This is a genomic window from Desulfopila sp. IMCC35006, assembly GCF_005116645.1.
In the GTDB taxonomy this organism is placed as follows: Bacteria; Desulfobacterota; Desulfobulbia; order Desulfobulbales; family Desulfocapsaceae; genus Desulforhopalus_A.
The window spans coordinates 115,344-173,014 of sequence record NZ_SWCM01000011.1 but is presented as its reverse complement, the minus strand read 5'-3'; the positions used below and the strand labels follow the sequence as shown (position 1 = coordinate 173,014).

The following is a 57,671-nucleotide window of genomic DNA, read 5'->3' as shown; positions in this document are numbered from 1 at the left end:
CGTGCCGCCGTGCAATACCGGGGCCGCGGCTATGGAGAAAAGAGCGCCAAGTTCAGCTGCTTTATCAATGACTGTGCCGGAAAAATCATTGCCCGGTGCAGCCGGCAGCATGCGCAGCCTTTCATCAGAGCTGCAGCGGCTGCCGGGAATGCCGATGGAGGTGGCAATGACGCTGCGCGGCACATGATATACCGGCGTGGGTTTATCCGCATCCTCGCTGACCGGCAGGTAATCTGCCTGATGCGCATCATGCTCCCTATGGGTTTCGCAGCTGTCGCCCGGATCACTGAAGGCATCGGGAAAGGGCAGATTGTAGAGCAGATCGCCGCTGTCCACGGTTGTGACGGTCAGCGTTGGAACCAGTGCGGTAATTTGTGCGGCAAGGCCTGCAGCGCTCGTGGCATCGGTTAACTCGATGGGACCATGACTTGCGCCGCCGTTATCCTTGAAGGTCAGCCGATGACCGTCACTGTGAAAAGTCCAGTTGCTGTCCGCCGGGGCTACCAGGGTAACAAGGGCACGGGGGCCGGATGGGTATCGCTGATGCTCTCGATCCGCGTCACCCGCAAACCACATGGAGGTTTCGTCAAAGACCCTGGCAAAAGTTTTTCCCGGCCGGTAGGCGGTGTCACGACCCAACCGTTCCATGCCGATGTATTGCTGCCTGCGGTTGCGCAGCAGGGAGACCAGGTTGTCGGAACGGGCAACCGCCAGGGCGGAAAAAACACAGCCCGTGATAGCTCCTGCGGTCCACAGAGCCCAGAGAATCCAGAAGGCTATGTCGTTTCTTTTAATCTGCATGAGGCCGCAGAAGAGCAGATTGGCAAGCATGCTCATGGCGGGTACGGTCTGCAGGAAATTAAGACGGGCATATCCCGGTTCGTCCTCGACTGCATGGACAATACCCCTTATAAGAAACCAGATATCAAAGCCGGAGGTAAGACCCAATACCGGCCAGCGCACCGAGGCGGGAAGCGGCGTTGAGACCCCGTAGGACACACCATAAAAAACCCCCGACAGCATACGGGTGATACCGGCAATGAGGGCCTGGGTGAAATGACCGTTCTGTCTCGGAAAAAGGCTCCAGAGATACATGGAGTAGGCAAAAGGCGCGACACTGGACATAAAACCGGTCAGGCTTAACAGTTCGTAATACGATTTTTCATCAGGGTCGCCATGCTCCTCAGTGAAGAGTTTCCTGCCTTCGTCGAGCCCGTATCGGCCAATAAGCAGAGCGATGGAGGGCATAATAAAGATGGGACTCAGGATAAGCAGCCACCAGGCCCAGTGGAGATTAGGACTCAAGGTCCGGCGAAACAGATCGTAGCCCTCACGCAGGTTCTCGGCGGTGGGCACATCGGTTGCTGCCCTGTCGGGGTGATCGCCGAATTTTTCAGTACGCGCCGCGGCTGGATCGTATTGTTCCACCAGGGCCTGCTGGAATCCCTGGAACAGGCTGTCCGGCACCGCATCGCTTTCCGGCCACCAGTTGATCCATGCATCCTTTTCAGGTATCGAATCAAGCAGTTGACGACTGACATAGGATGCGCAGGCGACCTCGTCGGCGGTGAGGGCGTCGTGGTCCCAGTCCTGCGGCCCGCAGTCGGCCTGCAGTCCTCTCAAGACGGGATTCATCACCACGTTTGCTGCCAGGGCGTGCAGCATGCCCAGGGTAAAGGCCCTGATTTTCTTCTTGTCAGCATCCGGGGCGGCGGCAAGGGCTATTTCCGCCATGCGGATAACAAATTCGGCGGATTTAACCGCACGGTGACTGAGATCGGTATCCACCGATCCACGTTTGAGCACCTTGCCTATCCAGCCCTGTTCCGGCGAAAGCCAGTCCACATAGTCCGCCAGATTCCAGCCCATGCAGCCCATCATGACAAAACGCGAAAACCTGCCGTTGCACGGCAGCGACCTGTGCGCCGCGATATCCTCGGTCTCACTGAGAATCGATTTGCTATACAGGACCATGGCCAACAGCCGCCGGTCCGTATCGCGAAAGACGACGCTGCCCCCGGCAGCCTGTTTTGCCTGCAGGTTGTCGGCTAAACGGTTGATTTTTTCACAGGCGAGCATGGAAACACCCACCGGCAACATAAAGGGAACATTTCTCTCCAGACCATATTCCACGCCGGGCAGCGTACCGGAGAAACTGCTGGTGGTCAGATAGCGAACCGCAACATGGCGATCACTATCGGCAAGCGCATTGACCGTGCGTTCGTCACCGGCCAATCGGTCTCTTTCATGGAAAACGAAGGCGACCAGAGCGTGTTTCCTGCCGTCTTCAAGGTTGTCGCCGGATGCCAGCATATCTGACGGCAGGTTGAATCTGGCTGTTCGAGGATTGGCGCATCGCACGTCATCCAATGCCACACTGCCCACAGTTGTCCAGTCCTCATTTTCTACCCTGCCATTGGCGAGCAGGGAAAGCCGGTAATTTTCCGGCAACTGCGGCGGGGTGTCGCCGGCAAAAGCGCTGGAAACAAGCAGCACCACGGTCACCCCGTCGGCTTGCTCGCGCCCCCGATTATGGACCAGCACGTACACATGACTGGTGATGGGTAAACGGTGAACCGGTACCTCGTCCGAATTATCTGTCAACTCGCCAATAAAGTTGGCAAAACCCAATTCCTCCCGGTCACCAAACTGATATCTGCCGTCACTGTCCGGCGCATCAATCCTGATGTCCGGCGATGTTCCGAAAGCGGTGTTTATCGCAGGCTGGGTCGGGTCGGGATCACCATAGGTAGAGGTACCGCCCTCCCGGCCAGGATCGAGCTGATGGTCGCGCAGGTAGAGCTCAATGGCAAGGGCTTGAGCATCGTCCAGAGTATATTCATACATCCCGCGCCCGTGCGTTGCCGCACGCAGCAGTTTTTTATGCCCGGCAGCCTTGAAGACGGCAAGGCTGATGATGGCTGTTTCCGGAAGACCATTGTTGAATACCTCCCAGTCGATGCCGCCGTTGGTTGAACGCCAGAGCCCTATATCAGCTGCAACATAGAGATGATCATGGGTATCCGGATCAATGATCAAGGAGTTGATCTGGCTGTTGAGCAGGCCTGTACCTCCGGTTCCTGTTCTGTCATGCCAGCTTGTACCGTCGTAATAATGCACCCGGGTGCCCGTTCCTGAACCACCCTGTCCGCCCAGCGAAATGTAGATCCTGTCATTATGGGCAGGATGAACCGCAATCGAGGTGATGTAGGAAAAATTCGTCGGTGATGCATGAAGGGCCGCGGGAGCCTGCCAGGTGCCGCCCGATTTTTCGATTTTAAAGATCAGGCCGTTGGTTGTCCCTGCATAAATGAGATCTACGGTGGCAAATGCAAGGGCGGATATTGTGGCCCCGAGGTTGCCGGTGATAGCCTGCCAGTCGCCGTCGCCAAAACGGGTGTTGATCCACACCTTGCTCTCGCCAAAGGCAACCAGGTCCGCTCCGGCGGCCCCGGTTGATGCCGGGGTATAGGCATAGGGTGGATAAAACAACATATTATTGATGCGCGCATCATCGGCATACCCGGTGTTGACACTTTTGCTGCTATAGCTGTATCGCCCTCCCCCGCTGGTGCTGATGCGGTATTCATTGAGAATATAAACGCTGAAAAACTTGGTCGGGTCCGCCCGGTTGATAAAAGCTGCGCCGCCATCCCCCCCGGCCGATAAAATCCAGGCCTCGTCGCCGGTATAGCGCAGGGCCCCATTATCCTGGGTGCCGCCGATGATGACGCCTTCCTGGCCCGGATGCTGCCCGATGCTGTTAAACTGCAGGGTCTGCAGGCCGTCGTTGCATGCCCGGAACAGATTATCCAGATTATCGGCGGCCAGTGCGTTGCTGGTATAAAAAACCCCGCCGTCGCAGCCTACCCACAACTGACGGGGATCATTCTGGGCGAAGACCAGGGTATGCAGGTCGGGATGGATGGAGTTGCCGAGAAAGGTCGTTGCCATGGACAGTGTTGTACCGCTGCCGCTGATATCACAGCGGTAGAGAAAACCGGAATACTCACTGTTGGACCAGACCCAGGCGCCGCCGATATACAGGCGGTTTTTATTGTCCGGGGCAATGGCAAAACCACGGTTATAGCTCCCCTGTTTTTCGATGTTGGCGGGGGTGCCGGATACCTGAGTCCAACCACTCCATGCTCCCTGGAAGCCCGAGATCCGTTCTGCCCGATGTACTTGGCCGTCATCGTTGATGGCATAGATAACATCCTGATTTGCTGCGTTTCCCTGGTCGAGAAAGACTGCCAGGGCAATACGGTTTTTGCCGACGGGATAGCCGGTCCCCACCCGCTGCCAGTGAGCGCCCTGATCCCAGGTCTCAAAAATCTGGCCGCCGGCCCCACCATTGGGCAGGGCTGCAAAAAAATGACTGGCCCCCCCGCGCCTGGCGACAAGAACACTGGTACATCGACTGTTCGCCGGTAATGGGGGCACCGCTATACGCTGCCATTCAAATCCTGCTACGCCTATTTTGGCCTGGCGTTTGTAAAGACCGATATTGGTGGCGCCAAAAACAAAATCCGCCTGCGCCGGATCCGGATCAACCGCCAGCGCGTAAAATCCAGCGCCGGTGAGCGAATTTGCGGCAGAGCCTCCATGTGCTTCCTGCGTCCAGCTTTTGCCGCCATCATCGGAAACCAACACGCCGTCGCCCAGATACGTAATACCAGGCGCTTCACCGGTCCCGACAAATATTTTATCCGGATCACGGGGGTCAAGGGCAATGGCCCCGCAACTGAGGGTGGTGACCCCTTTTGCGGATACCCCCGGAATACTTCGATACAGGGGATCGTAGTTGATGGAATCCATGAGCGAATACCAGCGGTGCCCCTGGTCATCACTGCGCCACACCCCACCGCTGGCCGTGGCGGCATAGACCCGTCTGCCGTCTGCCGCAACGGCAATTCCTGAGACTCTGCCGCTGACCGTTGGCTGACTGCCTGCCTGGCCGCGCAGTACCCCCGAGGGGCCGATAGGCTTCCAGGAATTAGCTATAGACACTGTAGCAGGAGGTACCGCAACCCCGGCAAGCAGGGTTGCCCGTACTCTTTTGGCGGCAACCAACCGTTCGCTTTCCACCAGATCGCTGAAAACACGAGTCGAACTGGCAAAGGGATCATCCTTATGGTGAAGAATGATCAGGAGTTGAAAAAGATCGGGAGTCCCCGTGCCGGCCAGTTCTTTCAGTAAATCAGAACTCAGCTCAAAGCGCGTCACCCGGGGGTGTCCGGCACGCAGATCAGACATATTGCGCAGCCCCACCGTGCGCCAGCCGTCTCTATTGACCGGCGTTCCCCGGCGCACATAATAATCAAAATCCTCCGGCAGATCCGGTACTGCACCACCGGTTTCCACGGCGATCAGCAGCATGACCTGGATACGGTGCGCCCATGCACTGCCGCGGTTATGCACCTGAACATAGACGCGGTTTATGACATTGGCAGAGTTGTCGGTATAGGTCAGGCCCTGGGATTCATCGGTAAAAATATCGACAAAGCGAAGGAATTCAAGACACTCGTCGCTGGCAAACTGGTAATTCAATCCGGCATCGGGAGCATCAGTCTTCATATCCGGACTGGAGTGCGCAGCCACATGGTTGGCGGGAGCCGCCGCCAATTGGGCCGTATACATATTCTGGGCAGCGGTTAACTCTGCCAGCCTTGCCTGGTTTTCCGTCTGTCCGGCGGCAATTGCCGCGTTATAGGCAGTCTGGGAGGCAGCAATGGTTGCCGTTTCAATGGCCGCCAGATTCGCCGGTCCAAGGGGATTGTCAATGTTGGCGGCGGCAAGGTTGCTGGCAATACGGCCCGTGTCCAGTTGATGGTCGCGAACATAGAGATGCACGGAGCGCGTTGCATCATCGAGATGCCGTTCAAAGAGTCCCCGGCCAAAGGTGGCGGCACGGATCAGGCGGGACGGGGCGAATACATCCAGATCAAGAATGGCGCAATCGGGAAGCCCGGTTGCCCACAGCTCCCAGGTTATCCCCGCGTCAAGTGAGCGCCAGCAGCCAATATCGGCTCCGATATAGATTCGCAGAGGCTGTGCTGCATCCGCCGGGGCATCGACAAGTATGCAGTTGAGTTGCACCGTCATTAAATTCTGATTGGCATCGGCATTGGTGCCGCTGCGATTATGCCAGCTGGCGCCATCGTAATACCAAACCCGGGGATGATCACCAAAGCCGCCAAAGGTGATGAAACAGGCGCCCACATTCCGTGGATCAGCAGCTATATCGGTGATGGGCTGGCGGATCGGATTACCATTATGCACCAGTCCCGGCTGGGTATCCAGTCGCTGCGGGGCAGGCCACGGCGTTGCCGCACCGGGGTTTTCCGTGAAAAAATAGATCTCACCATTCATCAGGCCGGCAAAAAGATGGGTCTGATCACCAAAAGTGAGGCATTTTATCCGGCTGTCATTGGCATTGCTGAAAGCTGCCGTACTCAGAATAGTTCGCCCGGCGGGAGTGGGCAGGGCATTAAAATTGGTGCCGAAATTGTCTGACAGCCAGATGCGTTCTGCGCCCCAGGCCACCCGATCGGCCTCGGCATCATTGGCGGGTGCAGGCGGAGTGACTAAAGGCGGGTAAAAAAGGATTTGTTCATTCAGGGTATAGCTGAGCAGACTGTAGGATCCGTTGCGGTTGCTGACCCCGGCGTCGGATTTATGAAACAGACTGTTGGTAATATAGCCAATGAGCAGCCTCTCCGGATGACGCCTGTTGATAACAATGGCGCCGGCGTCGCCATGGGCCGAGCAGTACCAGGATTCCTGACCGGTATAGCGCAGACAGCCATTGTCCTGGGCGCCGGCGAAAATAACAGCTTCATGCTGGGGATGGCTGGTGATTTTATGGGTGAGCAGGCTGCCGATACCGGCATTGCGCTGGGTGAAGATATTTCCCGCACCCTGCGGCGTCGTGGTAAAGAAAATACCGCCATCGCCGCCAACCCACATCTCATTGGCATCGCCCGGCTTAAAGGCAATGGCATGGATATCGGCATGCATCGAACTGCCGAGCGCAACGGTGGTTGCCGTATCGATAAAATCGGGATCGCCGGGTATCCCTGCCGGGGTTCGGGCCATGGTCAGACGATAGAAGATGGCCGACCATATGCGCTCGCCATCTGGACGGGTTATGAGGCTTGTGGCGCCTCCGACAAAAATTCGTTCCCCGTTGGCAGGATCCACCGCCAGAGCCAGGTTATAAAAGCCCTGATCAGCAATATCGCCGGGTAAATTGGCAATACTGTTCCACTGATTGGCTGCCGTGCCGTTCCAGCGGAAAATAAAACCGCTTGACGTCCTGGCATAGAGAAAATTCGGGTCATCATGTTTAACCGCCAGGGTAACCCGGCCGTCAAGGCTGTCAAAAGGATCGCCCGGCGGCGGAAAGACCCCCAACGGTGTCCAGGTAGCACCATGGTCGATGGACCGGTACACTTGACCGCTGGCAGCCCCACTTCCCCTGGTCGCCGCATAAAATACCGGGGGATTGGCACCGGCGCTGGCGACCACCACCGAGGTGACATCAACATCAGACCCGTCCCGTCCCGAGATATCAGGCCGGATACGTCGCTGCGACCAGCGATACTCCGCGCCTGAACGCTGGCGGACATAGAGGCCCCTTGTGGTGGCGGCAACCGCAATATCCTTGTTGGTCGGGTCAACGACCAGGGCATAAAAACCGATGCCAAGCATGTCTGTGCTTGGTTGCCCGTCCTGGGCGGTGGTTTCCTCCTCAATATTCCAGGTAAGACCGGCATCCGTTGACACCGCGACCCCGGCGCCGAAATAAAAGGGAGCAGCTCCTTCAAAGGCTGCCGCTTCACCGGTTCCAACGAAAATTGTATCCTGATGGTCCGGATGAATGGCAATGGCGCCACAGGCGAGTGTATCAACACCCACCGCAGAATTATTAATTGATGTGGGATTGACAGCGACCTGGGGATTGCGATCGAAGCGATCCATCAAAGGCCGCCAGGTAACTCCCCTGTCGTCGGACCGCCAGACACCGCCATTGGCCGTAGCGATATAGACGCGCTGGCCATGACGGGGCAGGGCAATTCCCGACACCCGGCCGCTTATGGCAGGAAATGTTGAGGCCTGACCGCGCCTGGCAGATGATGGACCAATGGATACCCAGCTCACACGCATGCCTCCCTGAAGAATCTGTTACTCTTTGTCCAGCATAGTCCGGACTTTCTTCGTTGCCGCTTTTTCAAGCTCCTGCTGCTGCGCAAGGAGACGACGCTTATACTCCTGCATCATGTTCGATCTGATTCTCGCCAGCGGAGCGGCTGCAGCCTGCTGTTCTTCGACCGTACGCTTTTTCGTGATGCTCCTTGTCTTTGTATTTTCGCTCTCTGCAACAGCAAGTGGCTCTAAAAATGGAAAGCGCTGCTGGAGAAAATAATCCGCCCGTTTTTGTGAATTGCCGCCTTTACCTTTTTTTTTGCGAATCCCGGCATCGTTGACATATTCGATCTCATCATCAGGTGTATAGGGTTTGGGACTCATGCGGACCTCCTGGGTTGATTCCCGGTATATCTGATCAGGGAGCAATCTTCATCCAACAGGCAAATATACCTCCCGGCATATAGGGATCGGGGAAGCCCATTACCAGGCCGGCACTGCCCGACACCGGTATCCCGTCCGTACCGCGAAGATAATCAGCCAGCAGATCTATCTGCAGCGATGTTTCCCGCTCCATATCCATATATTTACTCAGAATTGCTGATGAAAGAGTGCAGTTCCAGGAAAGGATCGTAGGTCTGGTCTGGGAGAATGATATTTTTCCCGGCAGCAGATGGAGAATGTTCTCCTGTCCCTGCAGACGGACACGAAGACAATTCGCGCCGGTTCTGTCAATCAATGCGCCATCCAGCGGGGCACTGAAGACAAAGCTCAAGCCCCTGCTCAGAAGAATTTCGACGACGTTCTGAGGGTTGACAGGTGTCAGGGGATTCCAGGATAATTTTGTAACCACCACCACTTTCTCAGGGATACCCGACGGCCCAGCCGGGCCTTGGGGTCCCTGAGGCCCTTGAATTCCCTGGGGTCCCTGGCTGCCTGTGTTTCCAGGGTCTCCTTTGGCTCCGGGCGGCCCCGGTGGCCCCTGCTGGCCGGCAGCACCGGTATCCCCTTTGGGCCCGGGCAATCCCGGTGCACCCTGCGGGCCGGCAGCGCCGGTGTCCCCTTTGGGCCCGGGCAATCCCGGTGCACCCTGCGGGCCGGCAGCACCGGTGTCCCCTTTGGGCCCGGGCAATCCCGGTACACCCTGCGGGCCGGCAGCACCGGTGTCCCCTTTGGGCCCGGGCAATCCCGGTACACCCTGCGGGCCGGCAGCGCCGGTATCCCCTTTGGGCCCGGGTACCCCCTGAGGCCCCTGTTCGCCGGGTATTCCCGGAACACCCATGCTTCCCTGCTCTCCCGGATCACCCTTTGGGCCGGGTATGCCTGGGTCGCCTTTTTCCCCGGCAACTCCGGGATCCCCCTTGGGCCCTTGTTGCCCGGGATCACCCTTTTCTCCCTGCTCACCCTTTTCGCCGGCCGGCCCGGCGGGACCTGGAATGGTGGTCGCCTCAATTGCAGTCCCGTCAAAACGCCATCTGCCTTTTTCATCCTGAAAATGATCCCCACTATGGCCATGATAGGAGGGGCATAAAAAAAGGCCGTCATTCTGGGTTACTGCATAAGTAGCCGAGTCACTGCTTGAAATCGTACCGACAACAAAGTCATCTCCCGACAATGGACTATTTCTGGGCAGAACAACAATGCTGGTGTCGGCAAAAATAATAGTCTGTACATCCCCGATACGGGCAAGGGGCTGATCATGGTTGGCGCTGCGCAAAACAACCTTGTATTCTGAAGCAGACGGCTCAAGAACCTCTCCAGGCGTGCTCTCGGCTTGTATTTTGAGGGCAACGTCCTCGCCGACGAAGAGGCGCTGGCCTGCCGCAGAAAGAGCAAGGCCAGAGCTCAAGGTTACGGTCTTTCCATCTTCACTGAGAAGCAGCCGTAACCCCCAGGCGATTCGGCCACAGCCCAGGGCATATCGAAGATCGCTGATACCCTGGGCCAGGGCTTCCTGCATATGATTCAGATGTTCAGGTGTTACCCGTAACCCATCCACAAAATTCGATTTCGCATCACTGGCCATAGCTCTTCCTCGTTAATCCTGGTAAATCACCCGGGCTTTGGTAAATGTATAGGTCCCTGGAGCGTGAAAATGCACGGGCACATCCAGCTTCCCACTACGGGGGCGGATCGCATTCTTAAACTCTACCTCCACATCAAGGGGGGCACTACCGGTGGTGATACCCTGAAGTTCTTCGTCTGACTGGGGGTCAAGCGGGATGATGGCATGTATTGCTCCATCGGTAACCGGCTGACCGTTGAGGCGGAGCCGCCCCTTAAGCTTCGGGTCCTGCCCGTTCAGTCGCAGGCTGAAAGGTGAAAATGGACCTCCCGGAATACCCCGCTGCAGGGTGACGACCCCATCAGATGCAACACTGTTGTCACCCAGCTGCCACCAGCACTTGCCCCGGATAACATTGATTTCCAGCCAGAGATCAGTACCTGTCCGGATATATACAGGCTTGCCCAGCTCCAGCAGCACCCATGTCTCCTCCTGCGTCTCATCAATGGTGAGCGACTTAAAAGCACCATCAGCATGAGAATCCCCCACTTTGCCGTCATCATCCTGGTGCAGAAAAGCTGTTATCTCTGCACCACCCTTCTCGACCTGCAGAGGAAGGCGCACGCCTTCGATGGTTTTGAATTTTGTTAAGATGTCCTCGGTGAGTGATACGGCCAGAGCATGGTCGCTGTCGAGAACAAGCTCGCCGAGGCTGAGCGCCTGGGGGCCAACGGCGGGAAAGAACCGCGATCGGCCGATGTTGCCCTCCAGCGTAAAAGAAATGGAGCTGGTCAGCCAGGAGCTGCTTGCCGCGGGAAGGGGCAGGGAAAGCGTCGACCGGCATTCCTCGGTTATCTCAAGAGCAAGCGCCTGGGCAGGAAACACGACATCATGGCTGAGCAGGTATTGCGGCGACGGAATGGTCAATTGCAGGCGACAGGCCATTGCTGCGCGCAGCACTATTTTAATGGCCGCTGCCCCGGCGTAAAGTTCATCCTGCAGGAGTTTCGTGATATCGACAGTTTCACGAAACGAAGGAGACTCCATAAGAACCTTGCTGTTTTGTTTATCAGCCGGAGAAAGTTTTACCGGTCCAATGTGGGTCCATGCAGTCTTGTCGTTTATAGACAGAACGAGATCGGCAGGAACATCCGGCAGAATGATAGTGCCCTGGTCGGCGAGTTCTTCAATATCTACGTCACTCGCAAACGTCACCGACAGCCGTTCCGTGGCTACTTCGGGGAAGAGGGCATTCTTTTTGGTCACCGTCAAGGCGCCGCCACTAAATTCCGCGCCGGTCCAGGTGTTTATTTTGTCAATAGTCTGGGGCGCTTTCAGGCCTGAGACAGAACGCATTCTTTTCAGATCTATAATGGCTTTTTTCCTGCTATCCTCACTGAGCCGTGTTTCCCCGGCTTCCCGCCAGGAACATGCACCGGCAGGCATGGCAACAATGCTTACTTCCACTTTGGAGAGCAGCGCATTGGCGGGGAGATCGAGGGTCTTCTCCACTTTTGCCGCGCAAGAGAGTCCACCACCTGCTCGTGGGCCAGCATATGCCTCAGCTGCGGCCTTTGCCTCTGCTGCAGCGACGCTGTCCTGTATCATGTCTACCCGGCTTGCTTCTGCCTTCATCGTCAGACCCTTGGTTATTTCATCACATCGTATGCTGCCACAATAACGTCATATGCTGCTTTTTTGCTTTTGGTCGGATCATTATCGTTGATTTCGAGTCCAAGATTTTCAGCAAAGAAAGCCCCCATAATCACCTGTTCTTCCGGGGTGAGGTCGACACTTTTTTCTGTTTTCTCAATGATTTTTTTCACCGCATCATTGCTCTTGACCTTATCCACGATTTCCTTGGCCGATTTACCGGCATACCCGACATGGGCCCCTTCATAAATGTCCATGGGCATGAGGTCTACATCTTCAAAATAGACGATGATTTTCGTACCGGGCGATACCAGTGTGCCTGCTTTCGGATTCTGTTCTACCGCCCTGAGGGTCACCGGCTGGAAAACAAAGTCATCCTTGATGATATCTTTAATGGGAACGGATCGTGAATACGTATATTGGACATCAGAAAAAAGGTTTTTGTTGAGTTCGAGAAATGATGGCATCGTTGCTCTCCCTGGAATTAAGATCGTTGGGTATCGCTCAGCTACGCTCCGGTTTTGCGGTTGCGCTGCTCCATGGTCAGGCCGTATTCAGCAAGTTTCGCTGCTGCCGCGTTTGGTGCCAGGCCGGTGACATCAGGCACCTGGACCATGCCGGTTATTTCCACTTCCGCGGCAATGACCAGACGGAGGCGTTCCACCGCCGGATTTATCACCGTCCCCTTGGCCGGCAGCTGATACAGAACAACCATATTGGCCGGGGCATCATCCACTGCGTGATTTTTTCCCGCCGAGTCAAGAATTTTGGCGATGGTCATACCCTGCGCGGCCAGACTGCTTTTTGCCTGGCTGAGCTTGATGCCGAAAACATCCGGCACCACCTTCCCGTCCAGAGTCAGCCCCACGGAAACAGCAGTATCATCAGGGTACGACACTTCAAGACTGGTCAGCTTATAATCCGGTGCGGTAATATAGAGATCCCATTTGCCCGCGCCAATACCGATGATGGTGTGGGCATCGCGTCCGGGAAAAGGCTGGGCGGCGCGGATGGCCCTGCCGGTATCTTTATTCACGGCAACAATTTCAGCCCCGGGGATCTTTTGATCGGCTTGACCGGCCACGTGTACAGTCACCTGCAGTTCTCCACTGCCGATGGCATTTATGGCATCGCGAAGCAAGCCAAGCGAATCTAAGATCTCGTTCCACGCATCGGCTGTTATGGGCCTTCCTGCTTCAACTTGTGCGAGTGCTGGGAGTTCAACTGTCATTGTAGTTTTCCTTGTCAGCTAGTCGGTTGAGGGGAACCGGTATTCCACAGGCGACTGCCTGCAGTGATTGATTTGTAGGACTGAGGTGAATCAGCATCGGTAATATATCCGTAGGGCAGCTGCCATAAATCGGAAGCATATTGTATATCCAGGCTGATGCCTGCGGCCCTGTGCCGATCAAGCAGCGTGCGAAGACGCTGGGCCAGGGTCGGTTCGGCCGACTCGATGTGCAAATCGTAGCTTGCAAATCGTGAAGGCAGCCAGACAATGACTTTAAACGCTTCTCTTTCCTGCCACGCAAAACCTATGAGCGCCGCAGCATCTAGTGCTCCTGCTCCTGTTGTATCCAGGGCAAAAAGAGAGGTATTATAGTGTCCGGCACTGTAACTTTCTATGGCTGCCTGGTCTGCCGGAGGCACCGTTGTTCTGGTACCGAAATGGGCAATTCGGACAAAAAACTGCAGGTTTGTTGCACCCACGGCAAGGGTGATGGCCGGAGACAATCCTCCCATGTGGGGCAAATCGGCAGAAAACCCCTCTTCGACCGGTTCTGTCGTCACAAACACCCCGCACTGGCCATGGGGGGTGGTGCCGTGTTCGTTGCAGAAGGCAAAATCGGTTGCTGAAGCCTTGGTCAAACCGGTGTTTTCAGCAAAAACAGCGCCCGAAAAGGCAAAGGCCTGCGTGTCGGTTGCAGCACCGTCGAGCAGAACACGTCCGTCGGCGGTAAACTCCAGAGTTTGTCCGTCGCCGACCATGCCCGCATAATACAGACCATGGCCTTTACTGGTGTCAACGAGCATGGGATAGCAGGTACGATCCTCAATGCCGGTGATGGCAATGGCGACCGGCACCGGGTCAAAGCCGTTGCGCAAAATTTTTCGTTTGCCCCTGTGGACAAATTCCTCAGGCGCAATTGTTGTTTTCTTGAAGGGGTTTTCCTCGAGAGCCAGCCAGTCGTCAGTGGTTGCGGGCGCGGCCCCTGCTGCATCTTTTGGCGGCAGGGTAAGGAGATCGCGGCAATGGGCAATATGCCAGTAGTCGTCGCCGACATGGGAAATAGCATCCACCCTGAGGTGAAGATAGGCACCACAGGCTTCCAGCAGACTGCGGACACTGCCGTTTCCGGCCCGGTGTATCCGGATCAGCTGTTGTATCTGATAACGAAGAATACCCAGGCATGAGGTATAGCCGGTCAGCTCGCGCAGTGGTTCCACGAGGGCTGAATAATCGAGGGCATAGTCGCCGAGATCGGCCAGGCCAAGTAGTTTACGCAGGGTGGTGACGGCATCTTCCCGGTCTTCTGCAGCAGCGCTTTCATCACCGAGAATGGTGGCCACACCATTCAGGGCGTCGCTGCGCAGACGAACGATATCAAATCGGATCGGCCGCAGATCGTGTAAGCCCGCCAGGAGCAGCAAGTCGCGCATTTCATCAGCCTGACCGAGACGATGGGACTTGCGGACCTGACCGACCTGCATGGTCTTGATGTCCAGTTCCCTGGCCAGACTGTTGACAACCTGGGCAAAAACCTTGTCTTCCCTGGTGAGGTCAAGATGGCGCGGGAACCTCGACAAAATAGTCGTTGCCCGTTTGCTTATCAGTTTTTCGCTGATTATCATGAATCCCCCTATTCTGCGGTATCGGCCACCGTTACCACGCGCACCCATGGCTGCTGATCCTTGTCAACACGTATACTGACATCGCTTTGCTTCAGACGCAGCCCTTCTTCCAGAAATTCCGCTTTGAACGACAATGAAGACACGGTAAAATTACCCGACCCTTCCAGGGCTGTTGTCAAAGAGGCGGCAGTAATCTCCATTGGCCTGGTTTCTGCCGCAAGAGAAGTATTGATCAGGGTGATGATCTCATCACGGACCCTGCCCAACTCCGTCTGGGCATCGTCTATGGTCCGCAGGTCAAGTCGGGTTACCGTCACATCAAGATCCAGAGCAACGAGACTGCCGCGCATGGTAACGGTCAGATTTTCTTCTTTGAGCTGTGGTCTCGTCGCAAGCTTTGGCTGCAGATTCTTTCGTCTGGGCTGTCCTGCCACGCCAAGATCAAAAATTTCCAGGGCCACATCAAAAACCCCTTCCACCTCCATTACCTTACTCAACACCCTGTTATGGATAACCGGGTCATCAATCCCCAGGCTGGCAATGTGATCGAGTACCGCTTTTTTCACCTTGTCTTTTATCTGTGCTTTCTGGGTGCTAGTCAAAGCGGCATCAACCGGCATCAGCGAAAGAGAGACGGCAACCGGGGTCCAGATGGAGTCCGCGGTGACCGCTGCAGCCCCGGAAGAGGAGCTGTCTTCAGTCGCATCAAGCGCATCATCATCAACCGGCAGTTCAGCCGGCGGCGATACCTTGAGATTGTGCTGAATACGTATCCCCGCGGGTTTGTATTCGTTGATAAGCTCCACTGCCCGGGCGGCCTTCTGTTCTGTCAAATCGGCGGCAATGGTTATGCGGACCACTCCGGGATGATTGAGGTGATCTTCCTTAATGCCGATGTCCTCTTCCCGGACCCCCTCGAGGGTCATAAGCGCTCCGACAAGGGCGCGCGTTGAAGCGCGCCCCGAGGTTTCCAGAGCTCTTACCGCCCGGCGGCGCAGAACAGCATCCTCTTCCCTGCCTCCTCTGAAATCAAGTGCCTGGGGATTGGTAACGGTCTCAATGCCCAGCACCGGTCGGTGAATGACAGTTAAAGATCCGGCTTTGGCTTTCCCTTCGCTTCCTTCTAAGGTGCTGCGGACACGTATGGAAACAGAAAGAGTGCCGGCGCGGAGAATCGCCTGCTCTAACGTTTCGACAGTTACCGGCGGAACGTCAGCCGTGGACACCAGACTGCCTAACGGAACAACAATATCCGCCGGGGCAGGTGTTGTGCGCGAGAAAACAACGTCGCCCGCCGCATATTTCTGATCCCTTCGGGTTATACCAACCAGGGCGGCCACCTGGTCAAGATCCCTGTTTTCAGCTGTTTCGAGAAAGGCTGCCCGGTATATTGTCTCCAGCTGCCGGGACAGCACGGCATATTCCCTGGCAAAGCTTTCGGAAAGAGTCCGCAGGATACTGCCCGGATTGCGGTCAGTCAGCAGAGTCTGTCTTTTGTATCCCGGTTTGGTCTCGTAGCTGACATAAAAACGACTGCCCGGGTCAGGGGATACCGGCACACCGCTTCCTGAAGCCGCCGTGTCAAGCCAGCTGATGACTCCGGCACTGTCTAAACTGTAGTCTTTATCAAGGACAAATCTTTTAAAAGATCCATCGGCAATACCGTGCAGCCGGACGGTATCAAGCAGGTACTGGTCACCTGCCGACAGGCGGGGCGTACTCGTTGTTGCAGGATAAACAAACTCTTCCCGAACAGTGCCACCGGTCAGCGCCGTTACCAGGTCATCGACAAAAACACCATATGGTTCTGCAGCAAAGCTCATTGCTATAACTCCAGGCTAAATGGCACAATAAGGTTTCGTGGTGCGTCTATTTCAATAATTTTCGCCATGATGGTGACCCGGACGGTAGACCGTTCCGACGGGTCCCGCGTTACCTGACAGTCAAGCACCTTCTCCAGGCGCGGTTCATGGGACAGGGCTTCAAGGATGTAGAGTTTAATAAGATTGCGCGTCCGCTCCACATTGGGCTCGCCAATCAATTCATGATGACGGCTGCCATACTGGGGGTGCCCCAGGGAGGTGAGTTCTCCTTTCTGCGTTTTCAGGCGGTTAATCAACATCTGGTCAATGGCATCAAGACCTTCGGCGACCGCCAGATCATTGCCCCGGCGCACCTGCCGGTTGATTTCCTGATCCGCATCCTCCCACCATCCGGAAGGCCCGCTAAAGCTGAGCTTTAAATCGCTGCCCATTCTTTTCATGCGTTTATCAAGTGCGGCTCCGTTCATCATGGCGCTCCTGTATCAGTAACGTAAGGGGCCGCCGGCGGCCCGAGTATCATCATAACCCCCGGTCCGGACGGGATTTTATCGCCCATGCGCACCAGTCTCTGGTTGCCCGCGGTAACCGATTGGGACATGCCCACGTTGCCAACGGGCAGCATATAGGGGACGCCGGTGATGGAATTGATCATCTGACACATGGAACCGGCGGTGGCGAGCGGCATGGATCCGGCGGTAAGATGACTCTGCAGGATAGTGACGATCACCCCGGAATCGGGTGGACCGGCAACCCCCGGAGTGAGGATGACAGCACAGCCTATGGTGACAGGACTTCCTGGCATAGTTCCTCTCCTGTAGCAACCTGAAAATATCAGACTGTTACGAGTCCATCTCGTTTAAGCCGGGCTGAAATCAGTCATGCCGGCCAGTTTTATGGTGGGACCTTTCACCTTGGTCCCCGCCTGTCCCTCAATATTGACGTTTTTACCTTTCACGTTCACATCCCCTCCGGCCTCAAGGTTGAGGGCACCTGAGGCATTGACGGAGATGTCACCCCCGGCCTTGATAGAGACAGCGCCATCCGCCTCAACGGTAATGGTTGTTGACCCCATGGACACTTCGAGCTGCCCGTCAAGCAATGTCAGGCTGTTGCCGCTGGGAAGCTCAATATATAAGCGACGCATGGCGTCGTCGGCGTCGTCCGGCACCTGGTAAACAATTTCTTCCGGAGCGGCATCGGGAGCCCGGTTCTGTTCGTCATAGAGAAAACCCAGCACAATCGCTTTGTTTATATCGCCGCTGACAAAGGCCATCACCGCAAGGTCGTCGACCCGCGGCGCATGGGACATGCCGAGACGGCTTATCATCACCGGTATTTTCTGCAGCTCGCAACCACTGCCCTGCAGACGGATGTTGACCGAAATATTATCATCGCCTGCCCCCCCTTCGTTGGTAAAAACCTGGGTGACAATGCCCAGCTGTACATCCTGCTTCTCTTTGATCTGATCGCGGATGATTGTCCGCAATGCCGGGATAATTGCGCTCATGATGCTCCTCCCAGATGCAAGATGGTGGTAAATCCATTTTGCCCGTCCAGTCGGTGCTGCACGCTCAGCACCCTGGCATTGATCGTGTCCTGATCCGGAACATCGGCCAGGTCAACGGTGTCGCCCGGCCTGATTGCACCGTTGCCGGTAATAAGCGCCCTGCCGGTAAACAAAGATCGTGTCATTCGGGCAGCCGAGGCGTCCGCCGCTTTCCCGGCTGCGTCGCGGTCCCTGAGGGCGCCGTCAATGATTGCCGGTCCGTCAGGCGTCTCGCCTGCCGGTTCCCGCAGACAGATATGCCATTTGTCGCTGCCCAGTTCACTGCCCGCCCCAGCGGGAGCATATTGCTGCCTGACGCCAGTGTCCCTTTGCCGGCCAGCCTGCAGCGAAAGTATCTCGGCACTAAAGCGCAGATTATGGCTCAGGCCTCCGCTGCCAGCCGGTCGGACAGTGAGCGCACCCGTTTCATCACAGAGGACTTCACAGCCGCCCATCCGCGCCAGGCGGTTGATATGCCACCATGCGGAACGCTGCTCGGTTACATGCCATATCTTCACCGTTATCGAGGCGTCAATGACCCCTGTCGCCACCTCTGCCTGCCCGGCAAGATCCTTGATAATATCGGCAATGGTCTGGTCCTGATAGGCCTGGGCGCCATAAAAACTCGACAGAGGGCAGGTGTCAGCCAGCACTTCAAGGATCACCCCGGTCAGCTGTTGCTCCACCCTGCTGACAATGCCGCTCAGCACAGCAACCTCAGCATCAGCTGCGCCAAGAGATATCAGACATGCCGCGTCAGGCTGGACATTTCGTAAAGGCGAGAGATGGCTGCAATGGATAATTGCCTGATCATGGACCGCACCCAGGCAAAGTTCCAGGTCCATGGAGCGCAGCGCGGCTTCAGCGCCGGTGTAATCAGCCCCGTCAACAGTAATAGTGCATGCCGGCCGGAAAAGACTCATGGCTCCTCCTCTATCCCGTGGCGCCGCATCTCTCTTTTCAAGACACGCTCCAGGGTCTCTGCGAAAACATGATCCGTGTCAAGCGGGCTTTGCTGTTCTCTAACAATACTGTTCCACGCACCTTTTGCTGCCGACAGATCTGTGTTCTGCCGAAAAGGAACCGCTGTTGTTTCTCTGGTGTTTTTTTCAGCAGACGGGGAGCCAGACTGCCACTTTCGGACCAACTGTTCCAGTTGACTGGAAGGGTTTTCTGGTCGCAAAGAAGAGGACGATCCATGTTCCGGCTGGAAAAAAGGAGCTGTATTTCCACTGCCGGGAGCAGCAGTATGGAAGGGGCGGATTTCTCTGCTTCCTGTAGCTGTGTTTTCCTGGCCCCGCTCTTCTGGTCTTGAAGGCGATCGGTGTGGGGAAGTTGCGCCTGCAACGCCTCTTTTTTTATCCTGCCGGACAAGATTGGTCTCGTTCAGCCCGTCATCCGCCGGGAGTGGCGCAGCCCATTTTCTCAAGGTTTTTTCCGATACGAACGGCTCTAAATCCTTGTCCAGCAAGGCAGCGGCAGCGGTTTTGTGCCGGGGATGGTTGTCAAGCCAGCCTGTTCTTTCACCCTCCCGGGTCATGGCAGAAAAGGGGGAAGATGCGTTGCTCTGTCCTGGATCTGCAGAAAATCCAAGTCGCTGGCTGCCACCGGTCATCGCTTTTAATGACCGCAGTCCATTTTTTTCTTCGGCGGCAGGAATACCCTTGAAAGCCACGCTGCGGCTGCTTGTCTCTCCCTGCTTTTGCTCAATCGCCAGTTCCTGTTTGATACTCTCAAACAGTTTCTGCACGATCTGCTGGCTGTGCGAAGAGGAATAGGAGCCACCGGGGAGCTCGGGCGCAGTCTGTCTCCGGGTAAGGGGCGAAAGAGTCGATCCAGCCGGCTGGGATAATGCTTCTTGCCGGGGAGGCTGATGCAAGGGCAATGTTGCGCCAGCCTCTCTGGCAATATTTTCCTGCCGGCCGGGAACCTCGTCGCGGCGCTCTGCCACACGGCGAAGCAGGCCTCTGTCATCAGACAAAGAGAGTGTCCGGAGAAGATCATCGAGCGATGAACAGCGGCACAGCGCGAATATCTGGTCAGAGCGCAGGAGCGCTGATACAATGTCGCCACTGTTTTCCATGCGCTGCAGGGTTGTGCGGCAAAGGCCGACCAGCTGTTCAATCTTCCTCATGCGTTTCTTGCTCCTGGTAGTCTGTCACGTACGTTCAGTACCCAACAAGCGAGTGTTCACTAGAATTGTGGTTTTCGTCCCGTTTACCGGGATACGTCGTTATCCTCCTGGTTATTGCCCAGCATTTCCAGATACAGAAGAATCTGGCCCATGGTCAATCCGGCACATTGCTCAGGCGTCCAGCCAAATTCCCTGGCCAGGATAAAACATGCCTTGGCCAGAGGCGCCTGTACCGTCTGGTGCAGTTCATCTCCTGCTATGCCCAGACCGCTGATGCGGTTAACCTCCTGCAGCAGAAACTGGACCAGGCCTGCATGGAGATGATTGACCTGGTCGATGGTCATTTGCGGAGCAACCAGCGCCTGCTGCACCATAAGCACCGAGGACAGGTAGCTCTGATTCTGCGCCGCTTTCTGAATGCGCTGCAGGTCGATCAGGCGCAGCGGTCGCAGCTCTACCGTGTCCGGCTCCGACGGGGATTCATTGCCCGTTGCAGCGGGATGAAGGATATGGGCCGGAATGGTGATACTATGGGTTATTTCCGCTGAAAAGAGCAGATCTTCCGTTGTTAAGGTCATAGTATTATGCCGACTGATCCTCCGCGCTTATCCATAGAGCCTTGAAAGATACCTGTTCAAGGACAAAATCATCTTCCGGCATGGAGTAATTCCAGGTGTTCAATTTTACTCCGTGTACGGTGATGTTGGCCGCATTGCCGGGAATGGCCTGGTTTTCGTGGCGCAGACTGAGATTAAAACTCGGGCTGACAAAGGCACTTGCCGGCCTGTTGGTATTTGCGCCATCACCGAGCATCAGCTTCAGCAGCGCACCGTTGATGTAGGCCCGGTTGATGGTCCCGGTAATGTTGACATTGCCCGGTCTGAGTTCGGAGGCGTAGCGCTGACCGAGCTCATGAAAAGGCCGCATATCGGAATGGACCTGGATGGTCACCCCGGTTGCTCTGCCGATGGGCGAGAGTTCATACGTGTCGGCCACTGTTTTGGCGGCATCGCCTTCTGGGCCTGATTCCACAGCCACGGTTATTGCTCCGTCAAGTCCGGTGTAAACGTTAGTATTCGGCATGATTGACTCCTAATATTTTGCAGTGGTAAAACATCAAGGCACATGAGGCCACATGGGAAATGGTTTATTCGAGATTCATTGTTACCCGGATAAAATCAATCGAGAATGTCGGTTTGAGCGTCATGGTCACCGCGGCAATGCCATTTATTTCCTGGCTGCGGGTGGCCGTTACGTCCAGTTCATAACCAACGAGCATTTCATCCATCAACATCTGGGACAGGAATCCGTCCAATGTGGCTTTAAGCGCCGCCCGCACTCTGGCATTATTCAGCCTGCCGATATAGGGATCGGCCCCTTTGCGTACCCCGGCCTTGGCATAATCGACGACGCGCCTGATGGAAATTTGCTTGAAAGGCCCATCCTGGCTGGTAATGGCCCGGACAATCTGCCTGCCGAATTTTGTCCGTACGAGCAGGACGCCTTTATTCAGCAGTTTCTTGGTGACGGTTTCATTATATTGCTCACTGAGATCTTTGATGGAAACGTCCTTATTGGTCATGCTGATATGGGGGGCAAGAGTGGAAAGCTTGCCGCCGATGATCGCGGCAAGATAGGCCGGCGGATACGTGACCTCCTTTTTATTGAACGGGTCGTCAGTCTTCATGCCCGGAGCCACCAGCACAATCCTGTCATCGTTGACTGCATCGGCATCCGTTTCGACGGTTGAGGCGGTGCTTGCACTGGCACCAAGAATGGCAATGCGCTCTTTCCCGACATTTTCCGTTCGTTCAAGATGGGCGCCGACCTTGTCACCGCCGCTCTTTACATCAAATCCGCCAACAAGCAGAATGTTGACCGGCTCGTTTTCCAGGACGGCCAGTCCCTCCTCCAGATCAACGCCGCTGACATTGGCGTGATCCAATCCGGCAGTGCCATCGCCGCCGTCAGCATTTTTGTTCAGCGGTCTGCTCGTTGCCGGACGAAGGGCGTCGCCGGCATTCACGGCATCCGACACATCCACCAGCATGCTTTCAGCTTTGATCTGGGCGTGTATTTCTCCGATATTCAGCCCTTCATAAACCTCTTTGATATTTCGGTATTTCAGGGCCAGAACGTAGGTTTTTCCGCCCCCTTTGAGGGTTACCTCGGTCACTGAATAACTGATCTGGTTACCGTAGGTGCCGGCTTCTTTGGCCGTCATGGTGAAATCGGCTGGGGTTGCAGCATTGACGCTGTGGATTATTCCCGCTGCTTTTACCGGATCACCGTTGGCAATCCGGACGGCAAAAACATTTTTACCGCCCCCCTGAAAAGCCATCTGGGCAGTACGAACCAGGGTTAGTTTATTTTCCGTGGCCCAGTCGTCGGGCTCGCCGAAAAAATCAAGGGCTTCAGCATAATTGCCGATAGCATACACGGTGTTTTTCTTGCCCTTTGCCGCTGTACCAACAATCCCGATGTTTCCCGTGGCGATGCCTCCGACACCGATCAGCCCTTCAGCTCTGACTTCAATGTAGGTTCCCGGCAGGATCATTTCGCTTATGGATTCACTCATGATTATTCCTCTTGGTGATAGAAAACTGTTCCGGCCCCATCGCCGACCAAACATCTATGATTTGGATTGGACCACCGCCTGTACTGATAACTGGTTGTTCATGATCAAAGGTAAAACTGTACCGTACTGTTCGGAACATGGTCTGCCCCTTGGGGACAGCCGGTTTTTCAATTGCCCCCCAGGCAACGGGAGAGAGTCTGGTTAATCCTTTCATGATATTGTACGTTTTACGGGAAAGGACTGTTAAAATTTCATTGCTCAGTTGTTCGGTATCTGTTGCTCCGGCTGCATACATCTCAACCTGCAGCAGACCTGAGCACCGCGAAGTTTCCGCCTCCCACTGCCCAATGCGGTAAAGGATGACGAGTGTACCGACCCCCGGCAGTGCAGCACCAAATTCCAGGAGACCGGTGCGTGTGCTCAGCCGGCATTGACCGTCCTGCGGAGGACTCTGGACAACGCTCATCTCTGTGCCGTCAAGGGTGACCGTGACATCACTTTGCTCAAGAAATTCGGGCCTTGCGCCGTCCCGGTCAACCAGAGGTTGATGAGGGATCTGCAGGGTCGTCCGGTCATCGCTGAGCAGCTTGACCGCCTCATTATCCGGAAAAACAACCACCGGGTCTGCCAAATCCACAGTCAAGGCAAGCTGCATGGAGCCTTGCACCAGATTACCGGGGTTTCCGCCAACCCCTACCTTGCTGCACTGCAACTCCAGCAGAGACAGGGTGACAGCCGGAAGTTCGTTTACCGTGTTCGGCCGCACCACCCCTACTGTGGTCAGGGGTGTCACCACCTGGCTTTGCAGAAAAAGCACCAGGCTGTTGACAAAAGACTGCAGGGCAATCACGGCAGTGCTCCCTGCAGCCTGGTAAAGGCGTCGCCAGTCTCAGTCAAACCTGCATCAAGCTGCTCTTTAATGGCATCAAGCTCCTCAAGTACCGGCTGCAGGGCCTCTTTAACATTGAGCTGTGCGGCGAGCTTGAGGATCCGCTGGTACTGTTCCAGCAGGCCGGCAAACATGACTGAAGGCCTGAGCAGGCTGTCCGAACCAAGCAGTTCTTCCGCTTCTCCTTTAAATTCATCGATTGCTGCCCGAACGGCACCAAAGGGGTCAAACCCTTCAATACCGCTCCGCAGACTGTCAAACGCATCAAGAGGCTCAGCCAGCAGCACACTTGGCCTGAACGCCATAAGTTCATGGCGTATCTGCGTATGGACCGCCTTTAATTCATCGCTTATGAGCTGAATATTAATCGTGTTGAGCAAAGTCTGTATCTGACTGACCGCGTCTTTAACCGGGCTGACAAGAGCACTGACAAGCTCGCCTATTTTAGCCTTCAGTGCCTCAACCACTGCCGTAAAAGGTTCAAGCGCCGTACCGGGCCGGAGTGCAGCCAGTATTTCCCCGACAATAACCATTAATGGTTTGCCTACGGGATCAACACCAAAGCGTCGAACCAGGACGATCAGTTTCCATTGCACATCGGTAAGCGGTTGCCAGCTAGTGTGCAGGGCCTCTCCGGCAGAGGTTATCTGGCTGAACCCGGAAGTCTCAAGTCGTTGCAGGGCTTTGATGGTGTTGTCGATTTTCATCCGGTAGGCGGGGAGATTGGCGCTAATGCCAGCCAGCAGGTCGTCAGGAGCACTGGCTGCCAGGGAAAGCTCCAGCCCCAGGCGCAGGGGGTGTTCGGCGGGAAGGGCGGCAACCGCCTGCCTGATGCCACGGTAAGTGGGCATGATTTCGGCCACCACCAGGTCCGGCTGCAGGCTGTCCACCACCGCCAGGGTCGATTGCAGTTTACCAAGACTATCGCCAATGAGGGCATGGACGGTTTCGACCCCGTCTTCCGCCCCTGAAATCCAGCGCAGTACTGTGTTGTACGAGGAAGATCGCAGTGCAACCGAACCGCTCAGCAGTCCGGCAATAAAGCCTCCCATGACGGTCGAACTCCCCGCATCGTTGCCCAGGGAACGAAGCATGGAGGTATACATGGCATCAATTTCACTAATAAGTTTAGTGAAATCAAGTTTGTCCAGCCACTGGGCGACCTGCTGCTCCAGGGTATCAATATGATTGGCCCAGCCGTCTATGCCGGTAAGTTCGATGATACGCCGGCGAAAAGCGTCCACTTCTTCTCCAACAGGGGCCAGCAGAGGTTCCGGGTCACACCCGTCATAGTAAGAGATAATATCGTCGAACACACCGTCAATGTTCGCCACGACCAGTTCTCTGATATCGATCTGCAGGATACGCTCTTTCATATCATCAATGACATCGGTGACCGGTTTGAGTATTTCTTCCGGATTTATCGCCTGGATTGTCGCCAGCATGGGATCGAAGTATTCTTTTTCCAGCTCCTCCAGCTTTTCCTCGGGATCATGCTGCTGGAGAAAGGCGACGATCTCCTGGGCCATGCGGTCTATTTCCCCGAGAATATCTTCATCCACCCTGTCGAGGATCTCTTCGAGTTTTACAATAAGTATCTGTCTTACATCCCTGTCAAAATCAATACTTTTTACCGGCTGCACCGCATTCTGCAGATCAGCCTCCATATCTTCAGGCAGCAGTTCAACGGGAACCGCATCAATGATGGAACTCACCGTATCCATGGCATCGACAGCTGTATCGAAATAAGGATCGAGGTCTATTTTTTTAAGCGCATCAACCACCGCCGCAATCCCCGTCTGCATCCCTTTTATGAGTGATTCCATATCAAGGGCAACCAGAACTGCTTCAACTTGTGCAAAAGCATCGGCAACTTCTCCCGCACCGCTCTCTATGCCTTCCTTGACATTTCTGACCGCAGTCACCGCCAGACCCATAGCCTCTTCAATGGTAGTGCTGATTCCGGCGATGAATGACTCCAGCTGGTCGATAGCCTGAACAACGGGACGCAGGGTTGCCGAGATGGTTTCGGCTATTCCGGCCAGATTAAGGCCGTCAATAAGCTGGCGAACCTGCTCGAAAGCAGATCGTATGGCACCGGTGGCTACGGCCAGGGCGTTATTGAGATCGCTGACAACCGTGGTTACCTGGCCAACAGCATTTGTTACGGGTGCGATCATGCTTTCAACGGGCAAGGCGTTGACCTGTGCTTCAAGATCCTCAGCCAGACCCTGCATCTCCAAGACAACACCATCAAGGGAGACGGCAGGAGTGCCGAAATCGGCGGGAAGTTTTTCCGTCAGCCAGTCCCGCAACGCAGTCGACAGGGCTCTGGCCGGGTCAAGGCTTGTATTGAGCAGGGTATTGGAGACGGAATCAATGGTCTGTTCAAGGGCATCAAGCCCCGCCGTACTTAACGCCGCATCACCAAATCCGAGCCCTTTTTGCAGGCTCCCGGCAAATACATTGATATCATTTAAAAACTCTTGAACCTGCCTGGTCAACCGGTCAATGGCCGCGCGGTCATCTGCGTTAGCCGCACTGATTTGAGCGGCTAGGGTTGAGTTAGATTTCCAGCCGATGAGGCGAAGCCGTTGGCTCTCTATTTCATGGGGTACGATGAGATCATTTATACTTGCGGAGACTTCGGCTGTTTTTTCAAAACTTGCATGCAGACTCATCAGCGAACCAAGCACCTTCAGGGCGACAGTGACACCGTCCAGCCTGCTGAGAATGTTGCCGGCTTCAGTGGCAAGGTTGATCGGCAGCAGTGATGACCCAAGGGCAAGAAGGTCGGACAGCCCGGAATCTCCGTTGAGATCAAAAACAGCTCTAATGGATTCATCAACACCGTCCAGGCCCAGGCGGTTGGCGGTATTGCTGTTGTCCGCGGCTTGCTGCAGCCGGGTGATCATGCCAGCCACATCAGCAGTCTCCAGCTGTCCTGCAAACTGCAGAACCGCGTTGACCGGATGCAGAATATTGTCAATGCCGGGCAAAGCAGCAAGCCCACCGAGTCCGGATTGCGCAACCGAAGAAACAGCCCCCGAAAGCGAGCTCAGATCGAGAGAGGCGAGCTGCCCGGTTATCCCCTCGGCCTGGCTTACATCAATACTCGGCGCAGAAACATCAAATCCGCCACTCATAACCGATTGCAGGGCCGTCGGTGTGAATCCGTCGCCCAGAGCCTCGGTGAGCGTATTGAGTAGGGTATTGCTCATCCGGTAAATTTCCTGTTAAAATCTTCAAGAAGGCTGCCTATGCCGGATACAGCCGAATCTGTACCGTCAAGTGCTGGCAGGAGAGGCTCTACAGGATTTCCAATCTCGGGGATCTGTATGAGAAGATCAGGCAGTTCCAGACCGTCCAGCCCCAGGCCGGCAAGCAGGTCCAGCTCGGGGTCAAGCTCAAGGCCCAGGTCATCAAACGCGGTTACAGGTTCAGGAGGTTCGACATACTGACGGAGGACAATACGATAGATAAGTGGGCGATCCCACTGGTTTTGTTCTTCAACTTCCAACTGTTCGATAATAACTTCTTCAAGCTCTGTCGCAGTGAGTATGTCTGCGACAAAGGGCACGGGTTCGGCGGTATTGAATTTTTCCCGAATTGCCTCAAAAAAATCGTCGCGGTTTTTATCCCCCTGTAAAGACCCAATAATCTCAACAACCAGACTTTCGGCTCCCAGATCCTGATGTAAATCTCCCACAAGACCAGGAACACCGTGGCAGGCAAGTCTTCTGCGCTCCAGACTCCGAATGGATTCAATAAATGGCAGCTCAAAACTGTCCAGCATGGGTTTTATTATCATCGTTATCTTCGTGAGTTATTGGGTTATACTTTACTCCTTATCAGCTGTATTTTTATTAACTATCTAACAATTTCATATAAGAACGCCAAAAGAAAAGTCAAGAAAATTAACGATGGTCATTTGGCCCCAAAATCAGGTTATTACCCGATAGATTATGGAGTTAGAAAACAGAGAAAAATGTACAAATATCCTTAGCCTGGGATAATCAGTAAAATATGTCCCCGGAGATCACCTGCAATTCACATCAACCTTTGCTCAATGCGCACGATGGTCCTCGGCGCCGATCCTTCAAAATGATTATTCACGAAAAGAAAGGTCTCGATCCGCCTGGATTGCAGATCCGACAACATCCCGACGAGTGACGCAATATCGTGGTCTCTGGGGGAAACAACCTGGCTCCAATCGTTCCCGGTTTGCTCCTCCATCCCCTTCCGATCAGGGCCGTGTAATCGAATCACGACCCGGCCTCTTACCTGTTCACGGTAGGTGTTATACAGATCAAAAACAGATGGCATGTAATAGCCCTGCAGAAAGACATGATACAGCCCCTGGGAGTTAAGAAAGCCAAAGTATTTTTCGTTCAGAAAATTCGGATTTCTTGTTTCGACAAAATAGTCCCGCCCGGCAGGTAATTGTTCGGCAAACTCAGCAAACCGGTCAAGGAACTGCGTGAGTCCGCCTGGCACCTTCTGCCGATTGAGGTATTCAAACTGAAAGATGAGAGGACCGATATTTTGGGAAATGGGCGCTAAGCTCTCCAGGAAGCGCTGCATCAGATCAACCGAAAGGTAGTGCGGGTTGGGGATCAGAGGATCGTTTTTCTGCTTCCGGTAATGGTGGGTCAGGGTGATGCTGTTCGGAACTTTAATGGCAAAGATGAAATTGTCCGGAACGGATTGGGCATACTCTTTCACAACTGACGGTTTAGGCAGCACCGCCTTATCGCCGCGAAACAACGACCAGAACCACTGGTCCACCTCGACCGTATGGTAGTGCCGGCTGTATTCCCGGAGATAATTGTAGGGTTTATGTGCCGGGTAGATCATGCCCTGCCAGGAATCATACTTCCAGGAACATGTACCAATGTGCAGGTTATGTTTGTCCATGGAATAAAAGTAAGACTCGAATGGGCTCCAGACAAATACTCGCAAAGCAAATTCTTTAGGGTGCACCGTTTTTGGGCAAAGATTGTAACTCTGCCGCAACACTGAAGAACGGAACCTGTTCGGTCGACAGGGTTATTCTCCCTCCCAGTAATCGAGCGATTCGCCTTCTCGCCCGACAAACATGAATCTTTGCGGTTGGCCGGCAGAACCTGCGGGGAACTCGGCAAGGACGCCAAACTTACCGGAATCGGGATACTCGGCTATCTCGGGTGACAGTCTGGTGCTGACCGCTAGATATCGCAATTCTTCCGCACCGGTATTGATAATTTGATGGGCGGTTTCCTTTCCCCCTGCCGGACAGGCAATTACATCACCTGGGCGGATGGGATAGATATTCAGACCGATGCGAATTTGACCGGTGCCTTGCAAAACATAGAACATCTCTTCGTTAACGCGATGATTGTGAAAGGGAAACGCCCGTTTTCCAGGCGGCACGGCGGTGATGTTGTATCCGAGCTGCCGAGCGCCGAGACGAGGGCCGATATACCCCATCTTTGCGTCGTAGCGTTCTGCTGACGACCCGGAGGGAGCAAATGCCGGTGGCCGCGGTTTCAGCTCGACATCATCAATGTTGATAATTGGCTTTGTCATGAAATGCCTCCAACTTTCTCGATACATTCCAGAGTAACAGCATGGGCGAAGCGAACCTGCCCCCTCTCCTGTTAATCTATGGGATAAAGTTCAAAATCGACAAGATCGTCCCATTTTCTGAACCATTCGGAAAACAACTCCGAGTCATTTGCTTCCATTAACTGGAAACAAATACTTTGATCTTTATTAACCCATGAATTCAGAAAATGTAAACCATCAGGCAATAACCTGCCTTGTACATGATACCTTTCATATATTTTCTCATAGCAGCCTTTTTTGTAATTTTCAACGACCATGTATTTTTTCATAGTATGATTAAATGCAGCTCATCAAAACAATAAGTCTTTATAATTATTAGCAGTATCTCAAATTCTCCGGGTAATCACTTTCCTTAAGAAGAACATCTAAATCTTTATCAGATATATCCGTTGCGGGTAAAAAATGTATCAAAAAATTTATCTTTCGAACGCCAAAATTTCTACGTGAGATCTGTTCAATCGGGCGTGACCGTCCATACCGATAGCGTGACCAGTAGAAATTTAATGGTCCCGCGTGTGTAACCAAATGATGGGGCAGCCGTTGATATTCAAGAGAGCAGAAATAGAAGCACCGACTTTCCTTAATTTGGATCTGCAGAGGAATCGGGCTTTGTATCTTTACAACAAACGTCATCACAACAAAGGAGGGTACTCATGAAAAAAATGATCCTATCGATTCTTTCCACACTGGGCGTTTTGGCCGTTACGACCATGGTTATTGCTGCCGGCGGCCCGCCAGCCGTAACCAGTAATCTGCAAAAACTTGGCATGCACCTTTATAACGACAAGAATCTGTCACTTGATAAAAATCAATCATGCCGAACCTGCCATCATCATCTTGCCGGATTTGCCGACCTGAAAAACCACCTTAATCCTTACACAAGCGTTGTATCAACCGGATCGGACGGTGTGAGCAAGGGGGGACGCAATGCCCCGACCTCAGCTTATGCCGGCTTCAGTCCGCCTCTTGCACAAGTGGGCGACGGCGAATATGAAGGGGGGCTTTTCTGGGACGGCAGGGCCGCTGGCAATTCTTTATCACTGGCCGACCCCCTGGCCGAACAGGCCCAGGGACCACCGTTAAATCCCGTGGAAATGGCAATGTCAGACAAGGCGGCCATTGTAGAGGTTATTAAGAATTCCAGCTACGTCAATTTATGGTACAAGGAATTTGGCAATAATTCGCTGTATGATGAAGATGCAGCCTACGATAATTTTGCAAGGGCTGTTGCCGCCTATGAACGTTCGGCCGATGTCACCAAATTCAACTCTAAATTCGATCTCTATCTGGCAAACAAGGCCCAGCTCACCCCTGCTGAGGCAAGAGGCTTCACTTTATTTGTTGCACACTGTGACCGATGTCATTCCACGGTTGCTGCATTCGATGCTCCCGCTCCGCTGTTCACCAACTATCGATACTCCAACATCGGCGTCCCGGCTAATCCGCTGGTCCCGCTCGACTCTGCAGACCTCGGTCTGGGCGCAATCGTAGGTGATGATTTACAAAACGGTAAGTTCAAAGTCCCGACCCTGCGTAATATTGCCATGTCAGCGCCATATGCACACAATGGATCATTCCCGACTTTAGAAGAAATGGTCAATTTCGTGAATAATTCCAGTGGATTTACTCCAGAGGTTATTGAAAACATCGACCCAAGTGTTGGAAATCTCAGCTTATTGCCAGCTGAAGTCAATGATATCATCGCCTTTTTACATACATTGACCGACGATTACTGATTTCTACAACAACCAAATGCATACTCTACCGGGGATGGGCGATTGCAAATCGCCCATTTTTTTTTTGCGCTGCCATCCATAAAACATTGTGAATTAAAAAGATAATCTTGTTACGTTTACCAACAGGATCTCGTTTATCGATGGTATAAAATTATTGAAATCTCTTTGATTGGACTCACGTATCAAGACGTACGGCTGGCTCTTCAGCAAGATAATTCATCAAATGGAGGTGCATTGTATGTTTCGAAAAATCGTCATGAGAGTAGTTGTAATAGCCTTTGGTTTAGGGGTAGTGTTCACGGCTGGCCTGGCTCTCTCGAGCCCTGCTGGCGGGAAAAGCGTTCCACCAGACGAGGCCCTGCAGAAATTGATGGATGGCAATAAGCATTTCGTGAACAATAAGCTGACAAATGCAGCAAGGAGCGACGCTGCAACAAGAGCCTCGCTGGCCACCTCCCAAAAGCCATATGCCATCATCCTCAGCTGTTCCGACTCTCGAGTTCCACCAGAAATAATTTTTGACAAAGGTCTTGGCGAGATTTTTGTAATTCGGGTTGCCGGCAATATCCCTGATCCAATCGTCCTCGGGAGTATCGAATATGCCGCCGAACATCTGGGGTCGACCTTGATTATGGTGTTGGGCCATGAGCGATGCGGTGCCGTCACCGCTACCGTGGATGCCAAAGGGCAAAGTACCGGCAGCAAAAACATTGATGCCATTGTCAAAGAAATTGAGCCGAACATTGGTCTGGCCGCCGACGATTGCGAAGCCTGCAAGGGTGAGAAGGATTGTGCTGCGACCAAAAAAAGTGAGCTTGTAAATTGTGTAATCGATACCAACGCAAAAACAGTGGCTGCCAACCTCATCAAGAATTCAAATATCCTCAATCACCTTGTAGAAGAGAAAAAGATCAAGATAGTTGCTGCCAGGTATGACCTTGATGACGGAAAAGTGGCCCTTGTCGAATAGAATCGGACTTCGACTCAGCCTCTGAGAAAAACATCATGATTTTTCGCGTCAATTCCAGCAGAATCACCTGAACTTGATGTGGACAAATCAAACAGAAAAGGGATTGCAGAAATAATCCGCAATCCCTTCTTGGCATTGGTACCCTCGGCGCGAATCGAACGCGCGACACCAGGATTAGGAATCCTGTGCATGAAATACACTAACTATCCGTTTATACTAATCTTTTGAAATGTAGAAAATCAATTCGTTCCAATTTTGTTCCAATTGACGGTCATTGTAATGATGAGGTGAAGTAATCTTCCTTTACGTCCTCACTCACTCTAATACTTAACGGTGTATTCATCTCTCATCTCCGACTTCAGATGTAAACAAAAGTTCGAATGACTTAACCATCTATGCCATATATGATTTTTAGTCCTGCAAGCACCTGTTCAACGGTGTCACCCCGATAACCGAGGACCTTTAAATCAGTATGCTCAGTTTCCATGGCAGAGAGGAAACGTGACATGTCTACTCCGACTTGTTTTGGCATCTCCACCCGGGTATCCGGCGATACCACCCGGTACAGCCTGAATACGTCGTTTTTATGCTTTCTTATATCCCTTGAATCGACAGCAGTCCCCTGCCCCTTTCTTTCTGTCAGGTCCAGCCAGGCACGTGCCTTGAGTAGGATTATTCTTTCAGGATCTATAACAGACAAACCAGCTAGATCACGTTTGCCGGTATGCAGGAATTTGTAGTAGGACTCATCCAGCAATATAGCTGAGAGGCTTGAAACCTCCTCCATCGGTATTGGAGTCAAATCTCCTTCGCCTTCGTAGGCGAGCGTATCCGGTATTCTTGAAAATAATTCCAACATCTCAGGAAAGTTTTTATTTTCCGGCTCATAGGATCGATAAAACCTTTTTTCTCCGGTGCTTTTTTGTTTGTTCTGATACCGGCCGGCCCGGATGAAATCCCAAAAGACTTTTACAAAATCCGCATCGAGGACTTCGATACAGAGGACAATATCGAGGTCCATAGTTACCCTGAATTCTAGACCCGCTTCCTCCATCGCCAGAAAACTGGCCGTACCACCAATCAAAACATAATTTTCTTCATACCCTCGGAAATGGTCTCTAAATTTATCAAGTCCTCTTACCATTGGAATTTCTCCAAGAGGGTATCAAGTGCCATGTCAACTCGTTCATCTTTTGTGTTTTTCAGGCTCAAGTAAAGTGATAGTGGGTCGACAGCTCCTTCCCGGGCAAACAGTTCGGGATCATATTTCCAGATTTCAATCTCCATAGAGCCGGGCTCGTGAATTTTCAGCTCCGCTACTTCTTTATTCAGTTGTAATACCTTCCATTCTCGAGCGCTCACAGCATAGGTTGGGCGAAACGGCTGTGCCAACATACTGTGGTGTGACAGTGCCGACTCTCCGCCAAGCAACAACGACAAAGTATCGTGAGGCACAGAGACCTTAACTCGCTTTCGCACCGGAGAGTGCAGCAAATCAAGTGATTTTTCCCATAAAGACTTTCTATCCACCTCAAAATGCAATACACGTTCACGCCATTCCATCTCGACATTCCCGAGACCTGTAGTCTCAATTTCATCAAAAACTCTGGTCAAGGTCATCGGTGTATAGTTTACCAATTCTGCAAGTCGGGAGGGGGTTAAGCCCTCGCGTGGCCAGTTGTAGAGAACAAACAAGATAACAGCTTGAGTAGAGGGGCTGATTTTCTTCTTTACTAAACGCTTTCCTTTGATATGCTCTCGCAAATCTATACCAAGCAATGGCAAATACATTTGGTTGCCTGGAACAACAAAGGAAATTTTATGTTCGATAAGTCGCTTGCGGTTGTAGCTGGAAATTGAAGGGTGGAGGTAAATAATCTCATGCCGCCACATATCTTCTATTTGTTGTATATGTTTGCGGACAGTAGCCGGGGTGATCTCTTCTTCATCCCGCGCCTCCATTACAAGACACGGTTCATGGAGCAGTTGACACTCATAAAAACTGTATAAATCGCGAAGAAAAAGTGGGAGATTCTTCTCTTTCTGCCACTTTTCAATGGCTATCGAGACACCCAGATTTTCAAAAAGATATTTTTCAAATTTTTGTGCAAGGTTCAGCATACGTCTCTCCTGAGTAACATATTTTTTGCACAATAACACACTGAATGTTATCGTGCAATTTCAATGTTACTGATCATCTTTTGCAGCTCTCTTCTCGGAAAGTATCAGGTGACGGTTGCTGACCATCGAACAAGTGGATACCAAAGTGATGAATCCGCGTCCTTGCCATTGGTCCTTCTTGCACTTTTTGAAGGATCGGAAAACTATAGCTTTTTCTTCTTCAATTTAAAATTCGCAATTCCTCCAGAGGTCAGGATCGGGGGATTGGCAACGACAAGGGACTGGTTGTTCTGGTATTGCAGCGGGGCCGAACGCATGGGATTTATTTTTGCATCTTCATATCACCTGAATCTTGCGACGGTGGTTTCTCGTTGGCTGCAAAAGTAGATATTCTCTCAGTGCGACTGCTTGATTGTATTCAATGTCACGCGCTGAGAATAAGAGTGTCAGTCGTCCTTGCGCAGTTTCATCAAGAAGCCTCCCCACAACTTTTGGTCTAGCATCAAGCTCTGAATAATAACGGTTTTTGAATACCTCCCATTTCGACCGATCATGATCAAACTACTTTCGCAAGGGGGTGCTCGGTGCGGCGTCCTTCAACCACAGGTCAGCATGCAATTGCTCCTTCGTCATTCCACGCGGCCACACTCGGTCCACAAGAACGCGAATTTCATCTTCTTTATCAACTGGGTTATACACTCGTTTCGTTCGAATATCCATCAGGCCTTGTCTAGTTTTCGCCTATCTTTTTCTCATTATATCTCAGGTGTGTTTGTTGGTTTTGTCTAATGTCAATGTTTTGGCCACAATTCTAAAAACTGTCCCTTTTTCCCTATTTGATTCAAAGGTAAGCTGCCAGCCATGAATCTTTTCTATGATGAGTTTGGCGATATAGAGTCCCAGCCCACTCCCCGATTGTTTGCCATGAGTAACATAGGGCTGAAAAAGAACTTTTTGTATTGCTTCCGGGATGGGATTGCCACCATTATGGAGTTCAAAATCAGCGAACCCTGTCTTGTTTTGTAACAGTACCAGTCGAATGTTACCGAATGGATTCTCTGCCTCAATTGCATTCTTGACTAAATTTTCGAAGGATCGTATTACCAACGCCTGATCGGCCATGACGTTTATGACATGCTTTTGTGTCCAGTTTTCGAATTTTATAGTGACATTTCTGGACGCGGCTAAGGACTGCATCCGCTCTTGTATTGTCAGCACTATCTTCACCATATCCACGGGCGCATCGTCTCGCGGGTATTGCCCGGATTCAAGCAGCATAAGCTCTCGAGAAGACTCTATCAAGGTCAGCACTTCTTCAGATTCGGACTTGATAATTTTCATATAGTCCAAGCTCTTCGGCACCGGGTGCTTTTTCAAGATATTATTAAGTCGATTTGCCGTCAGGCTGATAACTACAAGTTTGTTTTTGAGATCGTGGCGGGCTACATGCTCCATCCTTTCTTTAATAAGTTCATAGCGCTTGGTGATGGTAACATCCCGTATAGTAGCTGTAATGTAGAACTCTTGATCACTGATTTTAAATAATGAATGCGTCAATTGAACAGGAAAAACTTCACCGCTTTTTCGTAGCCCTTCAAACTCTTTTGTTTCGGATATATAGGTAGAATGTTCCGCTATATTTCTAAAAAAGGTTTCATAGCCCGCTTTATGCCTCTCCCGGTAGCTCGGTGGTATGATTAGATCAAGGCTTGCATCCTGAACTTCAACCTTGTCATAGCCAAACATAAACTTGGCAGCCCTGTTCCAGACGAGAATCTTTCTGTCCTGATTAATGGTAATCAGGGCTTCGGATATGGAGTCGATAACATGCTCATAAAATTGACTTTCCATGCCGTTTCCGTTGTTATCACCACGTTAAGCGATAACAGATCGGCCTCCAGATCAATATTTGCAAACAGTAAGCAGAAATAGGCCTGTCGTGCTTCGGTACCGTTCGGCAAACAATCGGTTTGTCGAACGGTTTCCAGTAACAATACAAGCTCTTTGTCAGAATCCTTTAAATGGGTTTTGGCCAATTTGGGGTATGTTTAAACAAACGGCCTTTAAGTGCCATGTAAATTTGTTTAAACTCTTTTCCTGCAAGGATGTTTGGTATTTTTTGACCTCCCAAATTTAGTTTGGTTTCAGGCATGAATTTTTGGGAGGTGTTAAACCTATTAAAATGACCATGCGTTTATCCGAGAAATGAAACTCTCAAAAAACATTGGGAAATGGCCCACTCTCAAACGAAATGAAGTCTCGCTGGCCAAACTGACTCAGAAGGTTTTTCGGTCACGCGTGGATGAGTCTCCTGCACCTATCCTATGGCCACCTCATAAAAACGAGGTATCGGCTTGCCGTCGAAAAGCGGCATGACCTGCTCTCCCTCCATGTCATGGACAGAACTACTGTGCATGGCCTGAAATGCATCCCGGGATTCAAACTCCACAATCGCAGCGTAGCTGCCTTCTCCCTCTGGCTTCAAAAGCCTTCTTCCGATAAAGCCCTTAAACGGCTTGAATTGTTCGTTTGACGAGGCAAACCACTTTTTAAACTCTTCATCTTTACCTGCTTTGATGGGCGGAAAGGAAATGATGACGACAAACATTTTGCACCTCCGACGGTTAAACCGTACATGTTTATTGATTGCCCTCTGTGTCAATGAAGGCTGAACATCTGACTCTACAGGCTACATTTCAGTTTCCGGGGGTAATCATAAGGGCTTCATTGGCGGTTGTGACTTTACCGTGACCAATATGAAATTTGGTACCTCAAACGACGAGCGTTTATTTGAATACTGCATGGTTACAAGCATGTTTACAATAAAATTGTCTTTATTTACTAGCCAGGTGCTTACAATCAAAAATGAAAGGAATTCTGTATTCTCCTAACAGGAGGTGAGGAGAATATTGCGTTTTTCTCGCTGCGATTAATCAAGGCACCGTAGGTCCGTCGTTAATACCCTAAAACGATAATGAGAATCCGTGTTTCCTTCACTTGAAAGCTATAAGTTTGATCTGGTCAAGGTTGGAGACAACACCGAGAAGTTTGTTTTTTCGCCCATAACGATCAGGTGATTTATTCATCCTGTGTACATGACTTTAAGCGCCGACATTACATCATCGTCTTCATCAAGTTGAGCGCATATTTTGTTTGTCGGATTTTTGTCGTCAATCCTGCATCCAGTCATAAAAGTGGAAATTTTCGTTTCCTCAAGATCATAGTCATTAGCCAGGCCTTGCATCACATCCGAGGCAGTGATAATACCTGCCAGTTCTCCTTCAATTTTCACAACAAGAACCGAAACGTCTTCCTGTGCCATAAGGTTTATAGCTGCACCCAGACTCGTATCACTTCGATTACAAGAAATTCCCGCTTAATTGTCTGCTTGATTTTCAAATACTCTCCCATTCGGAACTCCTCTGCGTTGAAGACGAGCGATGGATATATTCAAAGAATACTTCGTTTATTTCTAGAGTAATCATATTCTATAAGCTTTCAGGAAATTTGTTGTTTCTGTAAAAGGTTTTAACTCCCGCCTTTTAGGCGGGCAGTATTCCTATAACTTAGCCACCCAAAACCGGCAAACAAAGCAAGCCAAACCACGGTTCGTAGAGTCATTGCGCGAAGGCTATCAATAGCAATTGGGCTTCCTTTTGTATACAGGTAATAAATTGTTGATAGCACGACAAGATTAAGAGCAAATATAACTGCTGCTGCATACATGCCTTGTTTGACGTTCCGAAAAGCGATGATGCTTGCTGAGACATACACAATACCCATTACCGCGTTATAGATTAGCAGAGGCCGGTAAACGATATATCCTGGATCTGAACCCAGAAGGACGCGAGTACCCGCAAAAATTGTTACAAGGCCAAATAGCATTGCTACGAGTGCCAACGCATTTTGAGTAATTTTCATATATCTCAGTACCTATTAAGGAGTCAACGCCAGCGCAAGGCTGCCGTTGGATTAAACGACACGAGTGGCTGTCAGCGACCCGTCTCATCTGTTTTGGCTGGCTGCAGCAGTTGCTGACTGCGCGTGGCACTGGGCCGCGCCGCTACCCGTGCAAACCACGGTCCCACGTGCGGCAATGTACGATCAAACGGCTGGTTTACCGTCAGTGCGAAATCCAGCCACACATACAGCCAGATATCGGCCGCGCTGAACCGCTCACCACACAGATACGGACCGGCCCCAAACATGCCGTCAAGCCAGCGCAGGCGATCCTGCGCGATTGCCTTCAGGCCGACCGCCGCGTCCGGCAACACCGGAATGCGCGACTCAAATCGCGGCAGCCCTTCGGCGTAGTGATAGGCGTTGTGGATGAATTCTGTAATATTGAGTTCCACTCGGCGCCACCATTGCCGCGTTTGTGCGCGTGACTCTGGTGTGCTGCCGATTAGCGCCGGCGAGGGATACAATTCCTCCAGATACTCAGCAATTGCCACCGCCTCGCTGAGTGTGCTGCCATCGTCGCAACGCAACGCCGGTGTCTGTCCCGCAGGGTTGATGGCAAGAAACGCCGGCTGGCGGTTTTCACCGGCAAAAACATCGATCGTCACTGCCGGCAGCAGCAACTGCTTTTCCAGCAGAAACATCCGCAGACAGCGCGGTGCCGGACTCTTGGCGTCATAGATCAGCATGGGTCAGTTTCCCTCCATTGTGGTTCATGCAAGACCGCCCCTCCCGCGTTTGCGCGCTGGGGCATACCTTCGCAAGGACTTTTCCAAAAGTGTCGTTCTGCCCGGCTCAGGACGGTTGTTTTTTGTCCTTTGTGCCGTGTTGTTTTGAGGCTGAAAGCAGATAGTCTTTCAGCACAACAGCCTGATTATATTCGACATCATGAGCTGCAAACAAAAGCGTCAGTCGTTCTTTTGCAGCTTTTTCAAGGAGTATCTTCACAATTTCCGGTTTATCATCAAGCTCTGCTGAATAACGACTTTTGAAAATCTCCCATCTTGATTGATCATGGTTAAACCACTTCCGTAATGCTGTGCTTGGCGCTACTTCTTTCAACCACAGGTCGGTCCGAACTTGGTCTTTGGTCCTACCTCGGGGCCACAGCCTATCAACCAGAACTCGAAAACCATCGTGTGCATCAACCGTTTCGTATACTCTTTTGATTCGAATATCCATTGTCATGTTACGATGTTTTTGGAAAGAGTACCGACCACGACTCCTCGGAACCGGCCAACAAACTTAAACCGTCCGGACAGGGTTTATTGCAAGGGATAGCATTAACTGCTTTTGCCACAATAACGGCTGCAGGAGAAAAGTAGACCTTTACTTCACAATGCAGACGCCCCTCAGATTCGTGGCGAATGAATATGGCCTGCTCTTTTGAGCTGTTGCCCGTCGCATACTCTGCCAGGAAAAGCTCTTTGATATGCTCTAATGGTTCTCCTGCCAACATGGCATCGCCGAGATTACTTGCAAACCAGCAGTACATCTATTACGAACTCATTATATTAAACAGCAAGTGTGATTTTGGCCATCCGTTGGCCAGAGATTCACAATCTGTTCTGTAACCAGTTTTGGGTAGAGGATTCTCACCAATTTTTGTAGAATTTCAGCTGAAAATTGGTATGCTGCAAGCAAATTCACCTCAGCTCGGGAGACACGGAATTTTTGGTGATGTCTGCCGAAATAAAATCTGCGCCCTGATTCGTCATCCCAAGGAGTCCAATGATCAAGATCCTGGATGTAAGGCGCCTGGAAGGCGCGACAATTCTTGTCGTTTGCGCTGTCGCCGCCGGATGGGTTGCCGTAACCAACTCGATACCAACTTCGTCTGAGCTGCTCCGGACGATGTTGATCGCCGGTTTATTTTTGCTGATCAGGCTCCTCTTTATGAAAAACATTCCCTCACCGACCGGATCCGGTGCGATCGTCATGGGAATCGGCATTTTTATAAATGGCGCGATTAATCATTTTTCCTTGCTCAACAATGAACTTGCCCGGCCTCTTACCCAGGTCCTTTTCGTTCTCTTTCTCTTTATCGCCGGCTCCTACCTTATGGATGCGGTGAAGAGAAGGCTTTTCAAGACACACTTTGCCAATCCTCTTGGCAGTTTTGCCGTTGGTACCTGGATTGCCGGCACCTCCGTCTGCGGCATCGCCCTTTGCCAAAGGTTGCCGGACTGGAAACCGTTGGTACAGATACTGGTAATCGGCAATATAGGCCTGTGGTTGTTTTTTATCAGTCGAGCTGTCAGGAATTTTTTCCTGTTCCTTACGACTGAATCCTGGCGGAAGGTACACGGCGTACTGCTGCTCTCGACGGTCAGTACGCAATCCCTGGTCATTGTCTGGAAGGCCGCCTTTGGTACCAGTTTTTATTATCGGCTGCTTGCCCCCTGGATGATCATGTTTGGCGTGTTGTTCTACCTCGTCAGCTTTTTTCTTATTGTACGGCGTTATGCCCAGGGGGACAGCGATATAGATCTGGACAAGGGCTGGTTCAACACCAACTGCATCATTCACGGGGCAATGTCCATCACCGGCCTGGCCAGTGCCGTTTGCGGGGTGGTCTCTGCCAATATCATCCTCCTGATCTGGCTGTGGGTCATCTTCTGGTTTGTCATTGTGGAAATCGTTGAGATTGCCCGTGCCGTCACACGAACCAGGCTCTACGGATTCACGGATGCTCTTTTCAGCTATGATCCGACCCAGTGGTCGAGAAACTTTACCTTCGGTATGCTGTATGCCTTTACCCTGAATTTCGATCTTACCAGGAGCGTTGCTGCAGACACAATCCTGCAGTCACTCCACGACGCATTGCTCCTCTATTTTGCCTGGGTTGTTTTGTTGTTCTTATTCATTGAAATATTCGTCTTTTTTCGGGATCGATTGACGCCTGTCGTCACCGTCACGAGATCGAAGATGTGATACAGTTTTATTCCACCACCTTGCGCCTGAACAGTATCCAGCCCCGGGAAAAATATCCTACCGGTGCACTCCAGATATGCACAAGACGGCTAAATGGAGAAAATGCCAACAGGGTCAAAGCACTCAGGATATGTATCTTGTAGCTCCAGGGGACACTCTGCATCAGCGTAGGATCAGGGGTAAAGGTTATGATCCCCCGAATCCAGGGAGCAACCGTGTCCAAAACGTAAAAATCACCAAAAAATACATTGTAGAGACCGGCACCGACAACAAAGATCAGGCCGCCCAGAGTGACGAAGTCGTTCCAGCTGGTGGTGAGCTTGATCCGTAACAATGAGATACGTCGATAGAGCAGTAGGCCGAGTCCAATAAGTGCACCACTTCCGACCACCAGTCCACTGGAATGGGCGATTGCTGTATGCATTTGGCCGTTGATGCCCACCATGTCTAAAAAACTTTGGGGGACCAGAAGCCCTCCGAAGTGGCCGAGAAAAGTCAGAATTATACCCCAGTGAAAGATCGTTGAGCCGAAGAATAATTGTTTCTTTTCGAGAAATTCACTGGATCTCGAATTCCAGTTATAACGATCGGTCAAATACCGCAAGAGATGACCTATGGTGAAAATTGTCAGCGCAATATAAGGGAAAACAAGAAATGCCAGAGTGTTGCCCAGATCCATATTAGACCTCCTTACTCGTGTCAGGGTGAGTGGACATACGAGGTTGTACAATGTCGGCCGCCAATTCCACCAAACCCGCATAGGGATGGCGGTTTTTGGCCAGACGTTCAGCCAGATCAGTTACCGTGCCGAGACAGGACCAAAGCAGGTCGGCGTCTTCCGGCTTTGGACATAAAGCGAGAAATTCCAGAATCATGGGCAGATAATCCGGCAGTTCGCCAATGGCCGCATCATACCCTTCGCGATGGTACAGCCACAGGAGCGCGGCGAGAGCTTTACCGCGGTCCTCACTGTCGCCCATGAGATGATAGGTCAGATACAGACTGGTGGTCGGCTCAAGGTCAAAAGCTGCGGTGTAGTTTTCTTGCAGCTTTAAGAGCGGGGTCGCTTCTGCATAACGCAAAAAACTCTGCAGCAGGTCTCGCCGCTGCAGATCATCTACCGTATCAACGGTTTCGCGTACGTCGACGAGATCTGTTTCCCATGAGGAGGCCGGGTAGTCGAGCAGCAACGCCAGCAGCTTGCATTGCACACGATCGTTGTCAGTCATGATATCCACCATTTCTTTCATCTCCTTCATTTCCCGCTGCCTGTCTCACCGGTAGTCGGGAAATCCTGCGCAGCCCTTGATGGTATGCAGTGGGTTATTTTCCAAGTGTGTAGCCGTAGGGACCACAAATCGATCCTCGAGTTTAGCGATAGCGAGAAGATCATACATTTTCAAGAGAGTTGCAGAATCAAGACCGACGGAGGCCGCGATGGTGTCGTCTGGTTTTTTTTCCACCCGCACCGAGCGCATATACGCCCGGACTGCGGCCAGCCGTTTCAGGGCCAGACGAACAGGCTCTTCGTCTCCGGCAGTGAGCAGATTGGCCAGATATTTTACCGGGATCCTGAGGTTGTCGACAGCCGTCCTGATATCCTCGTTCCCCGCCAGTGCTTCGACCGGACTCAGCGGTGGAATATACCAGACCATGGGCAGGGTCCTGAATTCCGGGTGCAGCGGCAGGGCCAGTTGCCAGGTCTTGGCCAGCGTATAAATCGGCGAACGACGGGCAGCTGCCATCACATGCTCGGGGATGCCCTGGTTTGCCGCCGCAGCGATTGTCTCCGGATCCGATGGGTCGAGAAAGAGATCCAGATGAGCCGGATACACTTCCTTGTCGGTTTTGGCCGATGCCGCTTCATGGATGCGGTCGGCATCATAAAGAACCACCCCGACATAGCGGATGCGGCCTACGCAGCTATGGGCACAGAGGGTTGTGAGTCCTGCCTCGAGCCGGGGATAACAGAAGATGCATTTCTCTGACCGATGCGTTTTCCAGTTGAAGTAGACCTTCTTGTAGGGGCAGCCCGATACGCAGTAGCGCCATCCCCGACACCGTTCCTGGTCGACGAGAACAATGCCGTCCTCGTCCCTTTTATACATCGCTCCGGAGGGGCACGAGGCGACACAGGCGGGGTTGAGGCAATGCTCACACAAGCGGGGCAGGTAGAACATGAAGACCTGCTTAAAAGAAAGATAGATGGCGTGATCAAGACCGCTGAAGTTGACATCCCGGGCACCCGTCTCGCAGACGCCGGCAAGGTCGTCGTCCCAGTTGGGCCCCCATTTAATCTGCATGGGTTCTCCGGTCACCTGGGATTTCGGGCGGATTGAAGGTTGGTGGTTTTTATGAGGTGCGGTAATGAGGCTCGCGTAGTCATAATCCCATGGCTCGTAATAGTCGTCAATGACAGGCAGATCAGGATTGTGAAAAACACGGGCGACCTTCTGCAGACGTCCACCACCCTTCAGACGCAGTTCGCCTCCGTCCATAACCCAGCCGCCCTTGTGCTTTGACTGGTTCTCCCACTCACGGGGATAGCCGATACCGGGCTTGGTTTCCACGTTGTTGAACCACATGTATTCGGCGCCCTTGCGGGTGGTCCAGACATTTTTACACGGGATACTGCAGGTATGGCAGCCGATACATTTGTCCAGGTTGAGCACCATGGACATCTGGACTTTAATCTTCATACCAATCCACCTCCCCGGCTTTACGTACCACGATCACCTCATCCCGCTGGGACCCGACCGGACCGTAATAGTTGAAGCCGTAGCTGAGTTGGGCGTAGCCGCCGATCATATGCGTCGGTTTTACCATAATTCGGGTTACGCTGTTGTGGGTGCCGCCCCGCTGTTTGGAGAGCGGGGAACCCGGGGTATTGATGAGACGCTCCTGGGCATGATACATGAAAGCCGCGCCGGGAGGAATCCGGTGGCTGACCACGGCCTTGGCCATGACCACTCCGTTTTCATTGAAGCACTCGAGCCATTCATTGTCTTTTACTTCGAGAGTCCGGGCGTCGACATCGCTGATCCAGATGGCCTCGCCACCCCGAAACAGGGTGAGTAGAATCAGGGTATCGGAATAGGTGCTGTGGATGGACCACTTGGAGTGGGGGGTCAGGTAGCTGAGGGCCAGACTCTTTCGCCCATCCTCTGTTACGCCCGGCTTTATTTTGGCAAGTGCTTCTACAACGCTATAGGGACTATTGTTCAGCGGCAGATGAAGAGGCGGCCGGTACAAGGGGAGTCCCTCGCCGAAATTGAGCATCCAGGGGTGGTCAAGATAGAACTGAGCTCGACCTGTCAGCGTCCTGAAAGGCACTTTTTCCTCGATATTGATCACAAAGGGCGAATAGCGCCGGGTCTCCGATTCGATACCGCTCCACACCGGTGAGGTGATGATTTTTCGCGGCTGGGCGGTGATATCGTTAAACGATATCTTTTCGTCACGGCGGCCGGCGCTCAGATGGGTAAGGGACAGACCGGACTTTTTCTCAACCCCGGCCCAGGATTTAAATGCGGTCTCGCCATTGGTCTCGGGTGCCAGCTTCAAGATGGTCTGGGCGGCCTGTTTACCGTTGATAAGTGACGGCATCCCATAGCTCTTACCGGGGGCCGTCACTGTACCGAGTTCGGTGGCAAGCTCTGCATACTCCTCTTTACCGGACCAGGCGACGCCCTTTGAGCCCACCCCTACCTGATGGACCAAAGGCCCCAATGCCGTCATCATTTTATAGGCATTGGGGAAATCCCTGGTGATCACCGATAGCTGGGGCATGGTCCGCCCGGGTATCGGCTCAGTTTCACCCTTGCGCCAGTCAAGGATTGCCGACTGCCCAATCTCACCCGGACTGTCGTGGAGGAGTGGAGTCGCGACGAGATCCTTCATCTCCCCCAAGTGGACTGCAGCCAATTCGGAAAATTTTTCGGCGATCGCGCTGAACTGGTCCCAACTGGTTTTCGCCTCCCATGGCGGGTCCACCGCCGGGTTGAACGGATGGATGAAGGGGTGCATGTCGGTGGTACTCAGATCGTGCATCTCGTACCAGCCCGCTGCCGGCAACACGATGTCGGAGTACATGGCGCTGGTGGACATACGCAGTTCCAGGGTGACGAGAAGGTCGAGTTTTCCTTCGGGGGCCGGGTCCCGCAAGGTGATCTCCTCGGGACGGAGCGCACTCTCGGCGTTTTGGACAGCGTTGTCAACGCCCAGCAGATGTTTGAGAAAATATTCATGGCCCTTGCTGCTGGCCCCAAGCAGATTAGCCCGCCAGAGAAAGAGTACCCTGGGAAAATTATCCGGGTGGTCAGGGTCCTCCACGGCAAAGCGAAGCGAGCCGTTTTTCAGCTGTTCGACGGCATGGGCGATAATATCCTTGTCCGTGGCCGCACCTTTTTCCACCGCCTCCCGGCAGATATCCAAGGGGTTGCGATTGAATTGGGGGTAGGATGGCAGCCAGCCGAGTCGGACGGCCACAGCATTGTAATCCGCCATGTGCCGTGGGGAATCGCCACCGGCCATGGGCCAGAGAAGGGTTTCGGCGTTGAGGTCATCATAACGCCACTGGTCGGTGGCGAAGTAGTAGAACGATGTACCGTTCTGCTGGCGTGGAGGGCGTGTCCAGTCAAGAGCGAAGGCAAGCTGGGACCAGCCGGCCTGGGGCCGCACCTTCTCCTGGCCCACATAATGGGCCCAGCCTCCGCCGTTGACGCCTTGACAGCCGCAGAGGGTGGTCAGGTTGACGATAGCCCGGTAGATCATATCGCTGTGATACCAGTGATTGGTCCCGGCACCTAAGAAGATCATGGACTTACCGTGGGTCTTGTCAGCATTTTCGGCGAATTCCCGCGCTACCTGGATGACGTCCTTCGGTGGGACACCGGTTATTGCCTGCTGCCATGCCGGCGTGAAGGGTTGGGGGTCGTCATAGCTGGTTGGGTAATGCACCGAGTTGTCTTGCCTGCGGCCATCGTCCTCCTGGCGGGCTATCCCCAACTGGGCGGTCATCAGGTCAAATACCGTGGTGACGAGAATATCACCTGCGGCTGTTTTGATCGTTTTGACCGGTACTCGGCCGTTTTTCGTTGCGGGTCCTTTATCGTCGAAAAAAGGCAGGGTGACCGTCCGCCAGCTGTCACTATCGCCGGCATAGCTGAGCAGTGGATCTACCACGGCATCGTTCTGGGAATCCTGCAGATGAAGATTCCAGTGGCCGGCGGCCTCGTCCCAGCGAAAGCCGATGCTGCCGTTGGGGACTACCCAGCTTGCGGTTGTGCTATCGAAGAAAACGGTTTTCCAGCGCGGATTGGTTGCCTCCGTTCCCAGATCGGCAGCGGTCAGAAACCGACCCGAGACCAAACTGTCGCCTGCTGGTTGAAGAACAACAGCAAAGGGCAGATCCGTAAAGCGTTTGGCATAATCGATAAAGTAGGCGGTGGGGGTATCAATATAGAATTCCTTGACGATCACGTGGGTCATGGCCATGGCCAAAGCCGCGTCGGTGCCCGCCCGGGCCGGCAGCCAGCTGTCGGCGAACTTGACATATTCGGCGTAATCCGGGGCCACCGCCGTCACTTTCGCCCCGCGATACCTTGCCTCGGTGAAGAAATGGGCGTCCGGGGTTCTGGTCATGGGCAGATTGGTCCCCCAGACAATCATATAGGTTGACTCATACCAGTCGGCGCTCTCCGGCACGTCCGTCTGCTCCCCCCAGATCTGGGGGGAGGCCGGCGGGAGGTCTGCGTACCAGTCGTAAAAACTGATGGCGGAGCCGCCAATCAAGGAGAGAAACCTGGTCCCTGCGGCATAGGCAACCATGGACATCGCCGGGATAGGGGTGAAACCGAAGATCCGGTCGGGACCGTAGCGCTGGATGGTATGGACCAGAGAAGCGGCGGTGATCGTTGTCGCTTCATCCCATGACAGGCGGACCAATCCGCCTTTGCCCCGGTCGCGCTGGTACCGGCCGCGTTTTTCCGGATTGCCGGCAATATCGCGCCAGGCCTTGACGGCATCGCCATGGGTGGCTAAGGATTCCCGCCAGAGTTCCAAAAGAGACGAGCGGATAAGGGGATATTTGATGCGGACCGGACTGTAGGTGTACCAGGAAAAAGTGGAGCCGCGAGGACAGCCTCTGGGTTCGTGGTTAGGAAAACCCTCGCCGCAGGCTGGATAATCGGTGGCCTGGGTTTCCCAGACGATGATCCCGTTTTTAACGTAAACGTCCCACGAGCAGGAGCCGGTACAGTTGACGCCGTGGGTGGACCGCACCTTTTTATCATACTGCCACCGGTCACGATAAAAATGTTCCCATTCCCGCTGACCACATCGTTTTTCCGCCCAACCGTCGGAAATTTTCTCTTCCAGACAGTCAGCCTCGGTGCCCCGGGGGCGAAAAAAGCGAAACCGCTTCATGAAATCTCTTCCAGACATCACAACCTCCCTTAAGAGAAGGCAAAACGTTCAGACACGGAAAACTATAGAACCATGTTCTTTTTTTAAGCTATAGGCTGTGTCTGTGTTTCACGGTTAATGATCTTGATTAAGTCGGTTGTATTTAGATATAGGATATTTGCATCAATAGATCAACACTTATGAAGTGTGGCTAATCTTCTGGACTCACAATAATTTATTGCCAGACGAGAGGCTTGGTTATCGGGTTGCTTGGTCTCGGACGAATTGATTATCCACCTCGCTGTTTATCTGGAGGGTTATTCATTCTTTCTGGATCTTATCTGTAGTTGTAACGCTTTTGGAAAGAGGATATTCTTCTCAAAATGCACATGCTTATGGAGGCCGCATACCCAATATCTACCATTGGACAAAAAACTGGGGCTGACGAAGTGCTAAATGTCCTAACAAAAAAAGAACAAATCGGGCACCCGGAGGGGAATACCATGGAAAATCAACCGCTAAAAAATGAACTGATGAAACGCTTTGAGTTGATCATTGAGGGTAAGGTAGCCCTGCTTGATTATGTGGAACAAGGAGAAAAACTGCTGGTTTTCACTCATACCTTTGTACCCAATGAATTGCGGGGTCAAAACGTGGCCGCCCGATTGGCCAAATGTGCGCTCGACGATGCACGCCGCCAGGGCAAAAAGGTGGTGGCCCAGTGTTCCTATGTCGCCACTTACATGGAAAAGAACAGGGAGTATGCCGACCTGCGCGCCGAGGCAGGCCCGCGGTTGTAACAGGGTCCAATTCAGGAACCAATGAATTGCTCTACGTTGGACCTGTGTCCTGAAAATTCTCACGGTGGGTTGATGTTTCACACCGCGAGAGGGGAATCAGTACACCAACGGAGGATTGCCCGGTCTCAATTTTTAACCTAATTTTCCAGCCCGTCCTAGCCTGGCAGAAAGGGATTCATGAATGATTATAATCAGATAAGTATCTTGGAGGATCTCACTGCAGAAGGTTACATTATCACCTCTGAAATCCAGCCTTGCCTCGGCCCATTTCGTATTGGTCATGTAAATAGGATCGGAAAATATGATCTTAATGAAAATAAGCCTTATATTGAAGTAAATTATGGCAATAAACGTGTTCCTCTCAGCGATGATTGATATCATCGGCATGATTCTATAAATTTTCAACTGCAATATTTGAACGAATCGTTACCAGTCCCCGAGTGAGTCTAAATTAGTCGTAATGATGTCTCATTTTCATTGATATGTTCCGTTGCTGTAAGGGATCAGTTAATTCTTATTTAGTGAGGGGTTTTTGGACGAAAAACCAAGGAGGATGTGTATGCGCAGCTTTTCCATCTACGATATGTACCGCCGAAACGCCCACCTCTACAAGGATCGGACCGCCGTGGTCGCAGGTGACCTCAGGCTCAGTTTTGAAGCACTTCTCCGGGATTCGAATGCATTCGCCGCTACCTTAGCCGGCAAGGGTATTGGCAAAGGGGACCGGGTGGCGGTCCTGGCCAAGAACGATCACCGTTACTTTACGGTGTTCGGCGCGGTGTCGGCTATCGGGGCCATCGTCGTCCCCCTCAACTGGCGCCTCTCGGACGAGGAGTTGACCTTCATCCTGATCGATTCCGGGTCCCGAGTCCTCATATCCGACGGCAACTATGCCGAAAAGGCCGAAACCCTGACCGGCACGGCTGGCGGAATCCAGACGATTTTCTGGAATCCGCCCGACGGCCGGAGCCCCGACATGAACGCCATGGCGGTGGATGTTCCTCTGGCCGAAACCTCGCTTTCAGAGAACGATCCGTTCTGCCTGTTATACACGGCTGCAGTGGACGGCCATCCCCGGGGGGCCGTACTGAGCCACGGCAACATCATTTGCGGCAACATGGAGACCGCCGCGACCATGGGGCTAACGTCCAAGGACGCCTATCTCAACATGCTGCCTATCTTCCACATGACCGGGATGAACCTCTCCCTTTCGGTCATGCATGTGGGCGGCAAAAACGTGGTTATCGAGAAATTCGACGAGAACCAGGCCCTGGCGGAAACCGAGCGGGAGCATGTGTCGGTATGGGGCAGCTTCCCGCCCATGCTCACCCGACTCACCGAGGCCGTGGGCAAGGACGGTCGGGACATTTCTTCCCTCCGGCACGTCATGGGACTTGACGGACCGGACAACATCCGCGCTTTCGAAGAGAGGACCGGCGCCGTGTTCTGGATCCTCTACGGGCAGACCGAGACCTCCGGCCTGGTTAGCTTTTCGCCGGCCATGGAGCGCCCAGGATCAGCCGGCCGAGTCGGGCTGCTCACGAAGGTCCGATTGGTGGACGATGCCGGCAAAGATGTCGCCCCGGATGAGGTGGGGGAGATCCTCGTCCGGGGCCCCTTGGTGTTCCAGGGCTTCTGGAATCAGCCTGAACTTACCGAAAAGATCTTCAGGGACGGGTGGCACCACACTGGCGACACTGGCCGCCTGGATGAGGACGGCTTCCTCTGGTTCAAGGGGCGGAAACCGGAAAAGGAGCTCATCCAGCCTGGCGGTTATAATGTCTACCCGGCGGAGGTAGAGGCCGTGGTTATTGAGCACCCGGACGTCCGCGAGGTCTCGGTGATCGGCGTACCGGACCCCAAATTCGGTGAGGGGATCAAGGCCGTCTGCGTGCTGTCGGAAGACAGCACCTTGACCCCCGAAGATCTGATGGCCTTCGTCGCCTCCCGCATCGCCCGGTACAAAAAGCCCCGGTACGTCGATTTCGTCGACTCGCTGCCCAAAAAGGCCGACGGCTCCATCGACCGGGAGAAGGTCAAGGCAGCCCACGACGGATAGTGGTGTCCCGCCGTTGACGATCTTGCCAGGAGGGTTTTAGAAGGAGCGTTGTGAATTCAATATGTGTTTTTCTTGGATCAAGCGTCGGTAACCATCCAACTTATATGGAAACAGCTGGTGCGTTGGTGCGCGAATTGGCTATATGTGACCTACCCTGTGTCTAAGGCGATGGCGGTTCTTGTACCGGACTTATGAAGCAGCTTACTGAAAGCGCTTTAGCTACTGGTGGAAAAATTGTAGGAGTGAGCGTCCATATATAAAAAGCGTTTTTTTCCAATTAATGTTTCCCACACCAAAAGGCAAGCATCTCGGATTGCCTGAATTGGATATGCATATGGCAGATGAGGATTGGTATGCCCTGCCAGGAGATGAAACCAATCATCAAAGTAAGCGATTTACTCAGATTTCCCCACTCAAAATTAGAAAACTTGGAATTCTATCACCGCCATTAAAGCCCTTCTCCCATCCCCATCTGGATGTAACCACAGGGACATGTCAGGGCGCAGATGTGGCAGCCAATACACTTTGTATAGTCTGTATACATAACCTGTCCAACCGGATTGCCAGGAAATCCTGAAATCGCTTCCTGGGGACAGAATATCCTGCACTGGTCACATTCAAAGCACAGGCCACAGCTCATACAGCGCAAAGCTTCTGCACGGAACTGCTCCTCAGTTATGCCAAAATCAATCTCCAGATCAATGGTACCGGTGAAGCGATTGTTTACAGGCATCCATCGACGTTCATTGCGTTCTCTCTTTTCGTAATAGGTGAGGCGCAATTTTTCTTCGGTGATGATCTCCGAGTACCTCGGTGCCTGGAAAGGTATGCCTTCCAGTCGAGCTGCTATTCGTTCTGCTGCCAGGCGGCCATGGCCGATGGCAGTAGTTACCCGATCAGGGCTTATAACGTCGCCACCTGCATAAATGGATTCATCGATGGACCAATTTTCGTCAGGTTTGAGCCAGCCGTTTGTGCTGACGTACCGTTTGACATCTTGCCAGTCAGGGCGCTGACTTATCGCCAGAATCAGAGCGGTGCACTCTACTTCGATATGAGAATTTTCAACAGGGATTGGCTGGCGCCGGCCGGTGTTGTCGAGCTCTCCAAGTCTCATTTGGGTGCACAGCACCGCAACAGCTCGGTCATCTTCGGTTCGGATGCCAACTGGAGCGATCAGGTATCGAATATCAATACCTTCGTCCAACGCTTCGCTTACTTCTTCCTCTGTGGCAGGCATCTCAACAATGGTTCTCCGATATAACACCGTGACCTCTGCTCCGAGGCGCCGGGCGACGCGGGCGATGACGAGAGCGCTATGGCCACCACCAACGACAATCACCCTGGAGCCCAGATGCAGCGGCTCACCGGAGTTAATCATCTTCAGAAACCGCACCGCGCTGAATACGTTGGGAGCATCTTCTCCCTCGACCCCAAGCCGGACTCCCTTATGAGCGCCGATACCAATGAAAATTTTATCAAACTCGGCTGTCAGTTCATCAAGGGATTTATCGATGCCAATAACCGTATTGCAGATGATATTTACTCCAGTCTCGACAATGGCCTCAATCTCACCATCCAGAATATTGCGTGGTAATCGATAGGCAGGGATGCCATATCGCAGCATTCCTCCCGGTTCGGCAAAGGCCTCGAATACGGTTGCCGGAAAACCGCGTCGTGCCAGCTGAAAGGCGCAGCTTAGACCGGCGGGACCGGCACCTATTATCGCGACTTTTTTGTCCTTGATCTCTGCCGTAAGTTTTTTATGCCGTAATCCGGCATTGATGCCGTAGTCCCCGATAAAACGCTCAAAGGAACTGATATTAACGGCACCATCATCTTTTTTGCTCCGGTTACATTTAATTTCACAGGGGTGAGGACAGACCCGACCGCAGACGGCAGGAAACGGTGTGGTCTTGCTTGCTTCATGCCAGGCTGATTCGTATGATTCCTGCCAATTGCGATGTCTTTTTTCGGTATGCTGGACCAGGGTGAGCCAGGCGCGGATATCATTGCCGGCCGGGCACCCCGCAGTGCATGAAGGAGTCTGCTTGACATAGATGGGGCATTTGTGGCTATGATCTCCAAAGGCAACAACTTTCTTTATCCCCTGTTCTTCACTGTATTCAGGAAAATGATAGTTTAATGCTGAATCAAGAAGAGAGTTCGATTCTTTCGGATTTATTTGCATAGTTCCGCTCCTAAAAACGAATATGTGCCGATTGGTTAAATGTGGTTCTGGCATGACGATAGCTGTCTATCATATCCTTGTCGAAAACCAGCCCGGTTGTTTCAAAAAAATGTTTCCAGCCGACCCGCGCTATCCACTCTCCCATTCGCTCCCAAGGCCGGCCCTCTTTTTTAAAAGCTGCTAAGATTTGAGCGACAACCTCTGTGACTTCCGGCCAGCGCGGTGGATTATTAGGCAGATTATGAGCGACCAGGCTCATAACGGAGGGTTTAGAACGGGCATTGGAATTTTTGCCGCCCACCCAGATCGCAAATTTTGAATGTTCCGGATGATTAATTTCCATTGCCGGGCAGGCACCAAAACAGGCTCCGCAGTACATGCATTTATCATTGTCGACAATAAGAGATGGTTTGTCATTGACAACTTCCGGTCGTATTGCTGCAACCGGACAGCGAGCGACAACCTTGGGCATTTCACATATATTTCCCAGGATCTCGTGATTGATGCGGGGCGGGCGGGTGTGTTTGACAACAATGGCAATGTCTACCTGGCCACCACAGTTAATGGCGCAACAGGAAGTAGAAAGCCGCACCTTGCTTGGCATCCGCCAATTCTTAAAATCTTCAATCAAGTTGTCCATGAGGGCCTTGACCACTCCCGAGGCATCGGTTGCCGGAATATCACAATGCAACCACCCCTGTGTGTGAGCTATTGCAGAAACGCAGGGACCAGCTCCTCCGACAGGAAGGCCGATTGCCGCAAGCTCTGTGATCAACAACTCAACGTTTGCCTCATGTGGTGTCAAGAATTCCACATTATTACGAACGGTAAAACGAAGATAGCCATCTGCATACTTATCTGCTATATCGCACATCCGTCTGATCAGATCGACCGAATCCTGACGCGGAGTGCCGGCCCTGACCGTGAAAAGAACATCACCACTTTCGGCAATATGTTTTAAAACTCCGGGTTTGGGCATCTCGTGGTAGTGCCATTTGCCATAATTTTTTTTTGCGACAGGATGGAGAGCTTCCTGATAATCACGAGGGCCTGATTCAATGGTTTTCCAGGTTCTTATGCTGTTCATGGTCTTCTCCTCTATATCCTCATCAATATTCAGATTTGTAGTAGGGATTACTACGTGGTTGTGTAACCATATCGATCGAGGCTTCCAAACCTACGCCATCAAGAAACTGCTTCAACCCGACTCGTTCAATTGTTTCTCCGATGCGCTCGTGATCAAAACCATTATCATTCCACCATTCAATGATGGTTTCACTGAGGTGTATGAAGTCCTCCACATCTTCATCCGTTTCCATCTTGAGGAACGGCACGATCATTGTCCCACCCATTGTGCCTACTTTCAGGACGTTTTTGCCGCCAAGGAGCAGGGTCACTCCTCGTTCTTTTCCAGGAGAAAGGGCTTGGGGCATTACGTTTATGCAGTGCATACAATGGATACAGTTTTTGTTATCGATGACCATTGTCCCTTTCTTCAATAAGATGGCGCGGGTCGGACAATTATTGATGACAATATTCACCAGGGAATCAATGCTGTTTTTGTCAATCCAGGTTTGTACCGCAGCAGCATCCACCTGGATCGCATCTCTCCACATGCCGATGACCGCCATATCAGAGCGAAAGATTGAGTTGGTGCAGTCGTTGGGGCATCCGGAAAATTTGAATTTGAATTTATAATTATATTGTGGCCGGTGAATTTCACTGACAAAATGGGTTATTGTTTTGTAATGCAGCTTTAAAGTGTCATAACAGGCATGTTCACATCGGGCGGGACCAACACACGAGGCAGCAGACCGCATGGCTGCCCCTGCCCCGCCAAGATCCCAACCTGCCTGGTTAATCTCATCAAAACATTCCTGTACTTTAGCCTCTTCAATTCCCTGCAGCATGATATCTCCGGTCTGCCCATGCAGAGCAATTAATCCGGAACCATGCTTTTCCCAGGTATCGCAGAGATTACGTAACATCTTCGTGTTGTAGTGCAACCCGGGAGCGGGTTGTACACGGAAGGTATGAAACTCGGCAGCCTCTGGAATCTTATCCTTGATCATACTGCGGCGACCGACAACCCCACTGCCATAACCGTGAACCGTCACGAGACTTCCCTGCCAGTAGCCCGTCTTGGTCTGATAGGAGTACTCAAGCTGGTCCAGCAGGCCTCTCAATATTGGTTTTCTGGTGCGTTCGGCTAATTCTTTAAGACCGGAAATAAAACTGGGCCAAGGCCCGTTTTCCAACTCATCGAGCATGGGTGTTGGATTGAGGAATGTATTATCTTGGGAGGAGGTTACTTCTTCTATCTTATTACCATTATTGGCTTTAATCATATCCTTTCTCCTGATTGAGTAATCGGGCACAATTCTATAGTTACCTCAGGGACAAGACCCCCAAGTAAGCCTGGTGAAATTGGTGTTAAATCATTCCTAAGTCACAAAAACGACCGTGAGCGATTGATGCTGGTGGAGCATTTAATCGTCTTTAATGATGATCTGTCTCAGCCTGTTGGCTGCTTTTTAAGTTAGAAAAACGTTTGGATGCATATTTTGAGTGGCAATTCATGCATTGACTGTGAAGCTTATAGAAATAAAAGTTCACAAGTTCTCCATCGCCTCGATGAGCGGCATGGGCCAATTTCCCGGCGGTTGCGTGAAAGATTTGATCCATTGCAATAAATCCGGTCGGCAAAGAATGATGAAGTTCTTTCATCTGGTCTTCGGTAAGCTTTTGTTTGAGAATAAAACTATCTTTAATTTTTTGCGCCAATTCGGCAATTGACTGCCAATTGCCGGCTGCAATTGCAGGGATGATTGCCATCATCCCTTTCTCAATCTCATTCATTTCCTGATTTAAGACCTCTTGCAAATCATGAGAAAGGTGCAGCTCATTAGGTTGTTTCGGCGAATGTTTAGGCGAGAGGTATACTTCAGATGCATGACTCAGGGTGATAATAGAACAGACAGTTGAAGTGAGCACTGCCAGACGAATTGCCTTTAGCGGCATCCTGATGCTATTTTTTTCTTTATCCATAATTGACCTTTTGATTCATGTTGAGATTTTTTCCATGTTGAGCATTTTTTACTCAATCACCTCTCAGCTCATCGATAATCCAGAGGATTGATGCTGCCTGTTAGTCACAAATACCAGGAGGCCCACTCACCGTCACCATTGTCGAGCACTTACGACCAAATTTCAATTCTATTGCCTTCAGGATCATAAATATAAAATACTGTTGATCCCCAAAGCACCTTTGTCGGGGTTGGACTGACCCCCGATTCCATTAAGTAATTATGCATACTTTGATTATCATCTACTTGAAAACTAACAGTAATACCTTTGCCGTTACAGCTCTTTATTGTTGCGTTTTCTTCGTTTGCAATACTTAACCTTGCACAATTATTTATAGAAAACTCAACAAACCACTCATTTGCGAAATGAACATCGAGTTTGAGCACATCTCTATAGAAAGCAACTGTTTCCGTCCATTTTTGGCAGTATAGTATGGTATTTGATGTTCTTATTTGCACAATTGCGCCCCGCCAAAAACTACTTTCTCGGACTTTGTCATACCCGTTACCTGTTCAAAGGTGCCTGGGCATAAAGAAACCACAAAAGCCTGAGCCATTTCACTCTTCTTAATTGATTGAGAAGTCACCTTACTTTAGGTTAATCACATATTATCATATGGGTGATAAATAAAATTGATATATGTCAATTTTATTTATAAAGTCTGATAACTATAGAAAAGAAGGTGTTACTCAGCCCCGAATGGGCTAGATTCGATCAATCAACGAGCTACATTTATCTAACCAATCATTTTTTTGAAATTGAAGGAGAAAAACATGTCTATGTTCTGTCATCAGTGTCAGGAAACCGCAAAAAATACCGGGTGCACCATCCAAGGTGTTTGCGGCAAAAAGGAAGAAATCGCCAACCTTCAGGATCTCTTTATTTGGACGCTCAAGGGGATCTCGGTTTGGGGTGTTAAAGGGAAAGAGTTTAATATTTACGATGAGGAGATCGCTTTCTTTATCGACAAAGGTATGTTTGCCACAATAACAAATGCAAACTTTAGCAGGAGTGATTTTATAGGTTTTATCAAACAGAGTGTTACCCTTCGGGAGCAATTGAAGGATAGGGTTTTAAAGGCCCACAGTGAAACTCATGGCAAAGACTTTGCACAGACAGTTCCCGAATGTGCAACATGGACCTTTACCGATGAAACCGATCTTCTTGCCAGAGCTGCAAGTGGGAGCGGAGGGTGGCTGGAAATAATTGATGAAGATGAACGTTCTCTTAAGGCTACCATCCAGTACGGTTTGAAAGGGCTTTGCGCCTATGCTGAACATGCCTACCAGCTGAAAAAACACAGCCGTAAGATATTCGAGTTTTTGATGGAAGGTCTTGCCGCCCTGGTTGATCCTGCATTAACCAAAGATGACCTCATGGCCTTGGTCTTGAAAACAGGACAAATGGGTGTAGAGACCATGGCCCTACTTGATCAGGCAAATAATGACGGTTACGGCACCTGCGGAATGACCACTGTTAATCTAGGCGTTGGTAATAATCCAGGCATTCTTGTGACGGGCCATGACTTAGTTGATCTCCATGAATTATTGGAGCAGACCAAAGATAAAGGGATCGATATATACACCCACAGTGAAATGTTACCAGCCCATTATTACCCTAAACTTAAACAATACAGTCATTTAGTTGGTAATTATGGCAATGCATGGTGGCTGCAAAAAAAAGACCTCGACTCGTTTAATGGTCCAATTCTTTTCACATCTAACTGCATTGTTCCTCCTAAACCGGAGCATATGGACCGAATCTTTACTACCGGTGCTGTCGGGTTCGATGGTTGTGTCCATATCCCCGACCGCGAGGATGGTAAAGCAAAAGATTTCTCGAAAATTATCGAAACAGCCCAAAACTGCAAACCTCCCGAACAGATCGAGTCTGGGGCTATTGTTGGTGGATTCGGCCATAGCCAAGTGATGGACTTGAAAGACAAGATTATAGATGCGGTAAAATCTGGGGCGATCAAGCGGTTCGTGGTCATGGCCGGTTGCGATGGCCGTCATAAGACCCGTGACTATTACACACAAGTTGCCAAACTATTACCCAAAGACGCCGTTATCCTAACGGCTGGATGTGCAAAATATAAATACCTGAAACTGGATCTTGGTGACATTGGTGGTATTCCCCGTATTCTTGACGCCGGCCAATGCAACGATTCGT

General features: G+C 52.1%; 48 protein-coding genes and 1 pseudogene (2 of these 49 cut by a window edge). 8 read left to right on the top strand and 41 right to left on the bottom strand.

Features of this window, described 5'->3' with window-relative positions:
* The 22 genes from FCL47_RS17760 to FCL47_RS25710 all read right to left on the bottom strand — a co-directional run.
* Window positions 1-8,163, bottom strand: partial view of a hypothetical protein gene (locus FCL47_RS17760; protein WP_136814888.1) — the 5' portion only. 393 nt of this gene lie to the left of the window's left edge; the window shows 8,163 of its 8,556 coding nt (coding positions 1-8,163); it begins with the start codon at window positions 8,161-8,163; its stop codon lies off the left edge, out of view.
* 24 nt (window positions 8,164-8,187) lie between these two features.
* Window positions 8,188-8,532 (bottom strand): hypothetical protein, encoded by a 345-nt coding sequence (locus tag FCL47_RS17755; protein ID WP_136814886.1) that lies wholly within the window; start codon window positions 8,530-8,532, stop codon window positions 8,188-8,190.
* A 34-nt stretch (window positions 8,533-8,566) separates the two neighbouring features.
* Window positions 8,567-10,174 carry a collagen-like protein gene (locus FCL47_RS17750; RefSeq protein WP_205747356.1) on the bottom strand — a complete coding sequence of 536 codons (1,608 nt, stop codon included), beginning with the start codon at window positions 10,172-10,174 and terminating at the stop codon, window positions 8,567-8,569.
* 12 nt (window positions 10,175-10,186) lie between these two features.
* Window positions 10,187-11,788 carry a hypothetical protein gene (locus FCL47_RS17745; protein WP_136814884.1) on the bottom strand — a complete coding sequence of 534 codons (1,602 nt, stop codon included), beginning with the start codon at window positions 11,786-11,788 and terminating at the stop codon, window positions 10,187-10,189.
* Window positions 11,789-11,802: 14 nt separating this feature from the next.
* Window positions 11,803-12,273, bottom strand: a complete 471-nt coding sequence (locus FCL47_RS17740; RefSeq protein WP_136814882.1) for a hypothetical protein — start codon at window positions 12,271-12,273, stop codon at window positions 11,803-11,805.
* Window positions 12,274-12,314: 41 nt separating this feature from the next.
* Window positions 12,315-13,037, bottom strand: a complete 723-nt coding sequence (locus tag FCL47_RS17735) for a PASTA domain-containing protein (RefSeq protein ID WP_136814880.1) — start codon at window positions 13,035-13,037, stop codon at window positions 12,315-12,317.
* A 14-nt stretch (window positions 13,038-13,051) separates the two neighbouring features.
* A complete protein-coding gene (locus tag FCL47_RS17730; RefSeq protein WP_136814878.1) occupies window positions 13,052-14,659 on the bottom strand; it encodes a hypothetical protein in 1,608 nt (535 codons plus the stop codon).
* Window positions 14,660-14,667: 8 nt separating this feature from the next.
* Window positions 14,668-16,482 (bottom strand): baseplate J/gp47 family protein, encoded by a 1,815-nt coding sequence (locus FCL47_RS17725; RefSeq protein WP_136814876.1) that lies wholly within the window; start codon window positions 16,480-16,482, stop codon window positions 14,668-14,670.
* Between the two features lie 2 nt (window positions 16,483-16,484).
* Window positions 16,485-16,952, bottom strand: coding sequence for a GPW/gp25 family protein (locus FCL47_RS17720; protein ID WP_136814875.1), 468 nt, complete (start codon window positions 16,950-16,952; stop codon window positions 16,485-16,487).
* A complete protein-coding gene (locus tag FCL47_RS17715) occupies window positions 16,949-17,284 on the bottom strand; it encodes a hypothetical protein (protein WP_136814873.1) in 336 nt (111 codons plus the stop codon). Before FCL47_RS17715 ends, FCL47_RS17720 begins: the two co-directional genes overlap by 4 nt.
* Window positions 17,285-17,338: 54 nt before the next feature.
* Window positions 17,339-17,989 carry a hypothetical protein gene (locus FCL47_RS17710; RefSeq protein ID WP_136814871.1) on the bottom strand — a complete coding sequence of 217 codons (651 nt, stop codon included), beginning with the start codon at window positions 17,987-17,989 and terminating at the stop codon, window positions 17,339-17,341.
* Entirely contained in the window at window positions 17,986-18,951 is a 966-nt protein-coding gene (locus FCL47_RS17705; protein ID WP_136814870.1) for a hypothetical protein, read from the bottom strand. The genes FCL47_RS17710 and FCL47_RS17705 overlap by 4 nt, the downstream gene beginning before the upstream one ends.
* Window positions 18,948-20,162 (bottom strand): hypothetical protein, encoded by a 1,215-nt coding sequence (locus tag FCL47_RS17700; RefSeq protein ID WP_136814868.1) that lies wholly within the window; start codon window positions 20,160-20,162, stop codon window positions 18,948-18,950. The genes FCL47_RS17705 and FCL47_RS17700 overlap by 4 nt, the downstream gene beginning before the upstream one ends.
* An 83-nt stretch (window positions 20,163-20,245) precedes the next feature.
* Window positions 20,246-20,740: a hypothetical protein gene (locus FCL47_RS17695; protein ID WP_136814866.1), complete on the bottom strand. Its 495-nt coding sequence runs from the start codon at window positions 20,738-20,740 to the stop codon at window positions 20,246-20,248.
* 4 nt (window positions 20,741-20,744) lie between these two features.
* Window positions 20,745-21,245 (bottom strand): hypothetical protein, encoded by a 501-nt coding sequence (locus FCL47_RS17690; RefSeq protein ID WP_136814864.1) that lies wholly within the window; start codon window positions 21,243-21,245, stop codon window positions 20,745-20,747.
* Window positions 21,246-21,309: 64 nt separating this feature from the next.
* Complete coding sequence (locus FCL47_RS17685; RefSeq protein WP_167496549.1) at window positions 21,310-22,740, bottom strand: phage tail sheath C-terminal domain-containing protein; 1,431 nt, start codon at window positions 22,738-22,740, stop codon at window positions 21,310-21,312.
* Window positions 22,733-23,590 carry a hypothetical protein gene (locus FCL47_RS17680; protein WP_136814861.1) on the bottom strand — a complete coding sequence of 286 codons (858 nt, stop codon included), beginning with the start codon at window positions 23,588-23,590 and terminating at the stop codon, window positions 22,733-22,735. Before FCL47_RS17680 ends, FCL47_RS17685 begins: the two co-directional genes overlap by 8 nt.
* The gene (locus FCL47_RS17675) at window positions 23,587-26,850 is read right to left on the bottom strand and encodes a hypothetical protein (protein ID WP_136814859.1); all 3,264 of its coding nucleotides are present in this window, start codon (window positions 26,848-26,850) and stop codon (window positions 23,587-23,589) included. The genes FCL47_RS17680 and FCL47_RS17675 overlap by 4 nt, the downstream gene beginning before the upstream one ends.
* Window positions 26,847-27,440, bottom strand: a complete 594-nt coding sequence (locus tag FCL47_RS17670; protein WP_136814858.1) for a hypothetical protein — start codon at window positions 27,438-27,440, stop codon at window positions 26,847-26,849. Before FCL47_RS17670 ends, FCL47_RS17675 begins: the two co-directional genes overlap by 4 nt.
* A 239-nt stretch (window positions 27,441-27,679) precedes the next feature.
* Entirely contained in the window at window positions 27,680-28,546 is an 867-nt protein-coding gene (locus tag FCL47_RS17665) for a DUF72 domain-containing protein (RefSeq protein WP_136814857.1), read from the bottom strand.
* A 132-nt stretch (window positions 28,547-28,678) separates the two neighbouring features.
* On the bottom strand, window positions 28,679-29,197 hold the full coding sequence (locus FCL47_RS17660; protein WP_136814856.1) for a cupin domain-containing protein: 519 nt from the start codon (window positions 29,195-29,197) through the stop codon (window positions 28,679-28,681).
* Between the two features lie 71 nt (window positions 29,198-29,268).
* Window positions 29,269-29,493 (bottom strand): DUF3303 family protein, encoded by a 225-nt coding sequence (locus FCL47_RS25710; protein ID WP_205747355.1) that lies wholly within the window; start codon window positions 29,491-29,493, stop codon window positions 29,269-29,271.
* A gap of 396 nt (window positions 29,494-29,889) precedes the next feature.
* Between FCL47_RS25710 and FCL47_RS17650 the strand changes: the two genes are divergently transcribed.
* Both FCL47_RS17650 and FCL47_RS17645 read left to right on the top strand, forming a co-directional pair.
* Window positions 29,890-30,972, top strand: coding sequence for a cytochrome-c peroxidase (locus FCL47_RS17650; protein ID WP_136814854.1), 1,083 nt, complete (start codon window positions 29,890-29,892; stop codon window positions 30,970-30,972).
* A gap of 238 nt (window positions 30,973-31,210) precedes the next feature.
* Complete coding sequence (locus tag FCL47_RS17645; protein WP_136814853.1) at window positions 31,211-31,942, top strand: carbonic anhydrase; 732 nt, start codon at window positions 31,211-31,213, stop codon at window positions 31,940-31,942.
* Between the two features lie 385 nt (window positions 31,943-32,327).
* Here FCL47_RS17645 and FCL47_RS17640 read toward each other — a convergent pair whose 3' ends face one another.
* Together FCL47_RS17640 and FCL47_RS17635 are read right to left on the bottom strand one after the other, a co-directional pair.
* Window positions 32,328-32,963, bottom strand: coding sequence for a hypothetical protein (locus tag FCL47_RS17640; protein WP_205747354.1), 636 nt, complete (start codon window positions 32,961-32,963; stop codon window positions 32,328-32,330).
* A 116-nt stretch (window positions 32,964-33,079) separates the two neighbouring features.
* Window positions 33,080-34,063 (bottom strand): hypothetical protein, encoded by a 984-nt coding sequence (locus FCL47_RS17635; RefSeq protein WP_136814851.1) that lies wholly within the window; start codon window positions 34,061-34,063, stop codon window positions 33,080-33,082.
* A gap of 63 nt (window positions 34,064-34,126) precedes the next feature.
* Between FCL47_RS17635 and FCL47_RS24605 the strand changes: the two genes are divergently transcribed.
* Window positions 34,127-34,450 (top strand): hypothetical protein, encoded by a 324-nt coding sequence (locus FCL47_RS24605; protein ID WP_167496546.1) that lies wholly within the window; start codon window positions 34,127-34,129, stop codon window positions 34,448-34,450.
* On the opposite strand, the pseudogene FCL47_RS25165 reads toward FCL47_RS24605, so the two are convergent.
* The 8 genes and pseudogenes from FCL47_RS25165 to FCL47_RS17595 all read right to left on the bottom strand — a co-directional run bounded on the left by FCL47_RS25165 (window position 34,400) and on the right by FCL47_RS17595 (window position 39,518).
* Window positions 34,400-34,783, bottom strand: a pseudogene (locus FCL47_RS25165) (DUF488 domain-containing protein). The gene FCL47_RS24605 and the pseudogene FCL47_RS25165 sit on opposite strands and share 51 nt — an antisense overlap.
* 42 nt (window positions 34,784-34,825) lie before the next feature.
* Window positions 34,826-35,914, bottom strand: a complete 1,089-nt coding sequence (locus tag FCL47_RS17625) for a PAS domain S-box protein (protein WP_136814850.1) — start codon at window positions 35,912-35,914, stop codon at window positions 34,826-34,828.
* A gap of 466 nt (window positions 35,915-36,380) precedes the next feature.
* The gene (locus FCL47_RS17620; RefSeq protein WP_136814849.1) at window positions 36,381-36,671 is read right to left on the bottom strand and encodes an antibiotic biosynthesis monooxygenase; all 291 of its coding nucleotides are present in this window, start codon (window positions 36,669-36,671) and stop codon (window positions 36,381-36,383) included.
* A gap of 474 nt (window positions 36,672-37,145) precedes the next feature.
* Entirely contained in the window at window positions 37,146-37,406 is a 261-nt protein-coding gene (locus FCL47_RS17615) for a CBS domain-containing protein (protein WP_370459577.1), read from the bottom strand.
* A gap of 185 nt (window positions 37,407-37,591) precedes the next feature.
* Window positions 37,592-37,984, bottom strand: a complete 393-nt coding sequence (locus FCL47_RS17610; protein WP_136814847.1) for a hypothetical protein — start codon at window positions 37,982-37,984, stop codon at window positions 37,592-37,594.
* Window positions 37,985-38,055: 71 nt separating this feature from the next.
* Window positions 38,056-38,712 (bottom strand): glutathione S-transferase family protein, encoded by a 657-nt coding sequence (locus FCL47_RS17605; protein WP_136814846.1) that lies wholly within the window; start codon window positions 38,710-38,712, stop codon window positions 38,056-38,058.
* A gap of 106 nt (window positions 38,713-38,818) precedes the next feature.
* Entirely contained in the window at window positions 38,819-39,205 is a 387-nt protein-coding gene (locus tag FCL47_RS17600; protein ID WP_136814845.1) for a DUF488 domain-containing protein, read from the bottom strand.
* A 7-nt stretch (window positions 39,206-39,212) separates the two neighbouring features.
* The gene (locus tag FCL47_RS17595; protein WP_136814844.1) at window positions 39,213-39,518 is read right to left on the bottom strand and encodes a hypothetical protein; all 306 of its coding nucleotides are present in this window, start codon (window positions 39,516-39,518) and stop codon (window positions 39,213-39,215) included.
* Window positions 39,519-39,754: 236 nt separating this feature from the next.
* On the opposite strand from FCL47_RS17595, the gene FCL47_RS17590 reads away from it, so the two are divergent.
* Window positions 39,755-40,957 carry a hypothetical protein gene (locus FCL47_RS17590; protein ID WP_136814843.1) on the top strand — a complete coding sequence of 401 codons (1,203 nt, stop codon included), beginning with the start codon at window positions 39,755-39,757 and terminating at the stop codon, window positions 40,955-40,957.
* Window positions 40,958-40,964: 7 nt separating this feature from the next.
* On the opposite strand, the gene narI is transcribed toward FCL47_RS17590, so the two are convergent.
* The 4 genes from narI to FCL47_RS17570 are packed head-to-tail and all read right to left on the bottom strand — an operon-like array spanning window position 40,965 to window position 47,401.
* On the bottom strand, window positions 40,965-41,636 hold the full coding sequence (gene narI / locus FCL47_RS17585) for a respiratory nitrate reductase subunit gamma (protein ID WP_136814842.1): 672 nt from the start codon (window positions 41,634-41,636) through the stop codon (window positions 40,965-40,967).
* A 1-nt stretch (window position 41,637) separates the two neighbouring features.
* Window positions 41,638-42,216 carry a nitrate reductase molybdenum cofactor assembly chaperone gene (gene narJ, locus FCL47_RS17580; RefSeq protein ID WP_136814841.1) on the bottom strand — a complete coding sequence of 193 codons (579 nt, stop codon included), beginning with the start codon at window positions 42,214-42,216 and terminating at the stop codon, window positions 41,638-41,640.
* Between the two features lie 15 nt (window positions 42,217-42,231).
* On the bottom strand, window positions 42,232-43,656 hold the full coding sequence (gene narH / locus FCL47_RS17575; protein ID WP_136814840.1) for a nitrate reductase subunit beta: 1,425 nt from the start codon (window positions 43,654-43,656) through the stop codon (window positions 42,232-42,234).
* A complete protein-coding gene (locus tag FCL47_RS17570) occupies window positions 43,646-47,401 on the bottom strand; it encodes a nitrate reductase subunit alpha (RefSeq protein WP_136814839.1) in 3,756 nt (1,251 codons plus the stop codon). The genes narH and FCL47_RS17570 overlap by 11 nt, the downstream gene beginning before the upstream one ends.
* 464 nt (window positions 47,402-47,865) lie before the next feature.
* Between FCL47_RS17570 and FCL47_RS17565 the strand changes: the two genes are divergently transcribed.
* The 3 genes from FCL47_RS17565 (at window position 47,866) to FCL47_RS17555 (ending at window position 50,221) form a co-directional block, all read left to right on the top strand.
* Window positions 47,866-48,162, top strand: coding sequence for a GNAT family N-acetyltransferase (locus tag FCL47_RS17565; RefSeq protein WP_136814838.1), 297 nt, complete (start codon window positions 47,866-47,868; stop codon window positions 48,160-48,162).
* Between the two features lie 177 nt (window positions 48,163-48,339).
* Window positions 48,340-48,537, top strand: a complete 198-nt coding sequence (locus FCL47_RS17560) for a hypothetical protein (RefSeq protein ID WP_136814837.1) — start codon at window positions 48,340-48,342, stop codon at window positions 48,535-48,537.
* 184 nt (window positions 48,538-48,721) lie between these two features.
* Window positions 48,722-50,221, top strand: a complete 1,500-nt coding sequence (locus FCL47_RS17555) for an AMP-binding protein (RefSeq protein WP_136814836.1) — start codon at window positions 48,722-48,724, stop codon at window positions 50,219-50,221.
* A gap of 448 nt (window positions 50,222-50,669) precedes the next feature.
* Here FCL47_RS17555 and FCL47_RS17550 read toward each other — a convergent pair whose 3' ends face one another.
* From FCL47_RS17550 to FCL47_RS17530, 5 genes are all read right to left on the bottom strand, one after another.
* Window positions 50,670-52,412 (bottom strand): NAD(P)-binding protein, encoded by a 1,743-nt coding sequence (locus tag FCL47_RS17550; RefSeq protein WP_167496548.1) that lies wholly within the window; start codon window positions 52,410-52,412, stop codon window positions 50,670-50,672.
* Window positions 52,413-52,422: 10 nt separating this feature from the next.
* Window positions 52,423-53,499 (bottom strand): dissimilatory-type sulfite reductase subunit beta, encoded by a 1,077-nt coding sequence (gene dsrB / locus FCL47_RS17545; RefSeq protein WP_136814834.1) that lies wholly within the window; start codon window positions 53,497-53,499, stop codon window positions 52,423-52,425.
* A 22-nt stretch (window positions 53,500-53,521) separates the two neighbouring features.
* Entirely contained in the window at window positions 53,522-54,760 is a 1,239-nt protein-coding gene (dsrA, locus tag FCL47_RS17540) for a dissimilatory-type sulfite reductase subunit alpha (RefSeq protein ID WP_136814833.1), read from the bottom strand.
* Between the two features lie 151 nt (window positions 54,761-54,911).
* On the bottom strand, window positions 54,912-55,460 hold the full coding sequence (locus tag FCL47_RS17535; protein ID WP_136814832.1) for a cytochrome c: 549 nt from the start codon (window positions 55,458-55,460) through the stop codon (window positions 54,912-54,914).
* A 149-nt stretch (window positions 55,461-55,609) separates the two neighbouring features.
* Complete coding sequence (locus FCL47_RS17530) at window positions 55,610-55,957, bottom strand: VOC family protein (RefSeq protein ID WP_136814831.1); 348 nt, start codon at window positions 55,955-55,957, stop codon at window positions 55,610-55,612.
* Between the two features lie 315 nt (window positions 55,958-56,272).
* Here FCL47_RS17530 and hcp point away from each other — a divergent pair, with 315 nt between their 5' ends.
* Window positions 56,273-57,671, top strand: partial view of a hydroxylamine reductase gene (gene hcp / locus FCL47_RS17525; protein ID WP_136814830.1) — the 5' portion only. It continues 275 nt past the right edge of the window; 1,399 of the gene's 1,674 nt are visible here — the first part of the coding sequence; the start codon lies at window positions 56,273-56,275; its stop codon lies off the right edge, out of view.

Excerpts from the sequence above, each read along its gene's own strand:
- narH (WP_136814840.1), bottom strand. The coding sequence starts at position 43,656 with ATGAAGATTAAAGTCCAGATGTCCATGGTGCTCAACCTGGACAAATGT.
- FCL47_RS17565 (WP_136814838.1), top strand. The coding sequence starts at position 47,866 with ATGGAAAATCAACCGCTAAAAAATGAACTGATGAAACGCTTTGAGTTG.
- narI (WP_136814842.1), bottom strand. The coding sequence starts at position 41,636 with ATGGATCTGGGCAACACTCTGGCATTTCTTGTTTTCCCTTATATTGCG.
- FCL47_RS17625 (WP_136814850.1), bottom strand. The coding sequence starts at position 35,914 with ATGGAAAGTCAATTTTATGAGCATGTTATCGACTCCATATCCGAAGCC.
- narJ (WP_136814841.1), bottom strand. The coding sequence starts at position 42,216 with ATGAAGGAGATGAAAGAAATGGTGGATATCATGACTGACAACGATCGT.
- FCL47_RS17700 (WP_136814868.1), bottom strand. The coding sequence starts at position 20,162 with ATGAGGAAGATTGAACAGCTGGTCGGCCTTTGCCGCACAACCCTGCAG.
- FCL47_RS17710 (WP_136814871.1), bottom strand. The coding sequence starts at position 17,989 with ATGAGCGCAATTATCCCGGCATTGCGGACAATCATCCGCGATCAGATC.
- FCL47_RS17675 (WP_136814859.1), bottom strand. The coding sequence starts at position 26,850 with ATGAGCAATACCCTACTCAATACGCTCACCGAGGCTCTGGGCGACGGA.
- FCL47_RS17715 (WP_136814873.1), bottom strand. The coding sequence starts at position 17,284 with ATGCCAGGAAGTCCTGTCACCATAGGCTGTGCTGTCATCCTCACTCCG.
- FCL47_RS17560 (WP_136814837.1), top strand. The coding sequence starts at position 48,340 with ATGAATGATTATAATCAGATAAGTATCTTGGAGGATCTCACTGCAGAA.
- FCL47_RS17645 (WP_136814853.1), top strand. The coding sequence starts at position 31,211 with ATGTTTCGAAAAATCGTCATGAGAGTAGTTGTAATAGCCTTTGGTTTA.
- FCL47_RS17720 (WP_136814875.1), bottom strand. The coding sequence starts at position 16,952 with ATGATGAACGGAGCCGCACTTGATAAACGCATGAAAAGAATGGGCAGC.
- FCL47_RS17605 (WP_136814846.1), bottom strand. The coding sequence starts at position 38,712 with ATGCTGATCTATGACGCCAAGAGTCCGGCACCGCGCTGTCTGCGGATG.
- FCL47_RS17685 (WP_167496549.1), bottom strand. The coding sequence starts at position 22,740 with ATGAGTGAATCCATAAGCGAAATGATCCTGCCGGGAACCTACATTGAA.
- dsrA (WP_136814833.1), bottom strand. The coding sequence starts at position 54,760 with ATGATTAAAGCCAATAATGGTAATAAGATAGAAGAAGTAACCTCCTCC.
- FCL47_RS17755 (WP_136814886.1), bottom strand. The coding sequence starts at position 8,532 with ATGAGTCCCAAACCCTATACACCTGATGATGAGATCGAATATGTCAAC.
- FCL47_RS17665 (WP_136814857.1), bottom strand. The coding sequence starts at position 28,546 with ATGGACAAACATAACCTGCACATTGGTACATGTTCCTGGAAGTATGAT.
- FCL47_RS17725 (WP_136814876.1), bottom strand. The coding sequence starts at position 16,482 with ATGAGCTTTGCTGCAGAACCATATGGTGTTTTTGTCGATGACCTGGTA.
- FCL47_RS17595 (WP_136814844.1), bottom strand. The coding sequence starts at position 39,518 with ATGTACTGCTGGTTTGCAAGTAATCTCGGCGATGCCATGTTGGCAGGA.
- FCL47_RS17635 (WP_136814851.1), bottom strand. The coding sequence starts at position 34,063 with ATGCTGAACCTTGCACAAAAATTTGAAAAATATCTTTTTGAAAATCTG.
- FCL47_RS17650 (WP_136814854.1), top strand. The coding sequence starts at position 29,890 with ATGAAAAAAATGATCCTATCGATTCTTTCCACACTGGGCGTTTTGGCC.
- FCL47_RS17690 (WP_136814864.1), bottom strand. The coding sequence starts at position 21,245 with ATGCCGAATACTAACGTTTACACCGGACTTGACGGAGCAATAACCGTG.
- FCL47_RS17730 (WP_136814878.1), bottom strand. The coding sequence starts at position 14,659 with ATGATAATCAGCGAAAAACTGATAAGCAAACGGGCAACGACTATTTTG.
- FCL47_RS17740 (WP_136814882.1), bottom strand. The coding sequence starts at position 12,273 with ATGCCATCATTTCTCGAACTCAACAAAAACCTTTTTTCTGATGTCCAA.
- FCL47_RS17750 (WP_205747356.1), bottom strand. The coding sequence starts at position 10,174 with ATGGCCAGTGATGCGAAATCGAATTTTGTGGATGGGTTACGGGTAACA.
- FCL47_RS17735 (WP_136814880.1), bottom strand. The coding sequence starts at position 13,037 with ATGACAGTTGAACTCCCAGCACTCGCACAAGTTGAAGCAGGAAGGCCC.
- FCL47_RS17590 (WP_136814843.1), top strand. The coding sequence starts at position 39,755 with ATGATCAAGATCCTGGATGTAAGGCGCCTGGAAGGCGCGACAATTCTT.
- FCL47_RS17610 (WP_136814847.1), bottom strand. The coding sequence starts at position 37,984 with ATGAAAATTACTCAAAATGCGTTGGCACTCGTAGCAATGCTATTTGGC.
- FCL47_RS17600 (WP_136814845.1), bottom strand. The coding sequence starts at position 39,205 with ATGGATATTCGAATCAAAAGAGTATACGAAACGGTTGATGCACACGAT.
- dsrB (WP_136814834.1), bottom strand. The coding sequence starts at position 53,499 with ATGAACAGCATAAGAACCTGGAAAACCATTGAATCAGGCCCTCGTGAT.
- FCL47_RS17705 (WP_136814870.1), bottom strand. The coding sequence starts at position 18,951 with ATGAGTCTTTTCCGGCCGGCATGCACTATTACTGTTGACGGGGCTGAT.
- FCL47_RS17640 (WP_205747354.1), bottom strand. The coding sequence starts at position 32,963 with ATGGACCTCGATATTGTCCTCTGTATCGAAGTCCTCGATGCGGATTTT.
- FCL47_RS24605 (WP_167496546.1), top strand. The coding sequence starts at position 34,127 with ATGTTACTGATCATCTTTTGCAGCTCTCTTCTCGGAAAGTATCAGGTG.
- FCL47_RS17695 (WP_136814866.1), bottom strand. The coding sequence starts at position 20,740 with ATGACCTTAACAACGGAAGATCTGCTCTTTTCAGCGGAAATAACCCAT.
- FCL47_RS17550 (WP_167496548.1), bottom strand. The coding sequence starts at position 52,412 with ATGCAAATAAATCCGAAAGAATCGAACTCTCTTCTTGATTCAGCATTA.
- FCL47_RS17535 (WP_136814832.1), bottom strand. The coding sequence starts at position 55,460 with ATGGATAAAGAAAAAAATAGCATCAGGATGCCGCTAAAGGCAATTCGT.
- FCL47_RS17745 (WP_136814884.1), bottom strand. The coding sequence starts at position 11,788 with ATGAAGGCAGAAGCAAGCCGGGTAGACATGATACAGGACAGCGTCGCT.
- FCL47_RS17670 (WP_136814858.1), bottom strand. The coding sequence starts at position 27,440 with ATGATAATAAAACCCATGCTGGACAGTTTTGAGCTGCCATTTATTGAA.
- FCL47_RS17620 (WP_136814849.1), bottom strand. The coding sequence starts at position 36,671 with ATGTTTGTCGTCATCATTTCCTTTCCGCCCATCAAAGCAGGTAAAGAT.
- FCL47_RS25710 (WP_205747355.1), bottom strand. The coding sequence starts at position 29,493 with ATGGTCGTTGAAAATTACAAAAAAGGCTGCTATGAGAAAATATATGAA.
- FCL47_RS17660 (WP_136814856.1), bottom strand. The coding sequence starts at position 29,197 with ATGACAAAGCCAATTATCAACATTGATGATGTCGAGCTGAAACCGCGG.
- FCL47_RS17570 (WP_136814839.1), bottom strand. The coding sequence starts at position 47,401 with ATGTCTGGAAGAGATTTCATGAAGCGGTTTCGCTTTTTTCGCCCCCGG.
- FCL47_RS17555 (WP_136814836.1), top strand. The coding sequence starts at position 48,722 with ATGCGCAGCTTTTCCATCTACGATATGTACCGCCGAAACGCCCACCTC.